The organism is Enterobacter sp. JJBC (genome assembly GCF_036936505.1).
GTDB lineage: Bacteria > Pseudomonadota > Gammaproteobacteria > Enterobacterales > Enterobacteriaceae > Enterobacter > Enterobacter hormaechei_C.
In genome coordinates this window covers 1-57671 of record NZ_CP136936.1, presented here as the reverse complement: position 1 = coordinate 57671, position 57671 = coordinate 1, and the positions used below count along the sequence as shown (strand labels likewise).

At 48.8% G+C, this 57671-nt stretch carries 52 protein-coding genes and 5 pseudogenes (1 of these 57 running past the window's edge); 24 read left to right on the top strand and 33 right to left on the bottom strand.

What is annotated here, in order from left to right; translation table 11 throughout:
• Positions 1-19, bottom strand: partial view of a DNA methylase gene (locus tag RY075_RS23555; RefSeq protein WP_338628723.1) — the 5' end (the start) only. It extends 659 nt beyond the left edge of the window; 19 of the gene's 678 nt are visible here — the first part of the coding sequence; it begins with the start codon at positions 17-19; the stop codon falls past the left edge of the window.
• 498 nt (positions 20-517) lie between these two features.
• On the opposite strand from RY075_RS23555, the gene RY075_RS23550 reads away from it, so the two are divergent.
• Positions 518-718 carry a hypothetical protein gene (locus RY075_RS23550; protein WP_338628721.1) on the top strand — a complete coding sequence of 67 codons (201 nt, stop codon included), beginning with the start codon at positions 518-520 and terminating at the stop codon, positions 716-718.
• Positions 719-879: 161 nt separating this feature from the next.
• Here the strand turns inward: RY075_RS23550 and RY075_RS23545 are convergent, their stop codons facing one another.
• The 3 genes from RY075_RS23545 to RY075_RS23535 all read right to left on the bottom strand — a co-directional run bounded on the left by RY075_RS23545 (position 880) and on the right by RY075_RS23535 (position 4705).
• Positions 880-2271 carry an AAA family ATPase gene (locus tag RY075_RS23545; protein WP_338628719.1) on the bottom strand — a complete coding sequence of 464 codons (1392 nt, stop codon included), beginning with the start codon at positions 2269-2271 and terminating at the stop codon, positions 880-882.
• 260 nt (positions 2272-2531) lie between these two features.
• On the bottom strand, positions 2532-3503 hold the full coding sequence (locus RY075_RS23540; RefSeq protein ID WP_338628717.1) for a ParB family protein: 972 nt from the start codon (positions 3501-3503) through the stop codon (positions 2532-2534).
• Positions 3500-4705: an AAA family ATPase gene (locus RY075_RS23535; protein ID WP_338628715.1), complete on the bottom strand. Its 1206-nt coding sequence runs from the start codon at positions 4703-4705 to the stop codon at positions 3500-3502. Before RY075_RS23535 ends, RY075_RS23540 begins: the two co-directional genes overlap by 4 nt.
• A 529-nt stretch (positions 4706-5234) precedes the next feature.
• Between RY075_RS23535 and RY075_RS23530 the strand changes: the two genes are divergently transcribed.
• Positions 5235-6176: an Rpn family recombination-promoting nuclease/putative transposase gene (locus RY075_RS23530; RefSeq protein ID WP_338628713.1), complete on the top strand. Its 942-nt coding sequence runs from the start codon at positions 5235-5237 to the stop codon at positions 6174-6176.
• A 145-nt stretch (positions 6177-6321) separates the two neighbouring features.
• On the opposite strand, the gene RY075_RS23525 is transcribed toward RY075_RS23530, so the two are convergent.
• The 4 genes from RY075_RS23525 to RY075_RS23510 are packed head-to-tail and all read right to left on the bottom strand — an operon-like array spanning position 6322 to position 8654.
• A complete protein-coding gene (locus RY075_RS23525; RefSeq protein ID WP_338628711.1) occupies positions 6322-7101 on the bottom strand; it encodes a site-specific integrase in 780 nt (259 codons plus the stop codon).
• Complete coding sequence (locus RY075_RS23520) at positions 7098-7445, bottom strand: hypothetical protein (protein ID WP_338628709.1); 348 nt, start codon at positions 7443-7445, stop codon at positions 7098-7100. The genes RY075_RS23525 and RY075_RS23520 overlap by 4 nt, the downstream gene beginning before the upstream one ends.
• A 52-nt stretch (positions 7446-7497) precedes the next feature.
• Positions 7498-8262, bottom strand: a complete 765-nt coding sequence (locus RY075_RS23515; protein WP_338628707.1) for a hypothetical protein — start codon at positions 8260-8262, stop codon at positions 7498-7500.
• 53 nt (positions 8263-8315) lie between these two features.
• Positions 8316-8654, bottom strand: a complete 339-nt coding sequence (locus RY075_RS23510; protein WP_338628705.1) for a hypothetical protein — start codon at positions 8652-8654, stop codon at positions 8316-8318.
• A gap of 545 nt (positions 8655-9199) precedes the next feature.
• Here RY075_RS23510 and pifC point away from each other — a divergent pair.
• Positions 9200-10288, top strand: a complete 1089-nt coding sequence (pifC, locus tag RY075_RS23505; RefSeq protein WP_338628807.1) for a transcriptional repressor PifC — start codon at positions 9200-9202, stop codon at positions 10286-10288.
• The gene (locus RY075_RS23500) at positions 10289-12496 is read left to right on the top strand and encodes a P-loop NTPase fold protein (RefSeq protein ID WP_338628703.1); all 2208 of its coding nucleotides are present in this window, start codon (positions 10289-10291) and stop codon (positions 12494-12496) included.
• 316 nt (positions 12497-12812) lie between these two features.
• On the opposite strand, the gene RY075_RS23495 is transcribed toward RY075_RS23500, so the two are convergent.
• A complete protein-coding gene (locus tag RY075_RS23495; RefSeq protein WP_338628701.1) occupies positions 12813-13043 on the bottom strand; it encodes a hypothetical protein in 231 nt (76 codons plus the stop codon).
• Positions 13044-13283: 240 nt separating this feature from the next.
• A complete protein-coding gene (locus RY075_RS23490) occupies positions 13284-15422 on the bottom strand; it encodes an AAA family ATPase (protein ID WP_338628805.1) in 2139 nt (712 codons plus the stop codon).
• Between the two features lie 308 nt (positions 15423-15730).
• On the opposite strand from RY075_RS23490, the gene RY075_RS23485 reads away from it, so the two are divergent.
• The 5 genes and pseudogenes from RY075_RS23485 (at position 15731) to RY075_RS23465 (ending at position 18499) form a co-directional block, all read left to right on the top strand.
• On the top strand, positions 15731-16321 hold the full coding sequence (locus RY075_RS23485; RefSeq protein ID WP_338628804.1) for a DNA-binding protein: 591 nt from the start codon (positions 15731-15733) through the stop codon (positions 16319-16321).
• Entirely contained in the window at positions 16318-16938 is a 621-nt protein-coding gene (locus RY075_RS23480) for a hypothetical protein (protein ID WP_338628802.1), read from the top strand. Before RY075_RS23485 ends, RY075_RS23480 begins: the two co-directional genes overlap by 4 nt.
• Positions 16935-17126, top strand: a pseudogene (locus tag RY075_RS23475) (hypothetical protein); the annotation flags it as partial. The gene RY075_RS23480 and the pseudogene RY075_RS23475, both read left to right, overlap by 4 nt.
• A gap of 15 nt (positions 17127-17141) precedes the next feature.
• Positions 17142-17723, top strand: a complete 582-nt coding sequence (locus RY075_RS23470) for a DUF2971 domain-containing protein (RefSeq protein ID WP_338628806.1) — start codon at positions 17142-17144, stop codon at positions 17721-17723.
• A gap of 35 nt (positions 17724-17758) precedes the next feature.
• On the top strand, positions 17759-18499 hold the full coding sequence (locus tag RY075_RS23465; protein ID WP_087802581.1) for an abortive infection family protein: 741 nt from the start codon (positions 17759-17761) through the stop codon (positions 18497-18499).
• A 141-nt stretch (positions 18500-18640) separates the two neighbouring features.
• On the opposite strand, the gene RY075_RS23460 is transcribed toward RY075_RS23465, so the two are convergent.
• Positions 18641-19225 (bottom strand): hypothetical protein, encoded by a 585-nt coding sequence (locus RY075_RS23460; RefSeq protein WP_338628800.1) that lies wholly within the window; start codon positions 19223-19225, stop codon positions 18641-18643.
• Positions 19226-19748: 523 nt separating this feature from the next.
• Here RY075_RS23460 and RY075_RS23455 point away from each other — a divergent pair.
• Positions 19749-20153, top strand: a complete 405-nt coding sequence (locus tag RY075_RS23455) for an ASCH domain-containing protein (RefSeq protein WP_230031884.1) — start codon at positions 19749-19751, stop codon at positions 20151-20153.
• Between the two features lie 178 nt (positions 20154-20331).
• Here RY075_RS23455 and RY075_RS23450 read toward each other — a convergent pair.
• The 5 genes and pseudogenes from RY075_RS23450 to RY075_RS23430 all read right to left on the bottom strand — a co-directional run.
• A pseudogene (locus tag RY075_RS23450) lies at positions 20332-20441 on the bottom strand (hypothetical protein); the annotation flags it as partial.
• 793 nt (positions 20442-21234) lie between these two features.
• A complete protein-coding gene (locus RY075_RS23445; RefSeq protein WP_338628798.1) occupies positions 21235-21573 on the bottom strand; it encodes a helix-turn-helix domain-containing protein in 339 nt (112 codons plus the stop codon).
• A 53-nt stretch (positions 21574-21626) separates the two neighbouring features.
• Complete coding sequence (locus tag RY075_RS23440; protein WP_338628796.1) at positions 21627-23654, bottom strand: FUSC family protein; 2028 nt, start codon at positions 23652-23654, stop codon at positions 21627-21629.
• Positions 23655-23658: 4 nt separating this feature from the next.
• Positions 23659-24525 carry an HlyD family secretion protein gene (locus tag RY075_RS23435; RefSeq protein WP_338628794.1) on the bottom strand — a complete coding sequence of 289 codons (867 nt, stop codon included), beginning with the start codon at positions 24523-24525 and terminating at the stop codon, positions 23659-23661.
• A gap of 5 nt (positions 24526-24530) precedes the next feature.
• Positions 24531-24755, bottom strand: a complete 225-nt coding sequence (locus RY075_RS23430; protein ID WP_338628792.1) for a DUF1656 domain-containing protein — start codon at positions 24753-24755, stop codon at positions 24531-24533.
• A 233-nt stretch (positions 24756-24988) separates the two neighbouring features.
• On the opposite strand from RY075_RS23430, the gene RY075_RS23425 reads away from it, so the two are divergent.
• Entirely contained in the window at positions 24989-25750 is a 762-nt protein-coding gene (locus RY075_RS23425; RefSeq protein ID WP_338628791.1) for an IclR family transcriptional regulator, read from the top strand.
• A gap of 46 nt (positions 25751-25796) precedes the next feature.
• Here RY075_RS23425 and RY075_RS23420 read toward each other — a convergent pair whose 3' ends face one another.
• The 3 genes from RY075_RS23420 to RY075_RS23410 all read right to left on the bottom strand — a co-directional run bounded on the left by RY075_RS23420 (position 25797) and on the right by RY075_RS23410 (position 28112).
• Positions 25797-26837 (bottom strand): alcohol dehydrogenase catalytic domain-containing protein, encoded by a 1041-nt coding sequence (locus RY075_RS23420; protein ID WP_338628790.1) that lies wholly within the window; start codon positions 26835-26837, stop codon positions 25797-25799.
• A 109-nt stretch (positions 26838-26946) separates the two neighbouring features.
• A complete protein-coding gene (locus RY075_RS23415; protein ID WP_338628788.1) occupies positions 26947-27480 on the bottom strand; it encodes a rhodanese family protein in 534 nt (177 codons plus the stop codon).
• A 47-nt stretch (positions 27481-27527) separates the two neighbouring features.
• Positions 27528-28112, bottom strand: a complete 585-nt coding sequence (locus RY075_RS23410) for a class I SAM-dependent methyltransferase (protein ID WP_338628787.1) — start codon at positions 28110-28112, stop codon at positions 27528-27530.
• Positions 28113-28501: 389 nt separating this feature from the next.
• On the opposite strand from RY075_RS23410, the gene RY075_RS23405 reads away from it, so the two are divergent.
• Positions 28502-29914, top strand: a complete 1413-nt coding sequence (locus tag RY075_RS23405) for an APC family permease (RefSeq protein ID WP_338628786.1) — start codon at positions 28502-28504, stop codon at positions 29912-29914.
• Between the two features lie 23 nt (positions 29915-29937).
• Here RY075_RS23405 and RY075_RS23400 read toward each other — a convergent pair whose 3' ends face one another.
• The 3 genes and pseudogenes from RY075_RS23400 to RY075_RS23390 all read right to left on the bottom strand — a co-directional run.
• Complete coding sequence (locus tag RY075_RS23400; RefSeq protein ID WP_338628785.1) at positions 29938-30843, bottom strand: LysR family transcriptional regulator; 906 nt, start codon at positions 30841-30843, stop codon at positions 29938-29940.
• Between the two features lie 193 nt (positions 30844-31036).
• A complete protein-coding gene (locus RY075_RS23395; RefSeq protein WP_338628784.1) occupies positions 31037-34306 on the bottom strand; it encodes a glycosyl hydrolase in 3270 nt (1089 codons plus the stop codon).
• A gap of 177 nt (positions 34307-34483) precedes the next feature.
• Positions 34484-34798, bottom strand: a pseudogene (locus tag RY075_RS23390) (helix-turn-helix domain-containing protein); the annotation flags it as partial.
• Between the two features lie 116 nt (positions 34799-34914).
• Here RY075_RS23390 and RY075_RS23385 point away from each other — a divergent pair.
• Both RY075_RS23385 and RY075_RS23380 read left to right on the top strand, forming a co-directional pair.
• The gene (locus RY075_RS23385; protein WP_338627974.1) at positions 34915-35103 is read left to right on the top strand and encodes a hypothetical protein; all 189 of its coding nucleotides are present in this window, start codon (positions 34915-34917) and stop codon (positions 35101-35103) included.
• Between the two features lie 8 nt (positions 35104-35111).
• Complete coding sequence (locus RY075_RS23380) at positions 35112-36311, top strand: IS91 family transposase (RefSeq protein WP_338627973.1); 1200 nt, start codon at positions 35112-35114, stop codon at positions 36309-36311.
• Between the two features lie 169 nt (positions 36312-36480).
• Here the strand turns inward: RY075_RS23380 and RY075_RS23375 are convergent.
• Both RY075_RS23375 and RY075_RS23370 read right to left on the bottom strand, forming a co-directional pair.
• A pseudogene (locus RY075_RS23375) lies at positions 36481-37134 on the bottom strand (AraC family transcriptional regulator); the annotation flags it as partial.
• A gap of 45 nt (positions 37135-37179) precedes the next feature.
• Complete coding sequence (locus RY075_RS23370) at positions 37180-37956, bottom strand: MBL fold metallo-hydrolase (protein WP_338628783.1); 777 nt, start codon at positions 37954-37956, stop codon at positions 37180-37182.
• A 571-nt stretch (positions 37957-38527) separates the two neighbouring features.
• Here RY075_RS23370 and RY075_RS23365 point away from each other — a divergent pair.
• Complete coding sequence (locus tag RY075_RS23365; RefSeq protein ID WP_338628782.1) at positions 38528-39871, top strand: aminotransferase class III-fold pyridoxal phosphate-dependent enzyme; 1344 nt, start codon at positions 38528-38530, stop codon at positions 39869-39871.
• A 108-nt stretch (positions 39872-39979) separates the two neighbouring features.
• Here the strand turns inward: RY075_RS23365 and RY075_RS23360 are convergent, their stop codons facing one another.
• The 3 genes and pseudogenes from RY075_RS23360 to RY075_RS23350 all read right to left on the bottom strand — a co-directional run bounded on the left by RY075_RS23360 (position 39980) and on the right by RY075_RS23350 (position 45236).
• Positions 39980-40834: an MBL fold metallo-hydrolase gene (locus RY075_RS23360; protein WP_338628780.1), complete on the bottom strand. Its 855-nt coding sequence runs from the start codon at positions 40832-40834 to the stop codon at positions 39980-39982.
• Positions 40835-41089: 255 nt separating this feature from the next.
• Positions 41090-41898: pseudogene (locus tag RY075_RS23355) on the bottom strand (L-rhamnose/proton symporter RhaT); the annotation flags it as partial.
• Between the two features lie 212 nt (positions 41899-42110).
• Positions 42111-45236, bottom strand: coding sequence for a hypothetical protein (locus RY075_RS23350; protein ID WP_338628778.1), 3126 nt, complete (start codon positions 45234-45236; stop codon positions 42111-42113).
• A gap of 381 nt (positions 45237-45617) precedes the next feature.
• Between RY075_RS23350 and RY075_RS23345 the strand changes: the two genes are divergently transcribed.
• Entirely contained in the window at positions 45618-46841 is a 1224-nt protein-coding gene (locus tag RY075_RS23345; protein ID WP_338628777.1) for a hypothetical protein, read from the top strand.
• Positions 46842-46912: 71 nt separating this feature from the next.
• Here the strand turns inward: RY075_RS23345 and RY075_RS23340 are convergent, their stop codons facing one another.
• A complete protein-coding gene (locus RY075_RS23340) occupies positions 46913-47098 on the bottom strand; it encodes a hypothetical protein (protein ID WP_248092708.1) in 186 nt (61 codons plus the stop codon).
• A 573-nt stretch (positions 47099-47671) separates the two neighbouring features.
• Here RY075_RS23340 and RY075_RS23335 point away from each other — a divergent pair.
• The gene (locus RY075_RS23335) at positions 47672-48022 is read left to right on the top strand and encodes a hypothetical protein (protein WP_338628775.1); all 351 of its coding nucleotides are present in this window, start codon (positions 47672-47674) and stop codon (positions 48020-48022) included.
• A gap of 191 nt (positions 48023-48213) precedes the next feature.
• On the opposite strand, the gene RY075_RS23330 is transcribed toward RY075_RS23335, so the two are convergent.
• Positions 48214-49719, bottom strand: a complete 1506-nt coding sequence (locus RY075_RS23330; protein WP_047625043.1) for an RES family NAD+ phosphorylase — start codon at positions 49717-49719, stop codon at positions 48214-48216.
• A 269-nt stretch (positions 49720-49988) separates the two neighbouring features.
• Between RY075_RS23330 and RY075_RS23325 the strand changes: the two genes are divergently transcribed.
• From RY075_RS23325 to RY075_RS23305, 5 genes are read left to right on the top strand one after another with little or no spacing between them, the layout of a single operon-like run.
• The gene (locus RY075_RS23325; protein WP_248092703.1) at positions 49989-50222 is read left to right on the top strand and encodes a hypothetical protein; all 234 of its coding nucleotides are present in this window, start codon (positions 49989-49991) and stop codon (positions 50220-50222) included.
• Positions 50219-51184: a hypothetical protein gene (locus RY075_RS23320; RefSeq protein WP_338628773.1), complete on the top strand. Its 966-nt coding sequence runs from the start codon at positions 50219-50221 to the stop codon at positions 51182-51184. The genes RY075_RS23325 and RY075_RS23320 overlap by 4 nt, the downstream gene beginning before the upstream one ends.
• The gene (locus RY075_RS23315; protein WP_113228116.1) at positions 51181-51486 is read left to right on the top strand and encodes a hypothetical protein; all 306 of its coding nucleotides are present in this window, start codon (positions 51181-51183) and stop codon (positions 51484-51486) included. The genes RY075_RS23320 and RY075_RS23315 overlap by 4 nt, the downstream gene beginning before the upstream one ends.
• A gap of 49 nt (positions 51487-51535) precedes the next feature.
• A complete protein-coding gene (locus RY075_RS23310; protein WP_338628771.1) occupies positions 51536-52228 on the top strand; it encodes a DUF6884 domain-containing protein in 693 nt (230 codons plus the stop codon).
• Complete coding sequence (locus RY075_RS23305) at positions 52225-52722, top strand: thermonuclease family protein (protein WP_113228114.1); 498 nt, start codon at positions 52225-52227, stop codon at positions 52720-52722. The genes RY075_RS23310 and RY075_RS23305 overlap by 4 nt, the downstream gene beginning before the upstream one ends.
• Here RY075_RS23305 and RY075_RS23300 read toward each other — a convergent pair.
• Positions 52689-53360: an SOS response-associated peptidase family protein gene (locus RY075_RS23300; protein WP_113228113.1), complete on the bottom strand. Its 672-nt coding sequence runs from the start codon at positions 53358-53360 to the stop codon at positions 52689-52691. The two genes, RY075_RS23305 and RY075_RS23300, sit on opposite strands and share 34 nt — an antisense overlap.
• Positions 53361-53515: 155 nt before the next feature.
• On the opposite strand from RY075_RS23300, the gene RY075_RS23295 reads away from it, so the two are divergent.
• Positions 53516-53845, top strand: coding sequence for a hypothetical protein (locus tag RY075_RS23295; RefSeq protein WP_047361365.1), 330 nt, complete (start codon positions 53516-53518; stop codon positions 53843-53845).
• Here RY075_RS23295 and RY075_RS23290 read toward each other — a convergent pair.
• Complete coding sequence (locus RY075_RS23290) at positions 53820-54623, bottom strand: DUF4225 domain-containing protein (protein ID WP_113228071.1); 804 nt, start codon at positions 54621-54623, stop codon at positions 53820-53822. The two genes, RY075_RS23295 and RY075_RS23290, sit on opposite strands and share 26 nt — an antisense overlap.
• A 266-nt stretch (positions 54624-54889) precedes the next feature.
• On the bottom strand, positions 54890-55390 hold the full coding sequence (locus RY075_RS23285; protein ID WP_095453880.1) for a ProQ/FinO family protein: 501 nt from the start codon (positions 55388-55390) through the stop codon (positions 54890-54892).
• 271 nt (positions 55391-55661) lie between these two features.
• On the opposite strand from RY075_RS23285, the gene RY075_RS23280 reads away from it, so the two are divergent.
• Positions 55662-56105: a hypothetical protein gene (locus RY075_RS23280; RefSeq protein ID WP_095453881.1), complete on the top strand. Its 444-nt coding sequence runs from the start codon at positions 55662-55664 to the stop codon at positions 56103-56105.
• Between the two features lie 885 nt (positions 56106-56990).
• Here the strand turns inward: RY075_RS23280 and repA are convergent.
• Positions 56991-57671, bottom strand: a complete 681-nt coding sequence (gene repA / locus RY075_RS23275) for a plasmid replication initiator RepA (protein WP_008455308.1) — start codon at positions 57669-57671, stop codon at positions 56991-56993.

The following is a 57671-nucleotide window of genomic DNA, read 5'->3' as shown; positions in this document are numbered from 1 at the left end:
CCAAAATCAGACGGGACATAATCATTCTCCTTATTCAAATGCGGCGCCAGTTACGCCGTGCCGATACGACAGCCGGGCGAAAAGCGGAGCAGACAAGGGCACCACCGCAAGCCGCAGCGCAGATAAAAGCAGACGCTGACTGGACGGTTTGACGGCGAAAATTGAGCCGGAGAACGACGGGAAGACAGCGGAAAATGCATTTTGAAATCACTGCGACCGGGTGAGGATGGTGGCGAAGCCTCCCTTTTCTGCACAGCGGCCCGGCTACAGTAGCGGCACGGCGTTCACAGCAGAGCGGTATGAATGAGGAGCGCAGCGACATCGTATTTTCATCGTTGCTGTCCACAATTTCAGTGGGCAATCCTGTGTATAAAATGAGGGTATTCTGCGCAGGTCGCTACCAGCACGGATGACAGCACGCCTGACAAGGATGGTTATCTTTTAACCATCCACGAAGACTTCACTTTTCCTGGTGTGGTATGTTGATGCTGACTGTAAAAAACCGGAGCGGAGAAAGATGGACAGAGAAATGCTGGCAGAGTGGATGCGGGATATTGCCCAACATATAGAAGAGGAAAGTCCACTGATTCGTGATGTCAGTGTGGATGATGCCCTTTCAGAGGAGGGGCTGGCCAGAAAGATCATCACTATCACGTTCAATGCGCCTGGTCGTGCCCCACAGCCTGAAGAAGATGTCAGCAGCATCCCCCGACATTAAAACAGCATTAAGATGTTAGCCTCGGAAATTGAGTAATTGCCTGATCAAGAGACAAGAGAGGAGCAAGACTCCGCTATACGGGTAACTCGACATGATGCAAACGCTGAATATCCGAGTATTAAATATATAATTCGCGGGTATTCCATTCATTTACAGATACGTTATCCGTTCTCTTCAGCTTCCTTTTCATCATCACGTCTGAGGTGAGCTACGCTGCGTTCCACCGTGCTGAGAGGATTGTATATCCCTCTAACTGCAGCTGTTCTGGTACTTGCTGTATGGGCGCTATACTGCCGATCAAAATCCAAAACTATTCCGCACTTCTCTGCCTGCATTCTGACAAAGCCTCTGATCATGTTTTCCCTGAACCGAAACCATCCAGGCCGGACACCATCCTTCCCGACAAGCGCATGGCACAGAATTGATCCGTGATTTTCTTTACGAAGCCGAGCAAAACGACTGTCGAAGTTCTTCTGCGTCAGAGGTTCAATGTCGAGGTACTTCATCACTTGGATATAGGAGGTAATGATGTGGTCTTTCATTCTGTTGAGGTCTGCACCTTCAGCCATCGCCCAAAGAATGTGATGCATGTGCTCATCTCGGCAGGTAGCTGCCTCATAACATGATCTGAGCGTTTCCTCAGCAGACAATACAGCCGCATCGAGCGAAGCTAGAAATAGATCACGTGTAACTGTGCTAACGACTTCATCCGCCATGTAACACTCATGAAGGAGCTTGCTGCACATGAGATGGACATAATAGGGAAATCCATCACTCAACGCGCATATACGGTCTGCGATATCATCAGGGATATTAATATCAAAATATCTAAATGCACTTTCAACGATACGCTGACGACCTGTCCAGTGTAGACGTTCAAGATCAACCTGTTCAATCTGTCTCTGACTGGACAGATGTCCACCAATCAAATCGGATACCGACTGCCCAATCCCGGTGAAGATGATACGAACGGGTACATCCCCATCGCTTAACTGCTTGAGCAAAACACCAAAGCGGGCACGCTGCTCCTCGCTACGGATCAGGTCAAATTCATCAATAACAATAACCGTGTTCTCCGAATAGCGTTCCGTCAGATAGTTCAGGGCTTCAACAGCACTGGCCATATTAACGACTGAACGAACGCGAGAAGTTTCACGCTCTTCAACTCGGGCTTCGGCTTTTAAAACAGGAATATTGAGACCAAAAGTTGCAGACGTTTTGTACCGCTCTACCGGCATGCGCATCATTCCTTGGCTAATAACCGATTCGATGACTGTTTCTAGGGTCGAGTCATGGTCACAACTGACGGTAATAGGACGGTTATCCGAAGACTGGATAAGCGAAGCGGCTGTGTGGGCGAGGGAGGTCTTACCTACTCCGCGATCGCCATAAATGAACACATGTCGGCCCGGTGAATGAAGTGCCAGTTGTATCGTCTCCAACTGCTTATCCCGCCCAAAAAGTTTTTCAGGTGTACGCACAGGCACACTGAGAGTAAGTACTTCATTGAGCCGGATGGCAAAAGTTGGTAAATCGCAACCTGCAATAGCCATGTCCATTCACTCCGAGAAGATAATTTAGGGGCTATTATACTGATTTCCTGAAAGCGAGTGCATGGCAACGCAGTGTAAATGCAGAAAGTAAATTACATAAGTAGGAACAGATGAGATACATGGATATTCATGCCTGGGAAAAGCGTGGTGATTTCAGTGTGAAAGAATTTCAAATTTCCCTTTAAAATCAAATCACTAATTATGAAATTGGCGTGGTGAAAAACATACAAAAAAAGGATGCTTTTCGGCATCCTTGTCCCTTACTTACCTGACTCTGGAAGTCTTTCCAGAATACGTTTTATTGCCTCATCAATCTCCGACTGTGCCTCAGCGGAAATACGGGAAAACTCATAAACAACAAGTCGCTTCTTTGGATCAGTTTTCTTTCTGGCAAACTGATTACGATCTGCAAATTCTCTCAGCTTCTCTGTTTGAATCGTTCTAGTTGGGAGGGCTGTTAGCAATTTGCTCTCCGACCGGATAACCGCAAGAATTTTGCTTTTATCAATTGCCGGATAATCTGGCATGGTCTTCAACCGATACTGAACTTTTTCCATCAGTTCTGTTACCGATGTTTGCTTGTTGTTTGCTTCTTCAGCCAATTTCAGTAGAAATTGATAATCCGACAACGAAATATCATTTATCACCGGGAATACTGCAATCATTTCATCTGGCACTGCTGCGGCCTGGAACGCACGTGTCACTTTCGCCGGAGAGAGATTTTCTTTCAACGCAATCTCTTCTTTCGTCATGCTAGCTCCATAGGTGACTTCTAGCCGTTTTCCCAGCTCGCGAAGACTATGTTCTTTTGCTGTCTGGATATCTTTCGCCAACTGCCGTGCATCAGTGAGTGATATATCATCTTTGGTTACCAGAATTTCGAATTTAACGTTATTAAAGATGCAGGCGGCACGACGTCGGGTCCCATCTAATATCTCAATTCGTCCATTTACTTCGCGTCCAATAGCCGGGAAGAATTGCTGCAGCCTTATCGTCCGGGAAATATCACTTACAGACTCGCGCGTAAGCATCGCCTGATCCCGTCCATTGACTGATGTATCAACGAACGTCTTTGATTCAATCTCACCGCTTAATACAACCGTTTTGACAAATTTGGCCTGCTTGCCAGATTTGAGTGTGAACGTTTTGACATCTCCGTCACCTTCAAGCATACGGGCGAACTCTGAATTGCTATTACCGAGAACTCGGCCACGAGCTAAAACCTTTTTCACTTAGATGCTCCCCGGATGTATTCAATGCGGTCAAAAACAGCTTTCGTAAACCGTTCTGCTTCAGTACGTGCCTTTTTCAGCGCTTCAGTACTACCTGGGTATGAAACAGGATTAGCACTAATGATCGTGTCAAAAGATTCACCACATCGTTCGAATCCATCCAAACGTGGCAGCGACGAGTCCAGAATATTACTTGCATACACTTCGCGGGCCAGGCTATGTGAAGTTTCGTGATCGCGTTTATTAGTCATTTTGGACATGAAACCGATACTCGCACTCAGGCGTGGTTCTACACCTTCTTCTTCAAGACGCTCCAGCATTTCAGGCAAACGCGTCAGGTATTTAAGGGTTGAATGGAAATCAACCTGCGCCGGTGGGGTAGGGGTCAGAAGCAAATCACTCGCCGCCAGGCCATTCAAAAGGAACGGATCAAGATGGGGGCCGGTATCAATGAAGACAAAATCATAGTCCCCTGCGATACGGTCGATGATTGTTTTCCTGAGCACTTCTGAAGGTTTAAGACCTGGCAAATGTTCTGCAACCAGAGACTCCCACTGACTCGCCACGAAGCCGTCATCAATAGAAGCAGGGATGACATCAACGCCAGGAATAATGGTGGAACGAATAACGGCTTCTCGCAATGTTTCGGTATCGAGGTCATTCAGCATTGCCTGAGCAGCTGTTTCAAGGACCGTACCAATGCTATGGGTGTGATCCAGGAACATGGTACTGGAGGCCTGTGGGTCGAGGTCTATTACAAGGATGCGAAGATCATGCCGCAGCAGGTCCTGATGTACACGCAGCGCATGTGCAAGCGTAACTGTACTGACTGTTTTTGATACACCACCTTTAAGGTTTACAACGAAAATCACGTAGGGTTCTTTATGGATATCGCGATATTTAGGTATCTGTCGGTGGGCGTAGATATCGATAACATTCTTTATCGTCAGAGCATATTGTTCAACGTTACCAATCTGCTTTTTATTAAATATATAGCCGTTTTCTTCCATTTCTTTCATGGCCAGTTCTACGATACGCCGGCTCAGCTTTGGTAGTTTTGCGACAGCGTTACGAGTATATGTCTGATGATAATCAGTCAGATTAAATTCTTTCCTTTGTTCCTCAATATCCCTACTCATAGCCTGAAGTAAAGCGCTTGCTCTAAGAGCTATGGTACCCACACTACCGTAATCGCGTTTCATTGTTGTCCCCTCAAGATGGAATCCTTGCACATTGATGGCGTAGAAGCTCACGCTATTGTACACAATAAGCAATAGCGTACAACATATAATGGTACGACATTAAATTATTGTACATTAACCCATACCTATCACGTAGATCAAAAAGACAACTGAGGCTGTACTCAAAGAAAAAACCGTGAGTCTGTTCAGAGCTTGCATCTGAGCAGGCGAGGGGTTGTGACAAGCCCGGCGGGCGCGTCAGCCTGTCACATTGGAGTATGCCCTATGTATACCATGAGGAAAGATACCGGCGAATGTTATTGTGACCCGATATATGATGCCATTAGTTACATGACGACTTAAATGTCATCAGCCTTAAGCTGGGGTGGAGTGCAGTTTTTATCAAAGGAAGGATGACAGGAAAGAAGGGCAGGGACACAACTACCGACGCAGTCCCTGAAGGGATAGGAATCGCAATTGCACTACGCGTCAATGTGAGCACAGGCGGCCTGTGGTACTATGACCCGATCATTTTTCAGAACTCGGACTGATGAAAAAGAAAAAGACTACACCCACGCCCCACGACGCCACCTTCCGGCAGTTTCTGACTCAGCCGGACATTGCCCGTGATTTTATGGAGTTACATCTGCCGGCTAAATTGCGTGCTGTCTGCGATCTCAATACACTAAAGCTGGAATCCGGCTCCTTCGTTGAAGACGATCTCCGACAATATTTCAGCGACGTCCTGTACAGTCTGAAAACAACAGCCGGCGACGGATATATTCATGTTCTGGTCGAGCATCAGTCTACGCCTGACAAACATATGGCATTCCGCCTGATACGCTATGCCGTGGCCGCCATGCAGCGCCACCTGGTCGCGGGCCATAAAAAACTGCCTCTGGTGATACCGGTGCTGTTCTACACGGGTAAACGCAGCCCGTATCCGTACTCCACCCGCTGGCTGGATGAGTTTGAAGATCCAGTGCTGGCAGGCGAGCTCTACAGCAGTGCATTTCCACTGGTTGACGTTACCGTGATCCCGGATGATGAAATCGCGGGTCATCGCAGTATGGCTGCCCTGACATTGCTTCAGAAACATATTCACCAGCGGGATCTGGCTGAGCTGGTTGACCGCCTGGCGCCTATTTTACTGGCCGGATACCTGTCTTCATCACAGGTGATATCGCTGGTACACTATATAGTACAGGCAGGCGAAACATCCGACGCCGAAGCCTTTGTACGCGAACTGGCACAGCGTGTGCCGCAACACGGAGACGCACTCATGACCATCGCACAACAACTTGAACAGAAGGGTATCGAGAAGGGCCTCCAGCAGGGAATCAAGCTCGGTGAAGAGCGTGGTATTGAAAAAGGCCGCAACGAAGGCAAACTGGAAGTAGCCCGGACCATGCTGCAGAACGGCATTGACCGCAATACCGTCATGAAAATGACCGGCCTGACCGAAGACGATCTGGCGCAGATCCGTCACTGAGTATTCTTTTCTGACATTCCCTTTACTGTCAGGCAGTCGGAATTATCTCTCCCACTGCGGTCTATCCCGAACGCCGGGGCTGTTCAGAACTTGTTTCTGCGCAGCCCCGGCGTTGGACAAGCCCCCGGCGCGTCAGCCTGTTAAATTAAGCCCGACCTTTCAGCATCGCCACCGCCTCAGCGCCCGGCATCTGAAACTGCACCCGGTGGCGTGCCGCCACGTCCAGCGCAAACACCTTCGTATACACTTCCGTCGAGCTGACCGACTTATGCCCCATCAGGCTTTGCAGGACTTTCAGCGGGATGCCGGCATACAGCATGTGCATGGCGTAGGAATGGCGAAACGTGTGCGGTGTCACCGGTACCGAGAACGTCACGCCGTCAGCCGCCGCCGCTGACACGGCTTCGTTAAGCCAGGTGCGGACCGTGCGGTCCGTGATCTCCCAGATACGCGCCTTCTCCGTTCTGCCGCTTCGTTTATTGCGGCGCTCCAGCGGAATTTTCAGCGTGGCCACCATCATCTCCAGCTGGCCGACGAACTGGTGATCGGAAAGCGGAACCAGGCGGTGTGGCTGACTACCGACAGGTGCACGACCGGATGTTCTGGCCGCTTTCTCCGCGCGCTGCTTAAGGGTGGCCAGTTGCACGAACGGGTAAGGTGAAGCCAGCGAAAAATCTCCTCGCGTCAGCGCCAGCGCCTCATTAATACGCGCACCGGTGTTCCACAGGGTGGCCAGCAGCATCTTACGGTGCAGGTCGGGCACGTAGTGGAGCAGAGCGCTCACTTCAGGCGCCAGCAGGTATTTCGGCAGTTCGTCCTGAACGAGCGCCATCTGACGCAGGGCCAGTGCGGCAGGGTAGTCGATGGCCACCGGCAGCTGCGCGGCCGAAAAAGAAACGCCCTGGCCTGGGATTGCCGGTATCATTGCTTGTTGTCCCTGCCGGACAGGTATTGCTCAGTAAGTCGTGCCAGTGCTTTCTGCGCGTAATCCTCGCCCGGGAGCACACTGATTTCTCCCCGGCGTTCCATCCCGGCGCCGGTGGCGCTCAGCGTCGTCATCACCGGCAGCAGCCGGAGAAGCTGCCGGGCATGTCCGCACTCTGTGCGGATACGATCGGCAAACGCATCCTCATCGCGTGAATATGCCCCGGGCGCCGGCCGTTCCCTGCCGTCCTTTTCTGACTGCAGCTGCTGACACAGTTTCAGCAGGCCAATAATGTCATCGGCGGCTTCATTTGCATGCAGATCGTTCAGATAATGCGGTTTCATTGATTATGCTTTCTCATCAGAGTGAGGTGATTAATGGCTGTTGTTGACACAGTCAGAAACTGACTCCGCTATCGTGATTATTGTCCGTGGTTCTACTGGCGCTCCGGTTTAAATCTGCTCTCACCAGCTCCTGCGCATAAACCATCTCCATATTCCGGCGTCTTCTCTTTTGCAGCGTCCAGACCTTTATGAGAGCCTTCCTGGCCGGCCAGATAGCATCATCCGAACGGGTCTGGACAAAACCAGCCAGTTTACGCAGGCTGCGGACAAGAACGAGAGCTCTGACTCCAAGACGGGTGTATTCGTAGCAGCGGGTGATAGTCGCATCCTCAAAATAAGGAGGAGCACGGTAGCCGGTGGTGATTGCCCTGTCAGAGGCCTGCTTGATTATCGGGAGCTCACGTACCCTGTACATCAGTCTGGCCGGAAGGACACGCCAGTCACCTTTGACATCAGAGAAATCAATCTCAGGAAGTTCAACCTCTGCCCCGGAAAGACTGTACCTGTTTTCATAAGCTCCGTGCGTCGCTATGGTGGCGCATTTTTCTGCGAACTTTTCCAGAGTGAATATCAGTTCAGTCGCAATAAAATGCCGCTCCCGTTTCAGTTTATCCTCTGACGTCAGCTTCTCTCGACGCTGTGTGAAAAGATGCGTCAACCAGATGCCAGTAAGCGCAATGCCCCCGGTCAGCAGGCCAGTAACAAGCCCAGTTGCTATGTTTCCCCAGATCCCCGCCCCCTGGTTGATTATCTGTACGGTAGCCGGATGGGATGCAACAGGTACTAAGTTATCGGCAGCGGCCTGAATATCAGCCATTATTCATTTACCTCTTTATATTTCTGAGAAATTCCGCCTTCGAGAGTTCATGGTCATTCGTTAGCCAGGACGGGACCATCACCTTTATGGACAAACAACTCCAGCGTGTCTTTCATTTCTGCCAGGTTATGAGCGCCTGCAGGAACAGGCCCTCCTGGTAAAACAGGATCGTCGTATCCGTATATCGTTGTCCATTTACCGTCACTGTTGCGTTGCCCGATTAAACGGCAGGCTGCTGATAGAAAATATCTGGGTGAAAAGATGAGTTCCTCTCCGGCACGAATATCACCTTTATACCAGAGGTTGTCATCAGGATGACCCGCAGCGTTTAATTCAGTAATTAAATCCCACATGCTGTCGAATTTTTGTGGTGACTTTCTGTTTGGATTCATTAGCACCCTCCTTCTTCATTATGAAATATTCCCGTCCCGTAATTATACCCCCGCTGCAGTCATCCCTTCGTGTTCGCATTATCACTTAATGAAACATTCATGCAGGCGATAATAATCAGCCATATAACCACCCTATTAAATTACCGGAGAGCGGTTTCCGGCAGATCCGATTTTCTGGCTTATCACAACTTTCCGGAAGTTTACCACGGTGGGGGAATAAGCAAAGCGGCAATATCGGCCGCTGGGCACAAGGTCACGCAGCAGGGGTGAGACACAACATATAGCGTCATTAGCAGCTGACAGCACCGCTACATATTGTGTTTCTTCGCCGCTGCGCTCTGTGGGTAGGAAAGAAGATCCGGAACTCAGGGTTTTCGGATCTGCACAGAAATGAGAGGGGACAGGCGTTGCTGTAGCGCTACAATCATCACTTTCAGTAATTCATACTGCATCACCAACTACAGCTTTTAATTAGATTAATTTGTAGCTCTTTTCATAAAAGCTAGGTTAGCATGAAGAATAAAACAAAGATGAAAGGAACGATGATGCTCAGCCAGCTTAACCTGCGTTTTCACAAAAAACTGATCGAGGCGCTGAAAGTGCGCGCCGGTCGCGAAAATACCTCGGTCAACGCCCTGGCCGAACGCTTCCTCGATGACGGCCTGAAAACGGTCGCGCCCGGCGACGGGTATTTTCAGCTGGTCGCCGATCCGGATACCACCGCCCGGCAGCTGTACCGGCATATCATTCTCGGCCAGACCTTCGGCACCGCGCCGGTCTCCCGGGATGAGCTGCGCTTCATCCTGGCCTATGCCCGGGAGGCCTTTATTTGCGGCCGGAACAGAGTGGCCACGCTCCCGGCTCTGGACACACTGCTCGATATCACCCGCGACCTGCTGGCCTGGCAGGTGGAGCATGACCGTCCGGTGGACGGTCATTACCTGAAGGGGATCTTCCGCCTGTCCGGGGAAAACTGGATGGAAGAGTTTGACGCCTTCCGGGCAGAGCTGCGCCCCGTTGTGGACCAGATGTATGCCGAACACCTCCTGCGTCCGCTGGAGAGCGACTGCTTCAACCTCGCCGATATTACCGACAGTGCTCTCGCCGGGATTTTCACCCTGCCGCGGCTGAAAACCGTTTTCCCGCTGATGCTGCGCGGGCTGGACTGGAGCGGGGAGAAGGCCCGAGATCTGGCTCAGGAGCTGCGCCCGGTGATCCCGGCCGTCACGCAAACCATTGAAGCCGGTACGCTGCGCCTGGAGATCCGCATTGACGGACAGCACCCCGGAGAACGGCCGGGGGCCTGGTACACCACGCCCCGTCTGCACCTGCTGATCACCGGCCAGGACTTCGTGGTGCCGTACGGCTGGGAGACCTTCTCCGAACTGCTGGGACTGTTCAGCCTGTACGCCCGACATCCGGAAGCCCTGGCACACGGTCACCAGGGGGAGCGCGTGATGTTCTCCCCGCCCGGACACGTCACGAAGGAGGGATTTTTCGGGATAGACGGCCTGCGGATTTTTATGCCGGCGGAGGCGTTTGAGACACTGGTCCGGGAACTCACCGCTAAATGCGCGGAAGGTATGCTCACGGAGGCCCTGACCGGGCTGCGCTGCCTGTACGGAGATCTGTAGATGCCGACTGAAAATGTTCTGTCTCGCGCCGGCTTTGAAGGCCCGGTACTGAAGGCTGAAGATGACCGTTACGGGTATACGGCGATAGCAGAGGGGCTGGCGCGCAGCATCAGCGCCCTGGATGAAAATGTCAGCACCGTGATTGGTATCGAAGGGCAGTGGGGTTCCGGCAAAACCAGCCTGCTGAACTTACTGACTGAGCAACTGAAGACTCAGGTACCGGTCACCACGCAGATTGTGGTGTTCTCTCCCTGGGTCAACTCACCGGATGAAAGCCCGGTAAACGCGCTGATGATGACCATCGCGGCCAGGCTGGCGAAGCTGGATACGTCAGCTATGGCACAGGCAGGAAAGACAGCTCCCCTCGCAGTGAATATCCTTAACTACGCGCAGCAGACCTCGCGCCGGCTTGCGCCGGTGACGCGATTCGCCGGTAATTTTGTTCCGGGTCTGGGGCTTGTAGCCGACGGTATGGACGCCCTCGCGGACACAGAACTGAGCGGGCGGGAAAAAACTGCGGCAGAACTCCGGGCTGACATTGAAGATAAAATTGCCGGGCTGGGCGTCAGCTTTATCGTTGTGATTGACGATCTGGATCGTCTGGAGCCTGCACAGGCTGTTGAAGTGCTTCGTATGGTACGGTCGGTCGCGGACTTCTCGCGATTCCGCTATGTGATGTGCTATGACCGGGACGTGCTGGCGCATGCGGTTGAAACTGGCCTGGGTGTGCAGAACGGCAAACGCTATCTGCAGAAAATTATCCCGCTGTCGTTCAGCCTGCCCAGACCTGAAAGTTTTGATTTGCGCCGGGAATTTCTGGCGGGGGTGGTCAGACTGTACACATCGGCCTGCCTGACTGAGCCCGATGAGACGCTGATTCAGGAACTGAGAAGGATCACAGATATTTACGGTGCAGCTCTCAGGACGCCCCGTGAGGTTCAGCTGACGCTTAATGCGCTGGCCTTCCGCTACGGTGGTCTCAGGGATTATGTCTGGTTACCGGACCTGTGCTTTCTGCAACTTATCCGGACAGTCAACCCGGAGCTGTATGACTGGACAGAGCACTATCTGACCGAAAGGGCAGTGGTGGAGTCCGGCGACGGTACCGTCAGCGAGGCGGAGCAGGCTGAGATGGTCAGCAGCCTTGGCCAGCACCTTTCACTGTTCCGATCGTCAGAAGCGAAATCCGTGACATCACTGCGTCACTGGGTCCCGGGTATATCAGGTTATAAAACTGAGCATCTGAAGCTGTTCGTTCAGGTGGACGATGACGCAAAAGCCGTCCTGACGGCCAACCGGCGCCTCGGCAGTGCCGTCTACTGGCGTTACTATTTTGCGTATTCCTCCCCGCAGAATGTCCTGCCACCTGACTATTTCACCGAACTCTTCCGTAAGGCAGGAAACCCGGCTGAACATCCCGCTCTGGCAGAAGAGCTGCTGAGCCGCATCAACAGCAACAACATTTCCTCCCGGACCTGGTTCGAGCATATCCTTAGTCAGCTGACCTGGCCGGTAATTGCCGCGCGTACAACTGAAGAATGCGAAGGCTTCTTGCGATTCTTCTTTGAGCACGGCGATGAGGTTATTAAGCGTTACACCATCCGTAATGAATGGTTCGAACCCCATAATCTGGATATGAACAGCGTTGCCACACGGCTGTTACAGCGACTATGTGAGGCCAAATCCTGGCCGGTTATCGAAAATCTGGGAACCATGCTGGACACGGGGAAAGCGTGGCGCTGGATAGCGGAGTATTTTCGTCAGCTGCTCTGGATGCACGGCCTCGTCGGCAACAGGACGGTTCATGAACAGCAACATTTATTATCTGCAGAGGTGCTGAAGTCATTACAGCACAGACTGGCGTTGCGTCTGAATTCCCCTGATATTACCCGTCAGTTTGACCAGGAAGGTATTTTACTCACCCATATCTGGGCGTGGTGCGATATCAGTGGACTGGAAAGCGTAAAGGCATGGGTACAGAATGAAACTGCAGAGGATGAAAAATTTCTCAGATTTCTGCTTGCCCTGCGTTACCGTGGGATAAGCTCTGCAACCGGGCATTACAGGGCGCTTAGCCTGACTCAGATCGCGGAGTTTACAGGCAGTGAGGAACAGATCAAAAGCAGGCTGACAAAAATAGAGGGGCAGGGGAACTACAGTGATCTTGTTTCAGAGGTGAATGCTGCGATATCCCGTAACCGATTCTGAATGAGAACCCGGATATAATCCGTGAAGATGTGTTAATCCGGTTGTGCGCTGCTATCAGACCGGCCCGGACTAAAGACGATCACCGGATACGCCATCGCGACCTTTGCCATACTGGTAGCAAATAATACTAGGAAGTTTAAACCGGGTGCCTGAACCCATACAGGAAGAGTCAGTCAGTTGCAGGCTGGCTTATGTAAAAAGTAAGCGTGGCGCCAGATGTGGTACTTTTTTATATCACCCAAGGAGAGTATGGGAAATTGTGAATCCTCAGATACACCTCGATGGCCTTCAAGAAAAAACCTCCTTTCGGAGGTTTTCAGGTTCCGTTACTATTTTCTCTTCCGATCACAGCAATAAGTTTCCTCATTAAATGGATCAGAGCCAGAGCGATACTGACAAGTGCCCCTATTGCTCGTTCATTCATTTCTGCTATCCCTAATCCAATCAAAAAAAGCAGGATCAAGTTTGCGGAAATCGACAAAAAGAAAATGGAAGTAACTGAATAATATACAATTTTGACAAGTGGATTGTCAGATTGTTGTCGCATTTAAGTCCCCTTAAATGCGCAGAAGTCCGTCACCAGGCGTTCAACTCTGGTGACGGAGATAGTATGTATGTATGAATTCAAAAGATCAACAATCACTGAATTGATGTGGATGAGGAAGCGTTGTCCATCAGAAGCGGTGTTCACTTCAGTCTCTTCGGAATCACTTTAAGGCGGTAAAAATTTTTGAATGATGTACCAAAAGACCTCCCCTTCGGAAATTCAGCCGGGGAGGCAGGTGACTCAGGCAGTACGAGCAATGATGCCCTGATTAGCTGCAGGTGGCAGGGCGATGAGTTTGTCACACTCCACGATTACGTACTCCGGGATGAGATCGAACCTGGACGGATCCAGCTGACATATGAACTCATTTTCTATGTGGTACGTTTCGTTAACGAATTTTCGTATTACCGGATGATCCTGATCCAGCTCCAGTAAACGGAATACCTGTAGTTTTTCATAGCCGTTACGGCAGCGACGGTACAGGTTTTTTATTTCTTCCGGACTACTTACGAGTGCATGAAGTCGTGGGTAATCGAAGCTGTCCACATACTCCCCGATATCCTGCCGGGCCTGCTGAACTTTCTCCTGCGCCATTTCGGGGTAGCCCGTGCCCGCAGCGGCAGGCTCGCGATGATCCAGCGGAACTACGCGACGATGGAACAGATTGGACAGGAGCTGATAAGCATCGCCACGTTCGTCAACGATTTCAAAGTAGCGGCGAAGATAGATGAGCTTAATGATCTCCTCACAGTCTGCTGATGCGGTGATGGATTTGCAGATCTGCATGAACGTCATGATATCGCCGTCGTTAACGGGTAATTCCTCTATGACTCCGGCAGACAGACGCAGGCAGGAGGCGGTCACCAGATTACTGAACAGCTTTCTGACTGACTTAAGCGTGTCAATCACTGGCTCTACGTCATGCGTCAGCATGAGTACAGTCCGGTTCTTCAGGCATTCACCGCTGTCCCGCCTGAACAACATTTCGAGAATGGCAAACTTCTTGTTTTTGTCAAAAGAGGAAATGGGATCGTCCAGGATAATCAGTCCCGGATTTTTTGACAGGCATTCATACATGAACAACACAATCGCAAAGGCGTTTCGTTCTCCGTAGCTAAGATGCTGGCTGCCGCCGCTGACATACCCATCAAAATCCATGTGTCGTAGCCTGAGCTTTCTCTGATCGCCCTCACCGGAAATATCAACCCTGTATTTATAGCCGGCATAGGTGAGGAAATTATTGATGTTTGTTTTGTGCTGGGCGATCAGCCGGACCATGCTGTCCCGGTGCCGGTTAATTTTTCCCTGCAGCGGTCCGGCAAGGTTTATCAGGTCCTGAAGGGCCGCGTTCAGTCTGTTGGTGATCCCCTGCGTGAGCTCGCACTGCAGATCTGGAAAGAATTGCAGGTCAATCAGCCTGGCAGTGAGCACCTCCCGAACATTCTGCTGTTCCTGCAGGCTGAAAACATTCAGGCCTCTCAGTGCAGTGAGTTTCTCCGTCAGTGTGTCGGTCTGGCGTTTCAGCGCAATCAGGTACTCGATATGTTCAGCTTCCGGACCGTTTTGAAGCTGCGTGATGGCCAGAAGGCGTTCTCTGGCGTCCTCCGTCAGGTAATTACCAAGGTTTTCAACCAGTCTGATGATGGCGGTCAGGTTTTTAATGGTGGATTTATCGTATTCCTCGCTGACCTGGCGGATTTGCGATTCCTTTTCCCTGATATCGCCGGTACAGAATGGACAGCAGCCATCAGAAAGGGGGGAAAACTCGAGCCCCTTTGTCTGCCAGTCAATCCAATCCACGCGGCGTTCACTGCGGATATAGGGTTGATAGCTCTCTAGAGCAGCTGGAATGTGGTGTATTTTATTTCCGCCTGACAGGCCTTTCATGCCGGTTGAAGAACGTGAAATGCCGGAACTGGTTGATCTGAATGCATTGCTGAGTTCCTGCAGGTGGTCTATCAGCGAGGTTAGCTCGGTATGATCCGTGAAAACCGCCCGGATAGTTTGCGTCATCTCTTCTATTTCACGTTCTCTCTCTGCATAGGCTTCATTGCGAATGAGAATATTAAAGCTGTTACTGATGAGTTCGTCCGGTTGGAACGTAAACTGCCCGACATACTCCTCGTTAAAGCACAAAACCGGCCCAATACCGTCAGCGCCGGTAACTGTAGGTCCTGCATTGCCGGGATTTTCTTCCCGCAGCCGGAAGGGCATCAGCGCCTGCAGCCCCTGCGAATCGTCCATAGCCGCACAGCTTATAGCCCGGGAGAGCGTGCTTTTGCCGGTACCGTTGGGCGCAAATTTGATATTCAGTTTGTTTTCCGTGAGGGTTATACGGGCCCGATCGATGTTATTGCAGTGGAGTACGTCAATTTCCATTTTTCTTTCCTTAACCGTCAATTCTAGGTTTCGTTATATCCTGACGTAAGGTTAGTGGTGATGCTGTGATGTAGACGTATTTTACATGCCGTTTGTAACGTTATTTATGCAATCCCCCCGATTTCTTACATTGATGAACATTGAGAAGATCCTACTTCGGGAGTTTTCGGATCTGACCGGGAAAGGAGATAGACTGTATGTAAGTTCTGTACTGTATGTACGATATGTATTAACTGTATTTTATGTATTATGTATTTTTTACACCAGGCGTACGATGGCACCATTCCCTGATAAACCGGAGCCAGACCATGACCACCCTCTCCCCGGACACCGTCCGCCGCATTGAAGACGCCGCTGCCGCCCTGATCGCCGCCGGCAACCTGAACCCGACCAACGAGCAGGTCCGTCAGCACCTCGGCGGCGGCTCCCTGTCCCACATCTCCCCGGTGATGCGCGCGTTCCGCGCCCGCCGGCACGAGCAGGCCGCTGAGCAGGCCACGCCCCTGCCGCCAGAACTGGCGCAGCTGCTGACCGGCCAGCTGGGGCTGCTGTGGCAGGCGGCCGTGAAGCAGGCTGAAGCCGGGGCCCTGGCGGCGCGCGAGCAGGCCGACGACGACATAGCCCGGGCCGACCAGGAGCGGGACGAGGCGCTGGCGAAGGTGGCCACCCTAGAAAGCGAGCTGGCGGTGCTGCGCGAGGTGGTGGCCGAACGTGACCGCCTGCTGCAGGAGGCGCTGCCGCTGCGTGAGCAGGTGGCGCGCCTGACCGCCACCGGCGAACACCTGGCGGCGCAGCTGCAGGACACGAAGGCGGAGCTGAAGGAAGCCCGGGAGGACGGTCGTGAGCTTCAGGCCGAACTGCTGGCCCTGGCCCGCCAGGACGGGAAGGTGAAGAAATGAGACCGGAAAGACTATTACGTATAAAAGCCTTTCGACGGGCGCTGGAGCTTGCCGCCGGTGAGCGGGCTGACGAGTGCCGTCGTTTTCCTCGCTGGGAAACGGAACACAGGAATTTCCCGCACGGCAGCTGCGACCTGGCCAGCAACACACTGGCGCAGTATTTGATGGATACTGAGGGATGCCATCCCTGCATCATTTTTATGCAGGGGAACGCAGACTTTCATGAAGCGGAAAACTCAACGGTTCACGCGCATGTCATCGTATTGCTGGACGGGGAGTACACCGATCTGACGCTGGACCAGTTCGACGAATATCCGGACTACATTCCTGCCGAACCTGTCGAGTCTGACGGGCAGCTTGGTAAGCTGTTACGCAATATCATGAAGCATGAAGGCCCTGTAAAAACCCGCCAGGTTGATCTCGATGGTGGCGATACGCTGTATGCCTGGTTACGCGATACCGCGGAGGAAGCGCTGGCGGCAGATCCGGATTGGCAGGCCTGGGAACAGTCCATAGAAGAAGCAAGGGAAGCCGCTTTTAAGGCGTTCCCGTTTCTGTCTGACATGCAGAAAACTGAGTGCGAACAGGGCCCGGACAGTCAGGAGGCTGCCAGATGAAGATTTATCATTACACTGACCTGAACGGACTGAAGGGCATCATCGAATCAGGCTCACTGTGGGCGACGCACTTTTCCTTTCTCAATGACAGTAATGAGCTGACTCACGGTATGAACTGCCTTGAGAATGCCCTGCAGTACCTGAGGAACGACTTTAATCCGAAAACCCTTAAGTTCATCGAACAGGCACTAACGCACTTCAGAATGCACCGGGCTGCTCACGTCTTTAACCTGTCGTTCTGTCTCGAACCCGACCTGTTAAGCCAGTGGCGGGGTTATGGCAGCTCTCAGGGCGTGTGCCTGGAATTTGATGATGACGAACTGGCTGCCTCCCTGGAACTCACGCACTACCAGGTGTTTAAAAACCGGGTGATCTACACCAAAGAGAATTCCACGGTTGAAGCCCGGAATGAGATCCTCGCTTTCTTTCGTCAGCCACAGGTTCAGGCAGCAATAAATGCAGATGTAATGCATGAGATAATTCAGGCAACCAGACTGGCACACAGCCTGCCACCTTTTTTCAAGAATGACGGTTTCAAAGAGGAGCAGGAGTTCCGGATGGCCATTTTGCCGGACAGACCTTTTGAGGGTGTTAATTTTCGTGTCAGTGAAAACGGTCTGGTGCCATATCTGATCCTTGAAGCCAAAGACAAGCTGCCACTGAAAAGCATCAGAATTGGTCCCCGCAGTAACAGATCAATGATGATGGACGGGATATCATTCCTGTTGCAGAACAAGGGGTATACCAGTACACGGATTTCGTTTACTGAGACGCCGTTCCGGTAATCTCAACTGAAAAGTACAAACTATTAGGGATAAGTATGCTAGATAAAGTTTCTCAAATAAATTTGGCCAAAATCCTGGCAGATAAGTTTAACGAAGGCGACTGGAAGGAGCTGTTTGCTGTTACAGATTGTGAAGATGTTCCGGAAGGGCTGAATCAATTCTACCGGCATGTTCACTGGAACAACACGGAGTTAAAAGGGGTGGCCATCGCTGCCATAGAAACTACCCTGGCCAGGGACGCTGATAACCTTTCTAAAATCTGGGCGCTGGATAATGTTCAACGCTATATCAGCAATGCCAATAATGATCTATTCAAAGAAATAAAGGACATTGTTAATCAGAATGGACAAAGAAACGTTTCCGCAGCGCCAGTGAAAAATGTGAACGAAAACATTTACCAGGCCTTAGAAGATGCGGAAGTATTGCTTCAGAAAAATGGACCACAGCGGGCATATGATCGTGTGCACACAGCTCTTCATGCTTCATTAAGACAAATGTGCGTAAACCATGGCATTACGACCGATAGTACAAATAATAATGTTCCAGGCCTGCTTTCCCTGATAACTGCACATCTTAAGGCCCTCCCGGATGATGGAAGAAATGAAGATGTGTTTAAAATGTTGAAGTCTGCTGCCGCAATACTTCATGGAATTAATAACCTGCGTAACAATTCCAGCATGGCTCATCCCACAGAAAAATTGCTTAATGAAGCCGATGCGCGTTTTGCCATAAACCTGGTTCGTTCCATTATGACGTATATTGATGAATTGCTTTAATTTTAATAAAAATATAAGGCTCACAGCGAAAAATATAGAGTAACAATGATGTAGTGAAGTACGGCCAGAATGTCGAACACTGGCCGTACTCTTATGGTTTAACAATTGATGATCACCTGTATAAGCGTTTAATGAACTTCTTTACTGACTTAACGCCTGCTGAATTTCCTGGCGCAGTATCGTAAACGCATAAGGATCAAAGCGGTTGGCTGCCAGCCGACTGGGATCAGTGGAAACCTCAAAGGTATCATCGGACTTCATGTCATTGTTATAGGAAAACAGGATGCTACCCGGATTCAATATATGGAAATAGGTAACACCTAACTCAAAAACAGGCTGGGAGGAATAAAGCTCATACTGCTGTGCTTTATTGTTATAGGCAACCATATAAATATTATAATTCTCTTTTTTAAAGAATTCTGCAAGTAATTCAATGGTGTTGCGGGCATTTTGTGATATCCCATTCGCATTTGGCCCCTGGGCGTTGTGTTCCCTTAACTCGGCCAAAGCATATTGAGCGCCGCAGAATATGCTTGCCAAAAATGTCTTGCGTTTCATCATATTGCCTCTGGTTAAATCCCTTCTGGGACTGTAAAGCGTTCCGTCAACAATGATCCAATCATCGTTAACCCATTTTGTAACTTGTTGAGGAGTAACACTCATACTTTTAGCAAAAGCAGATTTATTCCCGTCAAAGAAAAGATCGATATGTTCTGAAAGCTTCATAACTAACCTGTCTGACTGTTTCAACAATAACAGCATAATCAAACTTTGATTATACATCGACAAAAATTGAGTATATCTCTCATTCAGATCCGAAACTGGTATTTTTCGGATCTCTTGAGAGGAGGAGAAGGATTGCTGCTGAATAATCACAAATTCAGGTTAATTATTGCGATTAAGGAATTATTGACTTACTGGAAATAAACAGTGGTAATTATTGCTTTGACTGGAGAAATGAGTCTGACGGCGGATCAGCGACGAAGCGACACCCGTCAACTTTACCCTTAGTGTCCGTCCTGACTTTTAGCATGGTATTCGGTCATTAAAGTCCGCTTTGTGCCAGAAGCGGATGTTTCTAACATTTACATTCACTAATCCATCTAGAACTACATTCGCAGCATAGTTATGCAAACAAGCCGGGATAATCAGGCGCGTTTCGATATACAGACAGGAAAAGATACTGTAAACAGGCTTGAGGCCGCGAAACGAGATGAGGTCCTATCAAGTTGTGCAGGAAAGCATTGTTATGTTAAAAATGGGATGCGTGGTAGCCGCAGGATATTTCGTCATCACTCACCCGCCCCCGGGAGGAGCCTTTTCACCGGAGATAATGTCATTGCAGAAACTTAAGATCGTGCCTCGCCTGCTGCCGGACGTCCGCGCAGGCAGGAAGCTTCATACCATCCGCTGGCGGGAACGGGAAATTGTGCCGGGCCCTATGCTTTACGAAAATGCTCAGGATGCCTCTGACACGGTCATGGTATGTGTCACGCACGTTGAAAAAATGCCACTTTCTGTCGTTGCGGCCAGGCTTAATAAAAGTGCGGAATGGCCGGATGCCGAAATGCTGGAAGGGATGCGTGAGCACTATCCGTCCATAAAGATGGATTCCGAGGTTGTAGTCATCCACCATTTACCGCCTGATGCGTGAGTTCGTGGCCGGGTTGTTATGTCTAATGTAGAATAACATCACTATCGCCATGATTTTGACATCCGCTTTTCGCTCAAAGCGGACCTTCCATTTCCACCTGCCTTTCGTTTAAACCGCTTTCTGCCGTATCTAGTTCGCCCTTACATACGCTTAACCCGTCAAGATCTGTTTTTACTGATTTTGGGTCTGAGCGGCAAAAGAGAGATAAAACTTATGCCTTACATATCCATATGCGAGGCATCTGCATAGGTCAGGCATACGAATACTATCACTATCTGCATATGTAATACCGAAAGCTTACAGCATCTGCGGCATTGAGGTGGCTATGGATGTACTTCAGGCCACGCTCAGGCTTACCGTTATAAGTCCTGATCATCGTAATGAAATTAGTAAGAGAACCGGCTGCACTTTCGAAATAAAATTAAGAGCTACTGAGTGATTTGGCCTACATCGTGACCGTAGCGGCGCTTTGCCTGCGCTTACGGTCACCGTCAGTACAGCCCTGAAGCTTTTGGTGCACTGATTCCGCACGGCATTATTTTGTCGATGTCGGTAGCCCGTCAGATTCAATATTATAAAACTTCAAAAGCGGTTATGCTATTATCTTCAGTATATCTTTGAAGGTGTTGTATGCGCTGTATCAGGGTGCCAGTGTGGGAAATGCTACAAAAAAGCATTCTCGATAGCAAAATTTTTCATATCTCGAAAAAACCGACACTACATGATATTGATTTCACCAAATGTTGATGTGTATTCTTGGAATAATAAAAAGCACCATTAGATAATGGTATTAAAGGTGACGATAAGATAGCATATTTTCGTGCTGAGTTAGTTTTCGCACTTCATGATAATAAGTTCGATGTTAGATGGATATAATTAAATCGCTCAAGAAGACAATTCTTAAACGTCTTCTGTGCATTATCGCAACTTAACCCTCATTGATCTTCTTCGGTGACTCGACCGTCCGTGTGAGTCACCTTTTTTATCTATGCAGCATGAGAAAGGAAAAGGCTATTCCTGCCATTCCCTTTTGAATAGTTTTTTGTTGTCTTTTCTATGAAGTGTTCTGGGCAGCAATGAACTATTTTTTCATTGCACGTAACTGGCGTCGGTATGAGGCCGGGGGAGAGTTAAAATAGCGACTGAACGTGCGTGTGAAAGACTGCTGTGATTCATACCCATATTTGAGCGTGATTTCAAGGATCGAATCATACCCGTTTGCCAGGTCATCGGCGGCGCTGATTAACCGCCGGGTCCGGATGTACGCGCCAAGCGTCATGCCGGTATACAGCGTAAATATACGCTGCAGGTGCCATTTTGAATAACCTGACTTTTCAGCCACGTCATCAATCTTGAGGTTTAGATGAATATTGTCGTTAATCCACTCCAGCAGGGGAGTGATATGATTTTTATAAACCATTATATTCTCCTTTATAGAAGGGTTCTCCAGGATGATGTCAGATTCGGGATGTTTTATTTACCCATTCGGAAGTGGTCACCTGCTATTTCAAGGGAAAAACCGAGTAATACCCTCGCCTCTGTATTTGCCGTGGTGACAGTGAGACCGCTCGGGTATATTTCCTTTAATTTTTCGCAAATCAACTGTCCGCGAGTGAAAAATTCTTCACGGTTTCCTCGATAAACCCCTGCAATAACCAGTCGGTAGTCATGCAACCACAGATAAATTTCTTCTCGAACCAGGGAATGGTTGTCGTGAAGCAGTTTAAACAGGGTGAAAGTAATGTGCAGATTACGCAGTGCCTGCAGTCCGGCAAGATGCGCTTCGGCACTTTTTAACGAGAAAAGTTTTATTACCTTGCCGCCCGTCTTATAAACGAAATCGTCTTCCTTTATATTTCCCACGGAAATAACTTTAAGGTCCCGGGAAAAGGAACGCATGATCCTGTTTTTGATAAACAGGTTATCCGGTGTTTTCATCAGAGAGAAAACTGCCCACAGAATACCGAGACCGGTCAGGAGCGCGAGCCCGGTCGTCACGGAAACATCGGCGGAGAAGGACATTTCATTACCCGGTTGGGTCAGCAGCACGAATGGCAGGCAGAAGCCGAGACCGTAGGGCATCGTCGGTGCCCAGGCAACGGCCATGAGTGCAATGAATAACGGCGCGCCCATCACCATAATCAGCAGCTCGAAGTTTCCGCTACCGGCAGACAGCAGGAACAGCTCAATAAAGGCGGAGGCCGGTATGGCCACCACGGCCCCTATTATCACCTTTCGTACAATCATTTCCGGTACGGGGGCCGGTGCAAAAGCCATGGAAAAGAACGGCGGCAGGATCATCATCATCAGAACTGCAGGCGGCGAACCTGTGCCAATCCAGAGCGCAACACAGCTCAGAAAAACCACCATACTGCGCACGGCCCCGATGCCGGCGACCAGATTGTCCTGGAAAGCGGGCAGTCGCCTGGCCTTAAGCGGCATGTTATCCTGATTTTTTATCGCACTGACGATACGCGTGATACTCAGCAGCATGCTGGTGATCCTGCATAACATCCTGAAAGCCACCACATCCGGGGCGGTTTTCAGATAACCTTTTATCTTGTGGTTACGTAATGCTTTTTGCAGATCGGACAGCAGCGCCTGACGTTTGGCATAGGTTTTTTCCTCTGCCAGTTTGCTCAGAACCTGGCGTGAAAATCCAAGGAGGTGACGCATATTCTCCCCGAACCTCTTTGCATCAGCGTTAATCTGATATCCCAGCGTCTGGGTGACAGAGGATGCGACAATACTGAGGTTACTTATTTCATAACATGCCCGGGCACGGCGCGTGCCGTCAGGACCATCATAGGTGGAGGCCCGGGCATCATGGTTCAGCTGTGATACGGCCGCCAGGAGAGCGCCTGAATTTTTATACCGTAACGTTTTTGAGCTCTCAGCATTCAGCTCGGCGAGGATAAGCCCGGTAAGCCTGCTGAACGTCTGTTCCGCATGTTTCTGCAGCAGATCCCTGAGACGAAAGGGAACGAAAAAAATGCTCACGGCCGCGGCACAGAATGCGCCCACCATTCCTTCGCTGATACGCGCTCGCGCAATTTCGAACACGTGTAGCGAGCTGACTGTTGAAGCGTCCGACATAGCGAGTAGGGCAATCAGCGGAGCAGTCACGCCCGTCAGACCCAGAAAGTAGTTGTAATTGACGTGCTGTACTTTTGCAGAAAGAAATGAAGTTCCTCCCACCCAGGCCGTCAGTAACGCAATCGCTACAAACGGTATTTCAGAGAAGGCACCAATTGTCAGTACCGCGTAGAGCCCGCCCAGCCAGGAACCTGCTACAAGATATAAAGCCTTTTCAGTCACCAGCCCGCTTTCTGGCCTGGCCTGTAGCAGCATTGATGCCACGACAGCCCAGTACGGCCGGTCCAGCTCAAGGTGCATGGAGATGAACAGCGCGGCCGCCATCGAAATCACCCCCTTTACCGCGAAGATCACCGTGTTCCTGTTGGGCGTGAGGAAGTGGCTGATAACAGGAGAAAGTATCATCTCGTCACCCTTTTTTGTCGATTTCAACGGATGCCGTCATGCCCGCGCTGAGCCGGATATTCGCCGGAACGTTCGTCAGCTGAATGTCCACGGGTATACGCTGTGCCAGCCTCACCCAGTTAAAGGTCTGCTGGGTGGATGGCAGCAGTTGGCTGTCAGTTGCCGTATTGTTATTCGCAATCGCGCTGGCAATACTCATGACCCTGCCGGTCAGTGGCGCACCGCCGCTCATCAGCTGTATGTGTGCTGTGTCGCCGGGTGCGATGAGGGGCAATTTTGTTTCTTCAAAGTACCCGGTTACGTACATGGAGTTCTTTTTGACCAGCGAGAGAACGGCTTTACCCTGCACCGCGTAATTACCGGACCGTAAACTGAGATTCATGACCGTGCCGTCTGCCGGGGCGAGGATCTCTGTCCGTCTGAGATCGATAAGGGTTTTCTCATAAGTACTTTTCGCCAGCTCATAATCTGCTCGGGCAAGATTGCTGTTGGTTTTATAGGTGCTTAAATCATCTTTGCTGATAACTGCACTCTGGCCGAGGCGCAATCTTCTGGCGTACTGTTCTTTCGCGTGCTCAAGGGCGTACTGCGCTTTATCCATCTTAGCCTTTGCTTCTTCTGCAGCGTTACGAAAACGAGTGGCATCAATGGTGAACAGCACCTGACCTTTTTTCACTTCCTGATTATCCTGGAAATTCACCTCATTCACCCATCCGGCAACATCGGGTGCCACGGTGATGACCTCAGCCCTGATCCTGCCGTCTCGGGTCCAGGGAGAATACAGGTAATGCTTCCAGACCCATTCCCCGCCAAGTGCAGCTGCTGCAACAAACAAAACGGTGATCGAAACCCTGACGACTGTACGAACCATTTATTTCAGACTCCAGTTAGAAAAAGTGCGGCGGTGAGAATGAGAATAAAAAGGGAGAGATCGAACCAGGCTCCCGCCCAGATGAGCCGGCGCAATCCCAGTGCAGCGAGGAGTCTGCGTGTTGCGAGCGTGCCCGCAATGGCCAGCACGGAATAGAACGCAATCGGGCTGAATAACAACCCGGCAAAGGCATATTCATGCAGCATGGCACCCTGAAAAATATTCAACATAGCCAGTAAAGTCCCATAAAAAGGAGCAATATTTACCTTCTTCGATACAACTTTCCACAATGTGGTAGAGCTATAGAAATCACTTGATGCCTATACCGCCATGCGGTACACTATATCGAAATATGGTTGATGTGGGTGTATCCTAGCGTTCAGCCTGATGTTTTTCAACCCTTCTTCAGGCAGGGTTTTATTTACTGTCTCAAATGATTTGAGAACGGAAAACGGGGAATAAAATGAATACAGTCGATGAACAGGAAAAAACCGGGGGAGTGCAGGTTATCTCCCGTGCCGCAAGCATCCTTAATCTTCTCGGCGAACATCCTGCAGGAATGAGCCTGGGGAAAATAGCGAAGGAATCAGGACTTCCTCGCTCGACGGTACAGAGGATTGTCGGCGCGCTGGCCGAAGCGGAGCTGACACGGACGTCGGCCAAAGCCGGCGTAGCTCTTGGTCCCGCCTTTCTTCGGCTGGTCAGTAATACCCATACCGATCTTATTAACACCTTTAGGCCGCGCCTCGAAGCACTTTCAGAAATGACTGGAGAAACAGTGGTGCTGAGCAGGCCCACCGGTAAGCATCTCACAGTGATACATTGCGCCGTAGCTGATGGCGAACTGCAGGTTGTTCCGCGTCTTGGTTTTGCGCGACCACTCTACAGCACCGCTGCTGGCCGGGTATTGCTTTCACTGAAAACCAATGCGGAGGTCATGGCACTGTTTAAGGATGATTTCAGCCCGGCGCCGGATTTCTCGATCCAGACAACCCGCGATTTAACTGCAGTGCTGGATGACATCCGGCGCGCAGGGATTTCGTATGATTTTGGTGAAATGATAGAGGGGGTTAATACGCTGGCCATCGGACTGGAAACGGGTATTGGTCAGTTTTCCGTGTCGATGCCTATGCCTCAGGGGCGGTATGAAAAAAAACATGATCTCTGCCTCGAAAAACTTGCTGAATTCAGAAAAAAGTTATTGAAAGAAACCGGCCCTGCATAATTGTTTGAACAGGATAAAGCCCCTTAAACAGGCGTAAACACAGTAGTTATGCAAAATTTTTTAAATCATGATTCATGGTTAGCACAATTTTGTAGCGTACATCACTATAGTCTAATCTTTCTAAAACTTTGCTTGCCTGCTCCAACGGGATCTGTTCACAGACAGGAAGAACACCGAACATATGGCTGAAACGCAATACTCGTTCAATTTCAAGCGGAGTAATGACTGGAGAACACATCCGCAACTGCTCCGAACCTGAAAGCTTCTCATCTTCGATGACTGCAGGCATCTCATTGGCTCGTACAACCATGGCTTTCCCTCCCGGCAACAAAGCAGGAAGCAACGAGTTAAGCTTGTCAAAATTCGGTGAGCACGAAAGGATAAAGTTAGCCCCACCTATCATTGTCAACAGTTCTGGTACATTATTCTGCCGGCTATCGATGTAGTAATGAGCCCCAAGTTCGAATGCTGAATCCTGTTTTTCCGAGCCTTGAGCAATAACGATGACTTCGTATCCCATTTTCCGGGCATATTGAACAGCCAGGTGACCTGACTCACCCATACCGATAATCGCAACTCTGTCGCCAGCTTTGGTCCCGCTGTCGCGTAACGCATTGAACATTGCGGTTCCGGTATAAATAATTGGAGCGGCCTGAATTGAGCTTAATTCAAACGGTATATCAATTAATGCTGTATAGCCTATAGTAATATATTCTGCGTACCCTCCGTCAAAGTCCAGTCCTGGAGACTTTCTTTTTTCACAAAACTGGTAAAACCCCCTACGACAGAATGTGCAATGCTGGCAATAACTGCCATTAGGGCTTATACCAACTCGTTGACCGATGCTCCATATGTCAGGAACGTTTTCTCCCTTAGCTACAATGCGTCCCACAATTTCATGTCCAGGAACGAGTTGATCATGTCCATAATTATGCTGAGTGTTATTTAAAATGAAATCGCAGCTGCATACCCCGCAGACATCAATTTCAATCAATACTTCTTCCTGTCTTGGCTCGTTTAATTTTTTATAAACGAGTTCTAGAACACCAGAAGCAGAAATCTGCATAGCACGATAGGTTCTTTTCATGCAAAACACCCCTCAGAAAATATGTTAAACAAGGCTTTAACTGCTTGGTATTACATACCGATATTAGCTATCAGGTATGGCGAAGAAAGTATAAATTTAGCTTACGGTTCTATTTAATGTTCCTGTTCCAAGGCATTGATGCTAGCAACTTAGCCAGTTCGCACCATCCGGAAATTCCAGAAAACAGTAACCAGCCTCCTACAAAAGCAGAAACGAAATAAAATTCAGATGCTAACAAAGCTCCTGCAAGAGTACAAATCAATATGAACGCCCCGGCGGTAATATGGACTTGTCTCATTAAGGGAAGAGGTTGATTGCGATCGTAAATAACAGGAAGGCCTGAGGATTCCCAGTTGTTCATCCCTCCAAACAAAAGTAATGTTTCGATGGATTCGAATGTTGTCAACAGCTTCTCTTTATTATTTACTGTGCACATGCCGTCCTGGCAGTGAAAGATAATTGTATGGATCCCTGTTAATGTACGTTCGGTAAGACATCCAGGTTTTATTTTATCCACAGGTACAGATATTGAGCCTGGGATATGCCCTCGTCGCCATTCATCATGCTCTCTGATGTCGATTAGTAGAATGCCTGGATCAGAAATAGGATAAACATCTAGCGGTAAAATGAAAGATACGTCCATGACTGTACTCCTTATATAATCAGTTTAGTGGCATATATCATTTTTATTTATTTTTTCCGGCCAATAAATTGTACTATGTTGGCTAAGCCTGTATGAGCCGTACCCTCTATTACCATTGTTTCTTTATAACAGGATAGTAGAATGTCACACTCTGCAAACTCCTCTTCGATTGCGGAAAGATCATAAAGCATGTCAACATTATCAGGCCCCCCGGTACCTCGGCCAAGTTGGGATTTACTGTAACCAATAAGTATAATCAATGCTCCAGGTGCCAGAGCATTCATCAGTCGTTTATGTAAATTTTTCCTGACACGCTCAGGTAAATGTGCAAAAATGGATATAACAGCCCTGTATTGGCCCACCTCCGGTTCGAAATATTCAAGGTCAATTGCTAGCGTTCGAATGTTCACATTCCTCAGGCTGGCTAATTTCTGAGCCTTCGCTAACCCTGTTTCTGACGAATCAACAGCTAATACATCAAAGCCCTGTTCAGCAAGATAAACGGCATTTCTCCCTTCTCCTTCAGCCAGGCTTAGTACTGGGCTTTTTAAAATCTTAATATTTTCCTTAAGAAAATCATTTGGTTGCATTCCATAAACGTATTCTTCCCGATTGTATAAATCATCCCACATAGAGACTCCTGATAGAACCTGATTGAAAGCATATTAACACGCGCTCTGAAAATATTATTCTTTAGCTGACTGGCTACTAACCAAGGGTTGAGTGATCGCTCACCCGATTGAAACTTTTGAAGAATATGATTCAAAATATTTCTATGACACTCGCGTAAAACCCACATTTGTAGTAAGCGTTTCAATGGTTGAATAGTTAACCTTTTAATTTTCTATCTCTCGACTGGACATTATACAGCTTTCTTATGCCTGCGCATTAACACGCTATTAATTTCAACCATTTAAACTGGCCGATATTTTAAATAGAACGCGTAATCACAAAATCGTATTGTGTAGGGCGATAATTTATTCAACTAATATGAATCCACCTCTTTAACAAAAGGTATAACATGACGGATATCAGACCTGTCAGGATTAAGACTGCATCACTGGGAGTAAAAGATATTGTGTTTTTTGTTGTAGCCGCTGCTGCTCCACTTGGAGCTACTGTAGGGGCGACACCGGTTGTATTTGCCACCGGAGGAAGTAATACCCCCATACTGTATCTTTTTGCCGCCCTTATTCTCTGGCTGTTTGCTGTAGGACTGGCAACCATGAATCGTCACGTTATAACCTCAGGCGGCTTCACCGATATAGTAGGCACGGGTTTCGGCAAAATGGCAGGACATGTAGCCGCAGGAATCGCATTGCTTGCCTATATAAGTATGCTGACCGGTCTCTATGGACAGTTTGCCGCACTAACTTCTGGAACAATAAAAGAATTCACGAGCGTTGATATTCCATGGCAGGTTTGCCTTGTGACTGCATTAGTCAGCATAGGATATTGTGGTTACAGAGACATTGATTTTTCCGCAAAAGTTTTGGGGATTTTAATGATTCTCGAAATTGCTATTTTGCTCGTATTCGACATAGCCGTCATGATCAGAAATGGAATTGAGAGTCTAACCGTAACTGGCGTACTGGATTCCAATATTACAGGAGCTGATACTGCGGTCGCGCTGATGTTTGCTCTTGCCTGTTTCGTTGGATTTGAATCGACTACCATTTATTCAGAAGAAGCAAAAAACCCTCACAAAACCATCCCGAGGGCAACATATATTGCTGTTTTCATTATTGGTTTCTTCTTTGTGCTAACATCCCTTTGCCTCAGGTCGGCTTACGGCAGTGATGAGGTAAGAAATCTTGCACAGACAAATATGATTTCTTTCGTTTTTTCTGCTAATACACAATATGTAGGAGCGTTTTCTACAAGTATAATGAGAATTCTTGTGATAACCAGCGTGTTTGCAGTCTTACTGTCGTTTCATAACGCACTGTGTCGATATATTTTATCACTCTCAAGAAAAAACTATCTTCCGAAAACCTTTTCTTCAGTTCATAAAAAATTCCACAGCCCGTATATCTCCAGCCTGGTACTGTCCCTTTCCCTGTTCCTGCTACTCACGGGTTTTATGTTTTTACGGGCTGATCCGGTCAGTGAGTTATATATGTGGATGGTAGGAACGGGAACGCTGGCAATTATCATCCTACAAGCACTAGGTGCATTCGCCATTTCAACATATTTTTATAAAAGCAGACATAATGAAATTCTAAAAGGGGTAGCCAGTCCTTTGATAGGAGGTGCAGCATTGTTATGTATTTCAGTCTTCGCCATTTTAAATTTCAATCTGCTATCCGGAACAGATAAAGGTGTTTCAACTTACCTTCCATGGCTTGTTCTGCTGGCCGCTGCTGCCGGTGCTATAAATGGATTTATAAGCGAGAAGCGAGCAAGGCTTATTCTTATGACAGACCCTGAATAAAATTCTATTTTATTCTTCGACCTCTACATTTGCCCTGCCACCATTTTTGCTATTTTCCCGGCAGACTGAACCGTCTGCCTGAAGGCATGCACTTCAGCAGAGCGCGAGTCCCTCAGACTAGCAAGAGCAAGTATACTGAAGGGCGCATCACTCAGGGGCACAAAAGTGACTCCCGGCTGATTGTAAAGCCTGGATGCAGATAGAGGATATGTGTCAAAAAATCCATTATATGCCACCGCAGCCAGGCTTTCATTTATGGAATATACCTCTGCTCCGATACGCGGAACTGACGACTCATCCTCTCTCAGGCTCCAGTAAGGCATCCACTCAAGAGGAGCGCCATTGCCAGCAATTGCAAAAGGCTGTTCCAATAGTTCGGCGCAACTCAGCTGAGATGCTTTGGCTAAAGTATGCTCTGATGGTACTGCAGCGACTCTGGGCTCTTCGTATATATAGTCATAACATAGACGTGGATCGCTCGCGGGAAGCCGGATAATTGCCACATCAACTTTATCACTAAGCAGGGACTGTACCTGATTTGTCAGGGTCAGCTCAGTAAAGGCAATATTGATTTCCGGATTTGCTTTCTTGAAAAGGGAAATAAGGGGATAGATTTTTTCATGAGCGCCATCATTAAAGAAGCCAAGGCGTAATGTTCTCATCCGTCTTTTGGAAAGAATCTTACATTCTTCAGTTACTTCAGCGATCATATCCAGCCATCCGGAGGCCTGAGAAATGAATTTTTCCCCGGCTGGAGTGAGACACACACGATTGCTGCTTCTGGAAAATACTTTGAAACCCAACTCATTTTCAAGTTTTGCAATCTGGACGCTGAGACCAGACTGGGCGATGTTTTCCACCTCTGCGGTTTTACCAAAGTGTAATAATTCTGACAATGTAACGGCCATACGCAACTGCCTCGTATCCATCGATCTCTCCTGAAGGTTTATCTGGGGTTACGTAAGTGATTTTTTAGGCTGGCTCCACGGAGCTCTGCCTGGAGTATATTTCTATTAAAACACGGTTCCGTAGAAGTTGCTGCAGGGAAGTCCATTTGACCAGGTATACTGGATGCCAGATAAGGCATTTAAAGAACCCCGGAATGCACCGGGGCCTGTTTAATTACTTCCTCTGTTCGATTGTTACTGGACCAATTAAGCCAGATGGACGTAGTTCTGCATCAGCCCGATAGGTAGGCATAGTTGTGTAAGTAATTTTATTCACGACGTCTGGCTGCGCATCGCCGATGAGACGGTTAACCCACAGGTTAGCGACTTTGATCACCAGGTGGTTTTCTCCTTTCTTAAGGGCACCGGTAATATCTGTACGGAATGGTGAATGCCAGAGAGTACCCATATCTTTTCCATTGAGGGTGACCTGAGCAAGATCGCCCACCTGGCCAAGGTTCAGTACATAACGACTATGATCATTATCTAAGGCATCAATTACGAACGACTTCCTGTAGGTCGCAACACCGGAGAAGTATTTGATGCTGGCATCCGCGGATTCACTGAGTGAACGCAGAGTTTCGAGCTGAATCTTATCCGGTGCCCCACGATCTTTCTGGAATTCGACATCCCAATGGCCATTAATATCGGTATGTTTTTTCGTCACAGCAGCTTTCACCGTCGTTTCAGATTTCCCGGAATTTTTCCGGAACATAACGAAATAACTTTCACCAGGTTCCATATGCAGAGGAATCACTGTCTGGTCGTCATCATGTCTGTAGGATACGGGTTCAACTGCAGCTGTTTCGGGATGCCACAATTCAGGCTGTTTCCCCTTACTGCGAAAACGAGCTTCGATATCGGCTGACCTGGCGTTTTGGTTCACAAGGTAATAAATATCGCCATCTTCTACACGGCGATGCACAAAACCAACGTTACTGCCATCACTTGATGTGAAGGTAAAATCAGGTGTGATGTCCATCATACCTAAAGCACCGTCGATATCTGATGATGTGACTACCATTCCTTTGCCGTGAATGGTTTTTTCCTTCCCGCTCCAGAGCGTACTTGCCAGCTTTTCAAATTCTTCTTTGCTGTCCGACAGTGATGGTGAGCCGAGCGGCTTAAGGCCAATTACGGTAGCACCATTGTGGACTAAATCTGCCAGTTTACGTAGCACTCCCAACGTCATGTATTTGGTATTAGCGCCCAGATAGAGTACACGGTACTCAGTTCCTGCTGGGGAGATAAGAAGGCCATTTTTGACCTCAAGTTTATTGCGTACAGAATCTGCACTGATAAAGTCATACCCATAATGTACCGGTACATCCTTCATGTAACCATTCAGAGCCTGGCTGACGGCGCCGGCTTCCTCTCCATAAAAGTAGGCGACATCAGACTGAGGTTTGCCTTTCTGAAGAAGCGTGGCCGTGCGCGCAAGGTAATCTATCCAAGGCCCCGCCATTTCAGCCCATGTTTCGTTACGATTGAAATACTGTCCAAATATGGAAAGCGATACGCCAGGCAGTTTATCGTCAACCGGAACATGAGGTGATGTGTGTATAACCGGACGGTTCATTCCCTGAAGGAAAGCGGCATCAGCAGTATGCTTCAAATCTGCGGGTGCATAAGCCCAGGGCTCAAGCATGGAAGTAAACGTTTCTGAAGCAACGAATTTTTTTCCATAGAAATGAGCTACAGATGAAGCGCCCTTAATATCAGCCCTGGCGCTTGGTGTCGCTTCTTTTCCTGAGGGGACAGACCAGATAGCAGCCATAGGAATGTCCGCATACCGACGCATGTCGAGATCGTCTCCCAGAACCGGTCGTCCAAACTCCAGAGACTCACCATAAGTTGTCAGCTTATTTTCATGTGCGATTCGGGCAATCGTTTCATAGTGCTGCGTTTCGATCAAATCAGAAAGTGTTTTACGGAAGTCATAGAGGAAAGCATCGCTTTTCTCGCGGGATTCGACAATGATGCCCGCTAAAGTCGGAAGCCAGGGGGTGGGATCGTAGCCCCGCAAGGCCATGAATTGTTCAATAAATGCTGGAGTCCAGTTAGATGTTCCGACCTCAATACTATCGTTCACCAACGAGGTCAGACCGGAGGTTACTAAGTTTTCAGAGCCAACGGCTCCCTTATACATTTCGATGTAATTTCTAAGATATCGCTCAACGGCTTTCCCGTCATATTTATCTACTTCAAAGCCTGTGGCTTCGGCAGGTGCAGGATGGTTTGTAGTGCCAGTCAGTGAATAACCCATGCGCAGTATATGCCATTGACCGACTGAAGGAGGGCTCCACTTCAGACTACCATCTGGTTTCAACTGTGAAGTCAGATTGATGATTTGATTACCATTTTTGACGGCCTTTACATCATCCAGGTATTTATCCAGGCTGTAGTAATCGCCAGCTATTGCAAAGCCAGCTTTTTCCTGAAAACGATTAACCTTAGGTACAGCAGAGAAATCCAGCTGTGTGATATGAGGTATATTTTCTTCTTGCCCCATCATGCCGGATAGTCCTGTGATAGCAACATCTTTAGGTTCGGCCAGGAAGGTACGGGCAGCAGGAGAAGCTTTAATAACAATGCGGAAAAAGCGAGCAGTGGAAGGTGAAAAGCTCATTGTTACAGGAATATTTCCTAACTGTGCTTCTCCGATACTTCGCCATGAAGTACCGTCCTCACTGGACTCAAGAGTTGCAAAGTAATTCGCTCCGTCCTCTTCAAGAAGATGTTCGATATGAAATGTCAGGCTCTGGAAGGTTTTTGGCTCATGGTAATCAAGAGTCACTGCACTTTGGCCACTATGGACATCTTTAAATGGATAACCGGTCGCCTCCTTCTTGATAACTTTTCCGTTGATCAATACATCCGGTTGCGCAGGGGCTTCAGTGTCGCTCACTTTATAGGCATAAACAGCAATATCTTTATAAAGAGTAGGAAGATCTGGCGGTGCTTCACCTGTAAGCGCACTCAGCCCTGCCTCAACCCCCATGTCCTGATAAACGCCATTATTCATTGGGGGAAGAGGAAGCTTTCCATCAAAGGACTTTCCGGGCTGCAGTTTAGCCTCACTCCAGACAACTTTTTTCATTGCATCTTCTGCGGGTACCCACGGTCCACCGGTCTCACTCCAGCCGGCTGAAGACGCTACAGCCAGCTCCAGGTTCAACTGTTTCGCTTTATGAGCAGCAAATCTGAAGGCATCTTTCCATTCCGGGGTCATATAGACAAGGCGTTTATCTACGATCTGAGGTGTACTGATATTAATATCAAACGAATGGGCGCCTCCTATCCCAACACGTTTCATCCATTCCAGATCTTTACCAAGCCCGTCTTTTGTAATGTTTCCATTCATCCAGTGCCACCAGACACGTGGTCGCGCATCATCTGAAGGGGAGCTAAATGATTGCCAGAGAGGATCTTCAGTTTTTGCCATGCTTATTCCTGAGAAAGAAATAGCAGCCAGGACAGCTAACGTAACGGGTTTAACTGCGGACATCATATGACTCCTGCGTTTTATGATAATGACAAGGCTAAAGTAAGGTACTTTGTTCATAACCATTCAGCTGACACAAACACTGAATTAAGTACCAAATGAAGCCAAAAGTACCAGTCAGATTAAATCCTTCTGGACGTTAAAGGTTTTACGCCAGTCGCTAGGGCTAACACCGAAGCGGTTTTTAAAACTCTGTCGAAATGTGACGACGGAACCGAATCCCGCCATTTGGGCTATTATCTCGATTGAATGCCTGGTTGTTTCTAAGAGTTCCTGGCTACGGTGTAGACGTTCAGTTTCCAGCCACTCACCCACCGACACGCCTGTCGCTTGTTGAAAATGACGCGTTAATGTCCTGCGGCTCATATTTGCGAAACTCGCTAATACATCCAGGCTATGCGGCTTATTGAGATTTCGCCGTAGGTAATGAACAGGGCAGCCTGACGGCTGCAAATTGAAAAACACGACCGTCTGCCTGGCCCGTAGTTGCCATACGCTGAGTGGAATATGTATGATCTAACTACATATTTTCCTCAGGACCTTTCTCCATGATGACCCGCAAAAGTATCGATACCGTCCTCCTCTCCGTTGCCGCTGATAAGCTCTCTCAGCGTGAATGGGACTGGATTAAACTGATGAAGCCCATGGATCCGCCTCCGGTAATGGTCGTCGCTGCCATACTGGAGCACCGCAACGATACTGCCGCTCTCACTCGCCTGCAGGATACCGGAGATTAATCTGCCCCATGTTGTCCGGTTTTACCCCTCGCCCACTTAAAAAACTCTTTACAGCCAACCAGTGTTGGACCTCCTTCCTCGATGCCGGCGGCCTGCGCGATATCGAGGTCGAAGCCGTCACAAAAATGCTCGCCTGCGGTACCCGCATCACCGGCGTGAAGGAGTATGGCTGTGATAATCCCGGCTGCCCGCATGTAAAATACATTACCAATACCTGCCACAGTCGCGCCTGTCCCTCCTGCGGGAAAAAGGCCACTGATATCTGGATTGCCGCTCAGCTCAACCGCCTGCCGGACTGCGACTGGATACACCTCGTCTTCACCCTGCCCGACACGCTGTGGCCCCTGTTTGAGGTCAACCGCTGGCTGCTTAATGACCTCTGCCGCCTGGCAGTCGATAACCTGTTGTATGCCGCCAGCAAGCGTGGGCTGGATATCGGCATTTTCTGCGCAATTCATACCTATGGTCGTCGTCTCAACTGGCATCCGCATGTGCACGTCTCCGTCACCTGCGGCGGTATTGATGCGCACGGCAAATGGAAAAAAATCAGCTTCCGGAAGGACACCATGCGCGCCCGCTGGATGTGGAATATCCGTCAGCTGCTGCTGAGCGTCTGGTCTGATGGCATCGCAATACCCCCTTCGCTGTCGCATATCACCACCGAATCACAGTGGCGCAGCCTGGTACTGACCGCCGGAGGCGATTACTGGCATGTGTACATGTCCAAAAAGACGGCGGGTGGCAAAAACACCGTGAAATATCTGGGCCGTTACCTGAAAAAACCGCCGATAGCAGGCTCCCGGCTGGCACACTATGCCGGCGGTGCCACGCTGAGCTTCCGCTACCATGACCACAATACGGGTGAGCAGGCTACAGAGACGCTGACGCAGCGGGAAATCGTGGCACGCCTGAAGCAGCATATCCCGGAGAAGTTCTTTCGGATGGTGCGGTATTTTGGCTTTCTGGCCAACCGGGTGTGTGGAGAAAAGTTGCCAGCGGTCTACAGCGCACTGGGGATGGATAAACCGGAGGCGGTGGCAAAGGTGTGCTACGCGCAGATGAGCAAGCAGTTCCTGCGACGCGACCCGTTTGAATGCGTGTTGTGCGGAGGGAAGATGGTATACCGTCGTGCGGTGGCCGGCCTGAATGTACAGGGGCTGAAAACTCATGCCCGGGAGATCAGTCTGATGAGGTATATCCCGGCCTGATGCAGGAAAGATCCGCCAGTCGGTTGTAAAAAGCACATAAAACGACCTGAAAAAGCACAAATAACAACCATAGTGCAGGATGCAGACTAACCCGGCAACATACAAATCGGATGGTGATTAAATTTTAGTCAGCTTAATCCGGAGCAGAAATGGTTCCAAATTCCTATACGTCAAGCAATTCATTGATTTTGTTGTCCTTCGTGCTTTCAGGCATTGGCCGTTCAATATACTGTGCCTGGCCACCTTCCCGATGTGGAGGTACAACCAGACGGCGTGCCAGCCGATTGGCGACAGAACTGCCATAATGCTGACGTACAAGATACAGGCAGCAATCCAGAGCGGCGGCAGTGCCAGCTGAAGTAATCAGGCGATCATCATCAACATAAAGTGCATTTGTATCCAATTTAACGTCAGGAAAACGGCATAGAAAGTCTTTTTCGAATTCCCAGTGTGTGGAGGCACGTCTGAATTTAAGAAGACCAGCATAAGCCAGCACATAAGTTCCTAGGCAAAGCCCTACCAGTTCAGCGCCGCGTCGATGCGCGATAACGAGGCTATCCAGCAGTGCCTGCCGTGGCCTTATTTCAGGATGATTCCAGAAAGGAACAATAATTAGGTCAGCGTCCAAGAGGGCTTCAAGTCCATTGCTTACATCAAGAGACAGACCATTTTCGGATTTAACCTGACCTGGATTTTCAGCGCATATAACCAGGTCAAACAGCGAAGGATCAGGATAGAGTTTTCCAAACACGGTACATGGGATGGAAAAATGAAACGGACTAAAGCCTTCACTCGCGATAACGGCAACTTTAAGGGCTGGCATGCTTATTCCTTGATTTCAGGATGCGGCTATGACAAGTAAACCCTCTTAAAAAGAGAGAGTTTCACCATCTTGGGGTATCTGAACATGTTTTGATAAACCTTGTTCTGAGCAATACATTCTGAGCTCTTCGCGGCTAAGGATGCAGTGGTTAACAGCTTCCATATGCGAAGCGATAAGGACTGCGTCGGGGAGCAAGTTGTGAGTTCTGACAAAGTCTTCTTTCCCCATTATTATGGCTCCAAGTCCATTGATATTTGCAAATCCGGCGTTCAAGATTACAACGTCAGGTCGATGATTATTCAGGCTATCACTAACAGACTGAACCCAGACTGTGTCTCCTGCGATATATAAAGTTTTTTCAAGCTGATGCTTGAAAATGAGACCACAGGCAGCCCCCAGGACGGCAGCAACCTCCGGAATTTCGTAAGCCACATCGCTACCATGCTGGCCCTGGGTTTTAACTATGGTAATGCCAAAGATATTCGTTGTTTCTTCAAGTACCCGTACGTTAGTGAAATGTTGAGAACGCAGAAGTGTGGCGTCCATTTCGTTTTGGGTAAATATCAACTGCTGTTTATCGATTAGGCGGGACGCTGCATCATCCCAGTGATCTATATGGGTGTGCGTAACGATTATGATGTCGGTGCGCAGTATTTCTTCTAAAGGCATCGGCAGATCAACGAGGGGGTTACGCATATCGGAACGCGGGGTGTCTGGAAAACCTTCCCATGAACCTTTTTCAGAAAGCATTGGGTCAATCAGGAAGCTTAATCCTGCATATTCGATTTTAAGAGTGGCGTTACGCACCTGAGTTATTTTCACAAAATCTTCCTAAGTACTTGTTAATAAATGAATTTTACTACCGCATTGCTCCGGCAGGAATGAGAGCATTTACTTGCCTTCATCATCATCATTATAAAACGCCCTTACTGACCAACGAGGTGGCTTGGGGTCATTTATCGATGTCATTGGGTCAAACAAAGATTATCCACTGAAGTGACCACGCTTCTCACTTTGTGTAAAACATTATGATCATCAACTCCTCACAACCCGACAGGTTATTTATGCCCCCTTAAATATATCAAACATGAATAGCAAAGAAGGCGATTTGGTTACATTTAATTATATCAAGCCAATGTATATGATCTAGGCCACAAATAAGCACGACCTAAGACACCCAATAATCTGAAATTCAGATTGGGCAATCCGAATAAGCTATTGCAAAATTAGCGACGATTCTTTAAATATTTAGATGGCCTATTATTCATTAAATAATTCTTTATTTCATTTGAGCAATAAGCTAAACGAATGGATTCATCTTTTTATCTCAAAAGCGTACAGACATAAGATTTAATTATATCTTGAGCTTTAAAGTTATTTTGCATGAGGATTTATGACATTAAGCTATGAAAGTTCTCTAAGAAATTTTTCTGAAATTTTCCATCTTTCAAAAGAAGAAACGACCAAGGGTATTGATTTTATACCGGGGGGATTTAGCCGGCGTACTTTCAGTTATGGGCCTCATGCAGTATTTGCAAGTAAAGGTGACGCTCAATACATATGGACAATAGAAGGCAAAAGACTTCTTGACCTGAACAATAATTTTTCTACAAACGTAATCGGGCATAATCACCCTAAAATTGTGAGTAAATTACATGAAGTTATTAAGGATGGTTTTTCATTTGGTAACCCAACATATCATGAATTAGCTTTAGCGAAAGAACTTTGCACTCGTATTGAATCAGTTGAAAGAGTAAAATTTTTCTGTTCAGCCAGTGAAGCTTGTCTTGCATCCATTAGAATCGCGCGTGGATATACAGGGAAAAGGAAAATCGCAAAGTTTGAAGGAGGATACCATGGATTTGCCGATGACCTGGCAATTTCAGCACACCCCAATCCCGAGAGCTATCCTGGCCCATCCAGCAACCCAAAATCGATGCCGGATTCTGATGGTATTCCGGTTTACAAAATCGAACACGTAGTTACTCTGGTCCAGAATGATTATATTGCGTGTGAAAAAATCATACGTAACAACGCAGCAGATCTGGCTTGTATAATTTTAGAACTCCAGTCCTGTGCGGGTGGCATCGTTGAACTGGAAAAGGAATTTGTAAATAATATTAGTAAACTTGCTCGTGAACTTGATATTGTTCTTATATTTGATGAAACTATCACTTTACGTGCGGCTTATGGTGGACTACAGAGTCTGTACGGCGTTAAACCCGATCTAACTGTACTGGGAAAAATGATCGGGGGTGGATTACCTATTGGAGCAGTAGGGGGCTCAAAAAAGATATTTGATGTCGTTGAAAATAATCAAGTAAGTATTTCTGGTACTCACCATGGCCATCCTTTAGCAGCAGCTGCAGGGAATGCATGCCTTGAAATAATGGACCATAATGCTTATGAAAATCTTAATGCCATGGCGAAGCGTATCAAAAATGAGCTTAACAGCTGGGCATATGCAAAAGGATATGCCTTTATTGTTTTCGGGTCTTTCTCTGTATTAGGATATGCCTTTACGAAAGAACTTGGACAAAAGATTACAACACATCGGGACTACTGGTACAAAATTGATGACTTGAGCATGAAAATATACGCACTCGAAATGGCTACGAGAGGGTACTTTCCTGTTCATCGAGGTCAAATAGGTTTAACATTACCGATGACAGATGAAGATATAGAGGGGTATATCTCGTCAACAAAAGATATCATAACGTCAATTTATAATAAATAATCATAACGTAAGCTGGAAGCAATACTTATGCATTCCAGCTTATGTTTTAAATATATACTTCCTATTTTTGCTGATATAGGAAGCATAGGCTTACAGTTTGTCTATAAACTAATATTCGACAACTTGCCCATCGTCGGGAACAACCACTCGATCTGCCAATTTATTTTCTTTTATATATGCGCGCATATCCGCACGAGAAACTGTCATATGATTAACTGCGTCCATATGCACGGTGATGATCTTGGCTTTTGGCATCATATCATATGCGTGACGAACATCTGCTTTACCCATAATGATACCATCATCAGGAAAATCTAAAACTCGCGCATCGCCTGTATTTAATACAATTACATCTGGTTTATACCGTACCAGAGCTTTGTTAACATCCGCGTTCCAAACAGTATCACCTGCAAAGTAGACAGATTTATGCCCCTTGGCCTGGAATACCATCCCCATGGCTTCGCCGAGAAATTCACTCATACCACTTTTTGCATACATATCTGACGTACCATGAGCACCATGAGTCTTGGTCACGGTTACATCGCCGAAGTGTATGGTTTCGTTCAGGACCTGTACATTGGTAAATCCTTGACTGCGAATAAGTTCTGCATCGGCCTGATGCTGGGCGATGATAGGCATATTCTTAGGTAGAAGTTTTTGAGCTGCAGGATCCCAGTGGTCCATATGAGTATGCGTTATTAAAATAGCTTCGACACCTTTATAAGTGTCTTCTACCTTCATTGGCAACTCAACCATTGGGTTTCTGTACTGACTATTATGAGTACCCTCGAACCCCGGATATTCTCCCTTTTTAGCTAACATCGGGTCGATGAGGAATGTTTTATCAGCAATCTCAATTCTACCGGTAGCATTACGGATATGCTGATAATGATCTGCTGCGAAAGCTGTGGATACTAATGAAGCACTTAAAAATAATGCGGATACAATTTTATTGAGTTTCATGCCTTCACCAATCTGTTTTGAATATGATTAGAGTGTAGCAGTGAAAATGGATGTGTACAGATGTTTCCGGGCTAATGAGCGATTGAATTGGGCCATTTAATGTGTTTAAGCCTAACGCTTGATACAGATAGCTTTATAATCTCTGGCAATGAATAATAAAACAAAAGACTTGTAATTAATCATGCAAATAACTTGTAAACTGCTTTTATGTTATTTGATAAATAATGCGCAGCATAAAGGCAGATTTAAACATTATTATATGGCCATACCTAAGCCTACAATATTTTCAGCTATAATGATAACAACACAACCAAGGCTCAGTACCCTGACGGGGCGCCGACCAACGTTTGTCCATCCTTTAAGTAGTAGACTAACAAAATCTCCACATAGGACATAAAAACTCATATATAGCATCCAGCTAACGTAGTCATATTGAACAGGAATACTGGCATGGCCCCAAGCGTAAAAGAAGAACTGTAGGTACCACATAATACCGCCAAGGGCAGACAAAAGAACATTGGTTACAATCAGCGATTTCGGGAGGGAGAAATCTTTTTTTTACTGAAATATAATGAGATTTAAACATGCGTATCATGCAATAACCCAGATTAATAATTGCCCCTCCAGCCATAATAACAACGTAGCTCGGTAGAGCTGCGTACAGAGGATCATTACCAGATTCAGTAGCTATTCTGTGCATCGGAACAGCTGCATTAATTGCAAAAGACATCCCCGCAGAAAAAATGCCATACATTAAAGCCAGTAAAAGTCCTTTTTTCAAATTGAAATATTCAACTTCAATGCCCATTTTACACTCTTTCAACTGACCAGCACGAGTTACAATTGCAACTCCCACAAGGGCTACCAAAACGCCGATCAAGGTCAGTTGGCCTCCTTGAGTACTAATAAGAATATGGAAATCACCCTTTATAATAGGTGTCATTTGTGTCCATACGACCAGAGTAATACCTATAGCGATACCAATACCCATCGACATGCCTAGATATCGCATAGTTAAACCGTAGTTAATGTTCCCCCCACATAGCACCGAACAAAAAAACTGGTCAAACCTCAGCCCCCTAAATTGAAGATCCGTTTCCAGGGGTTTTCGGATCTCAGGAGGAATGCAGAAGGATTTATGCCGATAATGCACTAATGAGAGATGATTGTTGCAAAAATCAGATATTTGTTTAAATAGTAAAATTAGCGGATAATAATTAACTTTACAGCAACAATAATAGCTGAACGGCATTCTCGCGCCGTTCAGCCAGACTGGTCAGGAGTGATTAAATCTTGCCACGACGGAACCACTAATCCCGAGTTCCTGTTTCCAGCTGGTAGTCACCCAGCCCGACAGAGGGTCTTCATCACTTGCATGCCACGAAGTACTGAAAGGCTGTCCGTCGGGATCGCTCAGCATGTGAAGGGATCCAAAGACATTGTTCCGGACAAGCAGGGAGTAAAATCCTCCATCATTATCCCATACCTGATAGATTCCACAGTTATTGATCCTGACTGGCATAAGGCCATCGAGATCACTCTTCATATCCAGTATGATCCCCAGTTCCGCAAACCTTTCTGCGTGGTAGCTCATCTCACGTAGCTCGCTTCCCAGATGGGTTCCGAAGAAAATCAGCGTATAGTCTTCGTTGTCGGCAGTCATCTCCCTTAAATGCTTCAGCAGTTCATATTCGTCGCGGACGTTGATTGTCCGGAGGGGCTGCAGCTGACTCAGTCCATGGTAAACATCACCAAGCAGATTCTGTTTAATGGCAGAAACAGGTGTCAGTATTACCGAATTAGTGCTCCTGATCCCACGGGCTAAGATATTTTTGGACATGCCTCCGTTAACTGACCTGGCTGTCCACGCTATCTCCCCGCTGTTTGATGTACTGTAAGAAAATCGTGAAAGCAGTGCATCCCGGGCAAGCATTAAGGGTAGTTCACGGGTAAGAGTAAGATCGGTATTTTTCAGCAGCTCAGTATCAATCTCAGCGTTAAGAAGCTCTGAATGCATGCTCCGGCTGAAAGCCTGAATATAGGCATCGAGGGTTTCATTGAAACAAACAATCTTCTCTTTAAAGGCTTTATCAGACATTAAATATCCATCCGAGGGACTGTCTTCACGGCGTTTAAAACCCTGGAGTTGATAAATAATCTGCTCCTTCTGATGATAAGTAAACAGGTTGTCGTTCAGTGCCATCCTTACACGCTGGGTGACAGGCAGGAACTTAGCGGAAAGATAAAAAGCGATATCTGCATAACTGGCGTAAATATTCCTGACATCTTCATAGGTTCCCATATAGATACGTCCTGATATGATCTCAGTTTCATTAAATGATGAAAACGCCTTTACGAGATCAGACATCGTCTTGTACCAGGAATCCTCACTGTCGCACGGACGACATTCCAGCCTGATAATAATGTCAATAATATCAGCCGAAGAAGTTAACGACGTCGTCATAAGATCATGCGCACCTGTCGGATAGACAGGTTGAGAAGTAAGTAGTCGTGTTATAACATTGTTCAGACGTACATTTTTTTTCTGCTGAACATGCGAAAGAATATATCCGGCAGTGAGCAGTCGAATATCTGTCAGTGCATTGAAAAAAATGATTGCCTGTGCAGCTTTTTCTGAATATGCATTTCCTCTGAGGATGGCCTGCCAGGCCGGTTTGTCAGAGGCCTGTGTAAGATACGACGGCGTCAGGAAAAAGCTGTGCCAGCGGTATTGTTCAAAGTGCTGTTCAAACCGATTCCGGCTGAACCAGAGTAAAAGCATATCCGTACTGTGATCTGAGGCATAGCGGTCGTCTGACATCACAGCCGCCATGACTATCCGCGCTGTCTCATAAAGATGATAAAGCAGTTCGGCCGAGTCATCATCAAACCGGTTCTCGCCACGGCCCTTAATACGTCGCCACATGTACCAGCTTTCCCATTCACCTATAAAATCTTTGACAACTTCCCTGTGACGCTGCTCCTGACTGACCGACAGAGTTTCTGCATACCCTCTTTTCCAGTTGTTCAACACGTACCATACGTAGAAAAGAGATTCCATACACTGCTGAAAATCGACGATTTCACGGCTGTCTGAATCACGATATACAGAGAATGGTACATCAATAATTTTACGGAAATATTCCCCCGTTGTTTCCAGTGACTTTACCACCTCGTTACTGAAACTGTAAAAATCATGATAGAATGACTGGCTGAATGTAAGTGACATACCTGAACCATGACATTCATCAATATAGTTTCCATCAGCATACCGGAAGCTTTTTTTCAATGTTGTGTATGTATCAATCAGCCGGTCTGTTGCGATGATAAAGGTACTTATATTTTTGTCTTCCAGAGCATCATAAACCTCACCATAAAAATCACGGGTAATGTGTCTGTACTCTTTCCAGTTTATTTTCGGACCTTTTATAAAACATTGTCTGAAAAAGAACGGCCACCACCCAGGGATAATCACGTCTGTTGAGGAAAGTAGTGTTATTTTGTTATCCCTTTTTGCCAGGGACGGCAGAATAACAATCGAGCCATTCTTATCCTGCACAGGTTTCAGCAGGTGTAAAAGAAAATTTAGTGGTCCAAGATACACATCGCTGATTTCGATATGATCCTCAATATGGAATTTAACCGAGCCCATACTTTCTTCGCTTGAGACAGAGTAGGGAAGAATGGTTATTCCCTTTATATAATCCTTACCTATGTGTGAACCAGGATACTGTATCCATGAGTATTTAAGGGAACGCAGAATATGGTTTTCTACAATCTGGGACTGAAAATACTTCAGCATGAGGTGATCGCGTTTCTTTTCATCCAGAATGTTAAGGCTGGTAATAAAGAACCATATCGAAAGTACAATATTGAAAAGCATCCAGATTAAGGCCGTAACCGCAAACGCCGTATCAAGATATTTGTCACCGGCAGATAAAAATAACCCACTTATCAGTATAAAAGCAGCAAGTGATAGCCCACTAAGTCCCGCAAACATATAACCCGAATGCAACTGATAGGCGGTCTGAATGTGGATTCGCGAGGATTTTTTCTGAAAGAGCACGCTGATCAGTCCGACAACAAGCGGGAACACAATCCCGATTATCGTCAGCTGGGCGCCCAGCAGGTTTGACATCCATTCAGGAAGTTTAGTGACGTTTTTCAGGTAATTGGCCGCAAAGCTACTAAATTCAGCACGAAAGCCTATCGCTATGAGGACAGTACTGCCTGCCATAGCCCAGAGCAAAAACATGGCCTTCAGATAATGCGTGGAGCAGTAAATCTGCGCCCTTTCAACAAGGTTCCAGCGATGCTTCTTATATGTCTTATTTCCTTTGAGGGTGCGTTTGAGTTGTGCTCTCACTTTAGTAGTGAGGCGATTAAGCAGTATGCCAGACATAGCGTTCCTGATATGTGGGTGGTCAACCTCTTCATCATACGTCCTGTGAGCAGAGTAGTTCTGTAAAAATCACAATCTTGCATTCTTCCGGTCAGTCCAGAGTTTAGATCCGGAACCGGGAGTTTTCGGATCTCCGGTGAAGGAAAAGAGGCATATTCATTTACGCATATAGAAATGCACCATCCATTCCAAAAATGAATATGAAAAATTTAACCAAAAGAGCATTGCTTAAATTTGAATGGATATATAAATTTGAAACAAACCGAACGCGAACGGTTTGTTTATTTTTTTTAAAACTACGTCAAAGAGGTATTTCCTATGAGCATTAAATCAGCCGTCGAACGAGCCAGGCGGAAGCGCACTTTCTCCAAGAACGCTGGGATGACAGAAAAGCGTGTCACGGTAAGAACAGAGCAGGACCAGCGCGAGCTGGACGCCCTGATCGAAAAACAACTGGCCCGTTTCGTCAAAACAGAACTCTCAGGGGCTGATGAAATGCAGGCCTTTTCGCCTCAGGTTCGTGAAGCTCTGGAGCATGCCCTGCTGCTGAAAGGATCGCCGGACTTCATTACCCCCCATGGTGCCTTCAGCACCTTTATCACCAAACTACTGGAGAATGGTCTGACGTCTGAAGTTGCCCCGGCCGTCGCCATTTATACCCGCGTGTACCCGACCAGCGTGGACTATGTGCTTAAATCAGTGCCGGCAAAGGCGAGCAACTATCTCTGCCGGTATGCCAGCAGCCAGGCCGTGATGAAATGGGCAGAAGAAAACCCCGGCTGGCACGAGAAGATCATCGACAGCCTGAAGGACGGGACCTTTGCCAGATATCTGCGACAGATCCGCGAGGCCATCGGGGCAGCAAACCTCAACTATCGTTTTCTGAAAATGCTGGAGCAGCTCTGTGAGGACGCGGGGGAGCTTTCTCCTGAGCTAAAGCAACAGACCCAGCAGATTCTGAGTCGAGCACCGGAAACGCTTGTGCTTTCCCCCCGTGAGTGGAATGAAGACTGTAATAATCTGCGTACTTTCGTTCTGTTTTTCATGCTCAGGGACCTGGAGACACGCTACGGAGAGAGGGCAAACCCGGACAGAACCTACATCACGCCGTTCTATAACCGTCAGCGTGAGGAGCAAGGCGTAATGAATTCCCAGATCATCACTTTTCATGAATCACAACCTATCGCCCGGAGCTATGACTATGGGGTCTGTATCGGCTGGCGTTACGACAGCTGGGAGCAGTTTTTTTATCAGGTCAGCCACGAGGCTGTCCATCTGCTCAATCCGAAGATCGCCCCGGACGGCATGCTCAGAACCAGTGCCCTTGATGAGGGCATGGCAGTCCGCTATGCCGAAGAAATGCTGGCGAAATACCTGCCATATGTCAGCCGGGCGTTTGTGGAAAGCCCGGTCGGTATGGACAGTCCTTACCATCACGCCTGGGAGGCGGCCAGAAAACTGCCGCATGATCTTCTTGCGCAAATCCGTGCGGAATTTGGCAGCTTCGGTACCATTGATGACCCGGTGCGATTCGCAGAAATGACTGCGCCGTGGCTGACAACAGCAGAAGCCACTCTGCTCAGCAGTGATTTTCGCTACAGCTAAGATCCAGGCCTTCTGAACTGGCACGCCCGGACAATGCATAAGGCCCCAGCAGGGGCCTTTTTTGTACCCCTTCAGTTAATCAGCGTCCTGCGTATGGCGGCCATGACAAGTTCATAGTGAACGGCCGGACTGGTGGCCAGACGCAAACCGCCAGCCCAGCATTCGTCCGAGAAGATCACCGCCTCATTGCCGGTGCGCTGCGCTGGTTGCCGGGTGTCCAGCCAGCGGGTCTGTACTGTCTGACGTTTCTGATTCATGTTTCTGTACCTCTTTCGCTGAGTCACAGCCCTGATTGTGGGGTCACGACACGACAGCCTCCCGGCTATTTTTATTCCTCAAACATGGGGCAGGCTCAGAAAATGCGTTATCCGGGCTGCTCTCCTATCCGGGCGATGATGGATAAAACAAAATAGCACTTTTTGCTAATGACCTTGACGTGCTAATTATAGTAAAATTCAAGAGAGCGATTTTTTTGACTTTTCACCGCATCGGGTATAACATTTCTACTGTGACCCGCTCTGGTCACGTCCAGGTATAAAAAAACTTAGCCATCCTTACACTGAATCCGCATCAGATAGTGCGTCATTCCGGTGAGGGATTTTTGCGCCTTTTTGCCGGGAAAACAGAATGCTGAACGTAAAATAGAGAGATAAGGAGGTAACGCATGAACACAACTTAGACGGCAGTAAAACCAGAGTAGTACATACAGGGTAAGACTTATGCGGCCACTACGGGTGGAAAGCAGGGCACCCTATTTTCATCATCGAACCAGGAGATTGCGATGCGCAATTTTTCAGGAAATCAAACTTTTTATATAAGGATAAATCTTTATGGATTCAAACATTATGGACGTGGTGGCACAAACCCACCCTATTTATAGCATTGGCAGTATTATTTACGACATCATTTACGGGCGTACAGGCGGATTACTGAAGAAAGCCTACACCTGTGGCAAGGCTCGTAACTACCAGCAAATGGTGCTTTGCGGCTTACTGGCGGCAATCAACATCGCATTTGTGGTGGCTATGGCTTTCGCCTTCGCTCCGTGGGTCAAGGCAATAATAGTGGCGAAGTTAGCAGCTTCACCTTTTATTGCGATGACCATAACCGGTGTCGGTTCCAACGCTGTTAACTATGTCTTCGGCTGGATAGTTGACGCTATCAGCCGAAAGGTTCTCTGAGCGAGAGATCCACAGTTTAACAGCTACCCCGGACAGAAATCAACCACCTGACCGGGGCTGAACGCGCGGTGCTTCTGCGGAGCACCGCCGTTTTGTCACGTCTGCCTTCCGGCGAAAGATAAATCGGTGATATCACGGGGCCGCTCCGTAATGTACATCGTGGCGGGGCGGGAAAGAAATGAAATTCCGTGCTAGAACGGATCGTTCTCCAGACCAGAGGCGGTTTCCCATGGCGGAGATACGGAGCCTGAAGGTTCTTTAATCTGCGGGGTATAGTGGTATGCGCTACGCCTGACGGCATCAGTGGAGTATTCAAACCGGGCAGCCCGTATACCGTGAACGCTGACCGAACCGAGATCTATCTCCAGGGATGGTGCCCGGCGATCGTCCTGAAGCGATAGGCCGGAAAGATCATGCCTGTCTGCCCGCGGAGAAAGGGTTTCCTGAGTCGAAATAACCTCTGTAACACAGATATCTGGCTCCCATTCATCTTCGGCATACTGATGGCCATATCTGATTATGCAGTCTTCCTTTGCCGGCAGAGTCATAAAGGCAACACGGGAGGACTTATGGAACAACACAACGTTATACCGTTCCTCCAGATCCGCCCCCGGCAGCTGCACGGAGGGATAAAGGATACCGTCAAGATTAAACCGGGAAGGATCCGCCAGGTATTCAGCTATGACCTGTGTCGGGATATAGCTGAAGTCTTCTTCACCGGGCAGAACCGGAGCGACAATCCTGCTGATAAGTGTGGACAGGAACGCGGCCTGCTCACGTCTTTTTATGTAGTCCGGGTCGAGCAGGCTTCCACTCTCCAGAACACTTTCAAGTGCAGGCAGGTTCAGAAGACGGAGCGGTCGGATAACGTTAAACTTAGCGCACACCACGTTGCAGCCTACCGGTGGACGTATCTCTGAAATAGCCGTATCGACTGAACTGGCGCCATAGAAGACCGAAATTCCTCTGGCGCTCATACGGTTGGCACCGCTGATCTGATGCGGCGGCGGCCCTAACTCTTTGTCCGGTGTCACAAGTATCTGTTCCATCTCATGATGATTACGGCACCACCGGGCACGGTACAGTGACGGGATAGCGGTACCCGGGCCGGCGTGAATAATCACAGGCTTTTTTCCACGGGCGCGCATTGTCTCTACCCCCCGGAATATGCCGTCCAGGGTGGCGCTCACGGCATTATTGATGAAACGTGATTCAGTTTTCAGTGAGGTAACAAAATTTATCCACATGGAATCGAGACGGCCAGTGCTGATCTGACTGCGTTCAGCATAACAGGACTCCCGGGCAAACTCGGTCTCCAGTCCCATCACATCGGAATCAAAATCAGAATGCCTGTATTCGAGCAACTGCTGAATATCGTCAGCAAGCTCACGACTTGTCTGGAGTAAATCCTCAATGAGCTGCACGATTTCCTCCCCCTCACGGAACCACTCATAACCGTCAATATGACGAAGACTGGCATATTCCATATCGTTCGGTTCAGTGGGGGTCCGGTAAAAATGAGCTTCAATGGCTGTTTCTGTCAGGTCACATACCTCCTCCAGGGAGAAACAGGGCTGGACTTCCGCGCAGTAATGACAGGTCTCTAAAGTTCCTTCCTTCTGAATCCTGTGGCGTAAAAATTCTTCGGCAATACAACCAGCACAAACCCAACTCTCATCTGACTTTTCTGCATTCATAAAAGGGCTATCTCCGAGGTATTACTCTGCTCAGGAAGTGTATCAGACGTAACCTGACTGACATTTCAGAATTAGACAATTTCCGGATCTGCGCGGCGGGAAACCGGAAAAGAATATGACAATTAAGCTACATGCTAAAAATCATACTAGGTATGATATTTTTCGTTAATAACATAATCATATCTGATATGATATTTATCAATTTATGTGTAAATCAAACTAAATATGATTATCAACTTAACCGGACATTATCATACTGAGCGTGCAGGATGGATAAAGAAATAACGTTTTCACTCAGCTACCATCAACTGACAGCAAGAACGGCAGAGGTGATTAAAGTTATCAAAGAACGCAGGGGGCAGACTGCAGATACAAAGCTGGCATGCGTTGAGGCGGTCATACTTCTGTGGTCTGAACTTGCTACTGAAGGCGCATCCGACATCAGACAGGTACAGGATGACATCCGGCTTCTTCAGGAATTCGCAAACGGAATGAAGGCATGACTGACACGGTAAAAGGCCGCCGCCCGTCCCCGCTGCAGCGGCGGGTACTGATTGTGCTGGCCGCCCTCGGTGCGAAACGTCCGGGACCGGTGGCGACAAGAGATATTGAGCGGGTGCTGGAGCAGGGAGGTTCGGCCCCGGTGTACGGGCCGAATCTCCGCGCCTCCTGCCGGCGCATGGAAGCCGCGGGCTGGCTGCGCACCTTGCGCGCCCCGAACATGCAGCTGGCCGTTGAGCTGACGGACGCTGGCCGTACGGTGGCCGCCCCGCTTCTCGCTGACGAACAGGCTCGCGTCCTGGCGGAGCAGCGAGCAACGGCGGTCCGGGTTCTGCCCCTGTTCCCGCGCAGCCAGGCAGAGGAAACTGATGACCGCCCGGTGGAGCTCGACGGTCGCTGGCACCTGGCGTGCCGGGGCGACTACGTTATCCGTCTTGACGGTACCACCTGCCTGCAACTGTGGAGCGCGGCCGGGCAGGTTACGCGCCTGGAAGGTGATCCCCTGCAGGTCGCCGCCTGGCTGCAGGCCTGCCACGATGCGGGGATTGCGGTCCGGATACAGGTTAATGAAAGCACCACGCCGGAGGCGGGTATACCGGACGGTACCGCGCCGGCGGACCTGACCGGCACCTGGTACCGCCAGCTGGACGCCGCGTTGCAGGCGCTGGGGATCACCGGTCTGACTGAGGATATTCGACAGGCTGTGGTCAGTCCTGAAGCGGCCCTCCGGGCGCTGCGTGCACCGGCGCGCCTGCTGCACGTTCTGCGCGACGCAGACCCGCTCACGGCTGCCGGCTATGAAAAAGACACGGAGGCCGCACTGACTGACCTGCTGGCACGCGCGGGGTTCACCGGCGATCAGGTGCAGGAGATGCAGCTGCACCGCATCCGCTGGCCGCAGATGAGTGAAGAAGAGTTCGCGAGATCCCTTCGGAAAAGTGATATCAATGAGGAAACAGAATGACGCCAGAAATAAAACGCGTTCTGCGTAAAGTGCCATTAATAAAGCATCTGCCGGCACTCAGGGTGATTTACTCGCGGGCAGAGCTTGACCGCTTAGAAGATGAAGCACGGGACCTTCGCAATGAATATGAACGGCTGGCAACTGCCGGCCCGGCGGTACTTGAGGAATTCAGGAAGGATAACCCCCGCGTAACGAGCGAACTCCATATCCGTGAGCTTATAGCATTCAAGGCATCCAGGCTAAAGCAGGAATTAGGATGGAAAGAAATATGTCTGGACCGGGCCCGGAAGTATTCGGAATGAGCCGGAGCAACCAGCCTCTGGCCACAGGTCCGGGTGAGGGATCAGGATCATGAGTAACATCTCTCCCTCATGCAATATCCATCTGATTGTGACCTGTACTCGCCGCAAAACCGTGGCTGCAGGTGATGCGATTTTTCCGGATGAACGTGACGTGGATAGAGCTTACGGGATCTGGCTGGAAAGACTGACAAAGGCTAGGAGCGCATTGAATCAAATGACTGCTGGCGAACTGTATACTGGCCAGCACTGGAAAAGGGCAGCTGCAGCTGCGGCGCGAAACGGTGCTGAGATGTGGGTGATTTCAGCGGGTCTGGGGCTACTGCATGCCTCTGATCCTGTGGTCCCGTATGAGGCAACGTTTTCCACCATGCCATTCTGCCATCGCACTCACTGGGAACGACTGACAACGCGTCCACCTTCGGAACGACGGTGTACTTCCCTGAGGGCGCTGATGCAGGCGAGGCCTCATGATCGGTTTGTGGTGGCCGCCTCTCCGGTGTACCTGCGCGTCGTTGAAGCAGACCTGCTTGCAGGAAGGGACGCGTTACGTACGCCTGAACAGCTGCATGTTGTCACCTCCAAAGGCTACCTGGGCAGCCTGAAAGACAGTGTCCGGTATACGAACGCAGACATGATGAAAGAGCTGAATACCAACATGACCGGACTGAATGTCAGTTACGCCCTGCAGTTCATTGGTTATGAAAAACTGAACAGCAGTACAGCAGGTGAGGTATATGAATGATCCGGCAGCTCAGTGCCATGCTCCTGCTCGTGGTGACCTTCCCGGCCAGCGCAGATATCAGCGGCCGGATCGTTCGCGTGCTGGACGGGGATACCGTTGAGGTTCTTGATACGGGGAACCGCCTGACGCGCGTTCGTCTTGCCGGCATCGATGCGCCGGAAAAGAACCAGCCCTTTGGCCAGCGCTCCAGGCAGGAACTCACATCAATGGTGGCGCAGCGTAACGTAACCATCACGGGTGAAGAAACGGATCGCTACGGGCGGCGGCTGGGCACCGTGTGGCTTGGCGCGACGGATGTGAATGCCGCGCAGATCCGCAAAGGGCTGGCCTGGGTATACCGGTACCACGAAAAACCGGCCCGGACTGACTACGCTCAGCTGGAAGCCGAAGCCCGCCGTCAGGGTATCGGGCTCTGGTCAGTTCCGGGTCAGACAGAACCCTGGCGCTGGCGGAGCCATCATCAGGAGAGAGGTTCTGTCAGCGACGCCCCCTGATTCCGCACGTTGCCGACCGCCGGGGAAACCGGATGCCAGGTGAATGCCTCAGCAGGCACCGCCCCCTGTCTGGCTGTCATGCCCGCCTCGTCACCACTGAGACTTTCGCGCAGCCAGTCCCGGGCGGCATCCGGCATCAGCACCAGAGGACGACGATCGTGGATATCGAGAAGCCCTTTGTCCGCAGCTGCCGTGACAATGACAAACCCTTCCCCGTCATCCCTCAGCCCAAAAGGCCGCGCACCAATGGCAGCCATGAACACGGGCTGACCGTCCCTGCGGTAAATAAAATACGGCTGTTTTTTGTTCCCCTGGCGCACCCACTCGTACCACCCGTCAGCAAACACTACGGCGCGGCCGCGTTCCCACAGCGGACGAAACATACGTCCCTCAGCTGCTGTTTCAGCACGGGCATTAATCAGGGGCGCTTTGTGCCACCACGGCGGAGAATATCCCCACAGAACAGGATCGAGCTGCAGCTGGTCATTGCTTTCACTGAGCAACAGCACCCGGGTCCCCGGCGCCACGTTGTAGCGTCCGACAGGCTCCGGTACTGCAGAAAACCTGGCATCAACCTCACCGGCCAGATAAGCCAGGTATTCGGCGCGGGTCTGTGACTGAGAAAAACGTCCACACATAAGCGTTTCCTGCCGTTAAAGGGTAAGTATAGGAAAAATGGGATGCATGGATTGTTTAACGGCAACGGCACAACGATCCGGACAGGGGGGCAAAAGCAGGAAGGTACGGGACGTCTAAATAGTGTATTCTTTTTATCAGGTTAAAGGAGACGTGAATGACAGTGAAAAACCAGGAACTTATCGCGGCAGGATTCACCAGTAAGGATATCGAGCGAATCAAACGTCACCAGGCGACGGGGGACTCGCAGGAAAAGGTTCTGAAGGATCTGGCCGGCTATTTCCTGTCGGTAGCCTGGATCACCGGCGGGATGGCCATCATCACCCTGCTCACCGCGTTCTTTGGCAGCGCCAGCCATCTTATCTCCTGCGTGGTTGCCGTCGTCTTTCTGCTGATTGTGCTGCTTCTGGTGATGCCGGTCAGGCTTGGCTATAAATCATGGAAGCTGATGAGATCACATATCAGCGATTCCGGTCATCACGGGTAAGGAGTTCCAGTACCACCTTTGCACTGACCCCCCATCCCAGAACCTTCATCGTCAGTTTGCCCGGAGACATGGTTTCCACCTTGCGGTAATAGTCTCCGGGAAGATAACGGAAAAGACGCCAGGCCTCAGCTTTCCCGGTCAGACCAAACACACCATAAACGCTGGCTGCAAGCGTGGTTGCATTAAAGATCCCCAGGCCGACATCGCGGCTGAAGCCCATAAACTCCGCTACGGACATGGCACCGTCCGCAAGGATCCCCTCTGAAGCAGGTTCATTCAGGAACTGACGGGCAGCCTCCCGTGATACCGTATTAAGGGCATCACCGACCAGAACGGCACCGGCAAGCATACCAGCAGGCGTCATCGTTGCGATCATCACACCGCCAAACACAGCCTGAACGCCGGCGAGAACGACCTTAATCCCGGATATGAAGTATCCGACAATTTTATTCTTCTCTGTTACATACTGAATTTCAGCGTAGATCCGGGCATAACCGGTTTTCAGCATGCGCGACTGTTCAAGCAGGAACTCATTCTCAGCCCTGAGGTTCTTCAGGCAGGCAATGCATTCTTCATCGCTCCTTGCTCTTCTCGCCGCGTCAAACTGTTGCATGACAACATGTCTTATTTCATCCACGAATTTCAGACGGGTCAGTGAATCACTGAGGTGCGTGGCCGCGACGGTATTTGCGGTATTCACAAGCTTACGGGCTTCCAGATTGATCATTGTATCAGCCCACTGACGCCGGCTCTGCCCGGGAAAAAGCGCGATATCCATTACACATTCCTTATCTGTCGTCAGGACGAAATAACATTTATCGACCAGAAGTAGTAATATGTCTTCCCCTCTGGCGTTACCGAAATCAATCCACCCGAGAACCTCACTGTAAACCAGACCGCTACGGTTAGTTACCAGCCATTCATCAGCTGTTCATTCGGCATATCCATGTTTCTGCACAGATTTAAACTTTACCAGAACTTAATGAAATACGTCAGGGCAGGGGAAGAAACTCGAGCTAAGCGGCCATAAACTAGAGCGAAATGTTACTTCGAGTTCATTGCTTTTCTCAGCTTTAGTATCTTTTCCCTGGCGCGTTCCCTGTGTTCATCGCTGATAAGATCCACCGGCTCACCATTAAGGTTAAAACGGTGAGTTCCTTCCACAACCGACATGACATAGCGCGCACTCTGGGTATATCTGACCAGATATTGCTTAATCTGCACCTCAGAGATTGGCAAATCACGCTCTCTGGCATCATTCACCATTGCTTCAGATATCTTGAGGGCCAGCGGCTTGTATTCAGAAAACAACAATGGCCAGAACTGGCTGAGCCTTTCCTGGGTCCTGGTATTTTTCTTGTAATTCCGCCTTGCGCTGCCGCGCAATTTTGCCGGAATATCCTCGCGCATTCCTGGGGGACAATGTAGTTTTTGAACGTCCACTTTCCCTACCTCAACAGGTTCGGCCGGAGCTTTAACCTTAAGCTCTTTCGGCTCAATAATAATGCGCCGACGTTTTTTAATGATAATGGTGGTATCGGCCATGGCTTTACCTCTGCTGGGATCATTCTGCACGGGCAAGTACAGAAGGATTAAGTACCGGTTAAAAGACAACAACTACTCAAATTATAGTCTATTTTCAAAGGGTTAACTATGCCCAAGGCTGAAAATCAAGCAAAAACATGCTCACATTTTATTAGCAATATCAGCTACTTAAAAGGTTGCTCGAGGGTTTACAATATTAGGAATATTCTTTTGCGCAGTGCCGGAAACGGCGGCAAAAATCCTGTGCATCAGCCAACATAAGAACCGGAAAATGACGCTCCTGAATCACGAAACTCGGTACTATCTGGAAGTGACCACGTTGCTCAAAGAAGACATTGATGATTATAACTTCTATTGTCGCAGCAATAATGTGCCCAGCATTACCATATGGCGTTCAGTAAGTTACAGAAGATTTGATGTCGTATGTTCCTGGGAACATCTTGAACATAAAAATCATGAAGTCGTTTGCCACCCACTGTTCGGGCCATGTATAACCGCATACGCAGAAAAGCAGCTGAAAAAAATGATAAACCAGCATGACTGGCGCGGGCCGACCCCTCCTACCCTGGAACTCTCAAAGTGTCGCCAGCTGGTGACCTTCAGGTTGATTCAGAATATAGAATGCGCACGCAAGCTGGCAATCGACAGTTACCTGTTTATTACCTGCCTCATGGAGGAAGTACGAAATCTTCAGGAAGGGGAGCGGATTCTATGATGCGCGTTAGCGCATGTAAGGCGCCAGGAAGAGTTTCATAATAAACAACAGTCAGAGGCGCCGATACCCGGCGCAGCCGGCTACTGTTTTGATAGATTCCGCCAATCTGTCCCTTCACCCTGCAAAGCCATACCCGCTAAAAGCTACGCAGAAGCTGCTGTAAGCGGTCGGAGTGAGCACGTCAAGGGTTTACCCGCTGACGGGCTGTATCTCCGCGTTAGCGCCGTTAGGCGCTTACGAGCGCACTTCTTTTTAACCTCTCGCGATATAACCTCCAGCGACGCAGATGACTAGTTACAACATCCATCATTAAAAGCGATGTTGTTCCGGCCCTTTGGGCCGGGGCGGCCTCGCTTTTCAGTGGTGGGGATGGGCTGTGATGGTTCAGGTGTGCACGGTTCACGTCTTTACGTAAATATTTTGGATGTTGTAACTATTTACTTCTGACTGATGCCCGCCGCGTAGTGGCGGGAGGTACATTTGCTGTTTCCGAACCGGCGTGGACGTAGTCCGCTGCAGGGGCGGACATTATCCCTATTTTCCACAGGAAAGCGGGACTGAATAAGATCCTTTTTTAATTGAATGTTTAAAAAGGGCAAAGGCGCGTAAGCGCTCGTTGGTAAGAAAGAGCCCAGGGCTACCAGAAGATTAAGAAAAACTTGCGGGTAACACTTCCAGTCATTGCCGGTAAGAAGTCCTCTATGTTTGCGGATATTTGTGCATAACTACAGGGACATGACTAGGTTGCATCATCAGGGGGTTTTTCGCCGGTAATGCGTGTCGTAACGGAAGGCTTTATTGATGGTTTTTTAGCCTGTTTTTAAACGCGGGGAAGCACAAAAACCGCCAGCGGCGGTAGAGGAAAAACGTGGAGTGAGCGTTAAGTTAGCCTGGTGGCTCAGCGTCAAAATTGAGCTTGATCTGACGCAAATAATGGTAGACCAGCAACTCGAAATCATCCGGAGTCATACCTGAGACTTCCGGCCGCGTGTTGATCAGCCAGGCGGCAATCTGGAACTGCCGGTCATCGAGCCGGGTAGAACGCGCAATTCTGGAAAGACGCTTCTGTTCTATCGCTCGTTCGCGGCGAACCTTCAGGGCCTGCGCCACTTTCTCGTCAAAAAAGCGCTGTCGGGCCGCTTTTACGGACATCACTTCGCCAGGAGCAAGAATCCCCTCAGCCATCGCGCGCAGACGTTCTTCACGCTCTTTGAACAGCAGATCGAGATTGACCTGGAGGAGTTTGAAAAACTGCTCTGTTAACGTGACATGACGCGGGAGGTATGTTTTTGTATACGGGTCCAGGCGACGCATATACGGCTCGATAAGGCCGTAATTTTCTAACAGATCGAGTGCGCGGCAAATGCGGGAAGGCGTGACCTCTTCACCAGGTATTACCTCACCCCGGGAATCTTTTGGACTTAATGCCTTGCATATCTGTGAACTGTTGAGGGCGACGTTAAACGTGGCAATGTCGCAACCGCTGACCAGCAGAACGGCCAGTGCATCGAGGAGATGCTGGCGTTCCTGTCGGAAATCGCGCTCACGGCCAGCATTTGTGCGCAT

Bases quoted from the DNA above. Each gene is read 5' to 3' on its own strand.
- RY075_RS23550 (WP_338628721.1), top strand. From the start codon at position 518: ATGGACAGAGAAATGCTGGCAGAGTGGATGCGGGATATTGCCCAACAT.
- RY075_RS23545 (WP_338628719.1), bottom strand. From the start codon at position 2,271: ATGGCTATTGCAGGTTGCGATTTACCAACTTTTGCCATCCGGCTCAAT.
- RY075_RS23535 (WP_338628715.1), bottom strand. From the start codon at position 4,705: ATGAAACGCGATTACGGTAGTGTGGGTACCATAGCTCTTAGAGCAAGC.
- RY075_RS23530 (WP_338628713.1), top strand. From the start codon at position 5,235: ATGAAAAAGAAAAAGACTACACCCACGCCCCACGACGCCACCTTCCGG.
- RY075_RS23525 (WP_338628711.1), bottom strand. From the start codon at position 7,101: ATGATACCGGCAATCCCAGGCCAGGGCGTTTCTTTTTCGGCCGCGCAG.
- RY075_RS23520 (WP_338628709.1), bottom strand. From the start codon at position 7,445: ATGAAACCGCATTATCTGAACGATCTGCATGCAAATGAAGCCGCCGAT.
- RY075_RS23515 (WP_338628707.1), bottom strand. From the start codon at position 8,262: ATGGCTGATATTCAGGCCGCTGCCGATAACTTAGTACCTGTTGCATCC.
- RY075_RS23510 (WP_338628705.1), bottom strand. From the start codon at position 8,654: ATGAATCCAAACAGAAAGTCACCACAAAAATTCGACAGCATGTGGGAT.
- pifC (WP_338628807.1), top strand. From the start codon at position 9,200: ATGCTCAGCCAGCTTAACCTGCGTTTTCACAAAAAACTGATCGAGGCG.
- RY075_RS23500 (WP_338628703.1), top strand. From the start codon at position 10,289: ATGCCGACTGAAAATGTTCTGTCTCGCGCCGGCTTTGAAGGCCCGGTA.
- RY075_RS23495 (WP_338628701.1), bottom strand. From the start codon at position 13,043: ATGCGACAACAATCTGACAATCCACTTGTCAAAATTGTATATTATTCA.
- RY075_RS23490 (WP_338628805.1), bottom strand. From the start codon at position 15,422: ATGGAAATTGACGTACTCCACTGCAATAACATCGATCGGGCCCGTATA.
- RY075_RS23485 (WP_338628804.1), top strand. From the start codon at position 15,731: ATGACCACCCTCTCCCCGGACACCGTCCGCCGCATTGAAGACGCCGCT.
- RY075_RS23480 (WP_338628802.1), top strand. From the start codon at position 16,318: ATGAGACCGGAAAGACTATTACGTATAAAAGCCTTTCGACGGGCGCTG.
- RY075_RS23470 (WP_338628806.1), top strand. From the start codon at position 17,142: ATGCACCGGGCTGCTCACGTCTTTAACCTGTCGTTCTGTCTCGAACCC.
- RY075_RS23465 (WP_087802581.1), top strand. From the start codon at position 17,759: ATGCTAGATAAAGTTTCTCAAATAAATTTGGCCAAAATCCTGGCAGAT.
- RY075_RS23460 (WP_338628800.1), bottom strand. From the start codon at position 19,225: ATGAAGCTTTCAGAACATATCGATCTTTTCTTTGACGGGAATAAATCT.
- RY075_RS23455 (WP_230031884.1), top strand. From the start codon at position 19,749: ATGTTAAAAATGGGATGCGTGGTAGCCGCAGGATATTTCGTCATCACT.
- RY075_RS23445 (WP_338628798.1), bottom strand. From the start codon at position 21,573: ATGGTTTATAAAAATCATATCACTCCCCTGCTGGAGTGGATTAACGAC.
- RY075_RS23440 (WP_338628796.1), bottom strand. From the start codon at position 23,654: ATGATACTTTCTCCTGTTATCAGCCACTTCCTCACGCCCAACAGGAAC.
- RY075_RS23435 (WP_338628794.1), bottom strand. From the start codon at position 24,525: ATGGTTCGTACAGTCGTCAGGGTTTCGATCACCGTTTTGTTTGTTGCA.
- RY075_RS23430 (WP_338628792.1), bottom strand. From the start codon at position 24,755: ATGTTGAATATTTTTCAGGGTGCCATGCTGCATGAATATGCCTTTGCC.
- RY075_RS23425 (WP_338628791.1), top strand. From the start codon at position 24,989: ATGAATACAGTCGATGAACAGGAAAAAACCGGGGGAGTGCAGGTTATC.
- RY075_RS23420 (WP_338628790.1), bottom strand. From the start codon at position 26,837: ATGAAAAGAACCTATCGTGCTATGCAGATTTCTGCTTCTGGTGTTCTA.
- RY075_RS23415 (WP_338628788.1), bottom strand. From the start codon at position 27,480: ATGGACGTATCTTTCATTTTACCGCTAGATGTTTATCCTATTTCTGAT.
- RY075_RS23410 (WP_338628787.1), bottom strand. From the start codon at position 28,112: ATGTGGGATGATTTATACAATCGGGAAGAATACGTTTATGGAATGCAA.
- RY075_RS23405 (WP_338628786.1), top strand. From the start codon at position 28,502: ATGACGGATATCAGACCTGTCAGGATTAAGACTGCATCACTGGGAGTA.
- RY075_RS23400 (WP_338628785.1), bottom strand. From the start codon at position 30,843: ATGGATACGAGGCAGTTGCGTATGGCCGTTACATTGTCAGAATTATTA.
- RY075_RS23395 (WP_338628784.1), bottom strand. From the start codon at position 34,306: ATGGCAAAAACTGAAGATCCTCTCTGGCAATCATTTAGCTCCCCTTCA.
- RY075_RS23385 (WP_338627974.1), top strand. From the start codon at position 34,915: ATGATGACCCGCAAAAGTATCGATACCGTCCTCCTCTCCGTTGCCGCT.
- RY075_RS23380 (WP_338627973.1), top strand. From the start codon at position 35,112: ATGTTGTCCGGTTTTACCCCTCGCCCACTTAAAAAACTCTTTACAGCC.
- RY075_RS23365 (WP_338628782.1), top strand. From the start codon at position 38,528: ATGACATTAAGCTATGAAAGTTCTCTAAGAAATTTTTCTGAAATTTTC.
- RY075_RS23360 (WP_338628780.1), bottom strand. From the start codon at position 40,834: ATGAAACTCAATAAAATTGTATCCGCATTATTTTTAAGTGCTTCATTA.
- RY075_RS23350 (WP_338628778.1), bottom strand. From the start codon at position 45,236: ATGTCTGGCATACTGCTTAATCGCCTCACTACTAAAGTGAGAGCACAA.
- RY075_RS23345 (WP_338628777.1), top strand. From the start codon at position 45,618: ATGACAGAAAAGCGTGTCACGGTAAGAACAGAGCAGGACCAGCGCGAG.
- RY075_RS23340 (WP_248092708.1), bottom strand. From the start codon at position 47,098: ATGAATCAGAAACGTCAGACAGTACAGACCCGCTGGCTGGACACCCGG.
- RY075_RS23335 (WP_338628775.1), top strand. From the start codon at position 47,672: ATGGATTCAAACATTATGGACGTGGTGGCACAAACCCACCCTATTTAT.
- RY075_RS23330 (WP_047625043.1), bottom strand. From the start codon at position 49,719: ATGAATGCAGAAAAGTCAGATGAGAGTTGGGTTTGTGCTGGTTGTATT.
- RY075_RS23325 (WP_248092703.1), top strand. From the start codon at position 49,989: ATGGATAAAGAAATAACGTTTTCACTCAGCTACCATCAACTGACAGCA.
- RY075_RS23320 (WP_338628773.1), top strand. From the start codon at position 50,219: ATGACTGACACGGTAAAAGGCCGCCGCCCGTCCCCGCTGCAGCGGCGG.
- RY075_RS23315 (WP_113228116.1), top strand. From the start codon at position 51,181: ATGACGCCAGAAATAAAACGCGTTCTGCGTAAAGTGCCATTAATAAAG.
- RY075_RS23310 (WP_338628771.1), top strand. From the start codon at position 51,536: ATGAGTAACATCTCTCCCTCATGCAATATCCATCTGATTGTGACCTGT.
- RY075_RS23305 (WP_113228114.1), top strand. From the start codon at position 52,225: ATGATCCGGCAGCTCAGTGCCATGCTCCTGCTCGTGGTGACCTTCCCG.
- RY075_RS23300 (WP_113228113.1), bottom strand. From the start codon at position 53,360: ATGTGTGGACGTTTTTCTCAGTCACAGACCCGCGCCGAATACCTGGCT.
- RY075_RS23295 (WP_047361365.1), top strand. From the start codon at position 53,516: ATGACAGTGAAAAACCAGGAACTTATCGCGGCAGGATTCACCAGTAAG.
- RY075_RS23290 (WP_113228071.1), bottom strand. From the start codon at position 54,623: ATGGATATCGCGCTTTTTCCCGGGCAGAGCCGGCGTCAGTGGGCTGAT.
- RY075_RS23285 (WP_095453880.1), bottom strand. From the start codon at position 55,390: ATGGCCGATACCACCATTATCATTAAAAAACGTCGGCGCATTATTATT.
- RY075_RS23280 (WP_095453881.1), top strand. From the start codon at position 55,662: ATGACGCTCCTGAATCACGAAACTCGGTACTATCTGGAAGTGACCACG.
- repA (WP_008455308.1), bottom strand. From the start codon at position 57,671: ATGCGCACAAATGCTGGCCGTGAGCGCGATTTCCGACAGGAACGCCAG.